Raw genomic sequence first — 57199 nt, forward strand, 5'->3', positions numbered from 1 at the left:
AATTGGCTGCACTTCGCGCTCGGTGTGGTGATGGTGGTGCTGGGCCTGACACTGGCCGCCCAGCGCGATCCCACCCGGCATCGTCGCCGGGCGGCCCGGGCTAGCTGATCGACAGCGCGATCCCGTCGAGGATGTCGTGCTCGCTGACGATGAGTTCCTCGATGCCGGCCCGCTGCCGCAGCAGCGCCGCCAACTCCTCCACGATGATCGCGCCGCCGCCGATGACGTCCACCCGTCCCTCGTGCATCGGGCCGAGCGCGGCGCGCTGCTGACGCGTCATCGCCACCAGGTCGTCGCACACCCGCAACAGGTCCGAGAATCCCACCCGGGAGAGGTGGATCGCCTCGGAGTCGTAGCTGGCCAGATCGTGGGCCAGCGCCGCGAGCGTGGTCATGGTTCCGGCCACCCCGACCCAGGTCCTCGCCCGTTCGACGGGCACCCGCCGGATCACCTCGTCCAGCGCCCCGCGCACCACGGCCCGCGCGGCGTCGATCTCCGCGGCGGTCGGCGGATCGGACGGCAGGCACCGCTCGGTCAGCCGCACACATCCGATGTCGGCGGAGACCGCCGCCGCCACCTCGGTTGCCCCCAGCACCACCTCGGTGGAGCCGCCGCCGAGGTCGACCACGACGAACGGCGCTGCGGCGGAATCCAGTTCGGCCACCGCACCGCGGAAGGACAGTTCGGCCTCCTCGGCGCCGGTGATCACCTCGGCCACCGCCCCGGGGACCACCGTGCCGAGCACCTCGGCGGTCATCGCGAAGAACGCGTCGCGGTTGATCACGTCCCGCGCCGCCGACGTCGCCACCATCCGCACCTCGGCGACCCCGTGGGCCCGCATCAACTCGGCGTAGTCGGTGAGCGCCGCCCGGGTCCGCTCCAGCGCCTCGGGCGCGAACTCACCTGTGGCGTCGACACCTTGACCCAACCGCACGATCCGCATCTCGCGATGCACGTCGCGCAGCCGGCCGCCCGGGCCGGCCCGGTCGGCGATGAGCAGCCGGATCGAGTTGGTGCCGCAGTCGACGGCGGCGACCCGGCCTACCGCCGGATCCACGTGTCCCGTTCCACAATCCCCTCCATCGCCGGATCCTCGGCCAGCATCGCCAACGCCTCATCTCCCAGCGGATTGACCCCCGGCCCCTTCGCCAGCGAGTGCGCGATCAGCACGTGCAGGCATTTGACCCGGTCGGGCATGCCGCCGCCGGAGAACGTGGTGCCCAACGGTTCGATCGCGTCGCGTTCGGCCAGATACGCCTCGTGCGCACGACGGTACGCCGCCGCGAGCTCCGGATCCTGCTGCAGCCGCTCGGTCATCTCCCGCATCACCCCGGCCGCCTCCAGCCGGCTGGCGGCCGCGACCAGCTTCGGGTGGGTCAGGTAGTACAGCGTCGGGAACGGCGTACCGTCCGGCAGCCTGGGGGCGGTCTTGATCACCCCGGGCTCGCCGTTGGGGCAGCGGTAGGAGATCTCCAGCACACCCCGGGGTTCGCGGCCCAGCTGCCGTTCGACGATCTCCAGATCAGCGGGATCAACCACCGGGCATCGGCTCCCCTGGCGGCACCGGCTCGACCGGCGCGGGTGGCGGACCGTCCGGCACCGGAGCCGAGGGATCATCCGGCGCCGGGCCGGGTGACGGCGCCGGGCCGTGCGGCTCGTCGGCGATGGTGCGCCACAGCGACGTGTACCACGGCTCGTCCGACGGTGCGACCGCCGCGTGCGCATCCGGCGGTTCGGGCACCTCGGCCCCCGGCGGCAGCTGCACCTGGTACGGGATGTCGCCGGGCATCACGAAACCGAGGCGTTCGCGGGCCTGGGCGGCGATGTACGCCGGATCGGCCAGCTTGAGCTTCTGCTCCTCGAGCTCGGCGATCTGCTCACGAAGCTGTTCCTGAACGGCTTTGAGCTGCATCATCTCGGTGCGTTGCGCGAAGTAGGTGCGGACCGGCCCGGCGATGGTCAGCGTCAGCACGCACACCACCGCCGCCAGGATCGCCGCGCGGCGGGCCGTCGACCCGAACCGCTGCTCGGACTGCTGCTCCGCCGAGGCGACGATGTGCTGGCGGATGGTGTCTGCGGTGTCGTTCGACTCGGCCGCCGACCGCGCATCGGTGGCCCGGGGCTCGCGGCGCGCCGGTGGCCCGCCCCGCGGCCGTCCCCGGTTCCCGGCACCCGGTTTCGCCGGCCGCGGGGCCGGGGTCCGTCGCCGCGAGTCGGGCCGCTTACCTTCGGGCACAGGCTATTTGGTCTCGATTCCGAATCGGGGGAAGGCCAGGTCACCGGCGTAGCGGGCGGCGTCACCGAGGGTCTCCTCGATGCGCAGCAGCTGGTTGTACTTGGCCACGCGTTCGCTGCGCGCCGGCGCGCCGGTTTTGATCTGGCCGCTGCCCACCGCCACCGCGAGATCGGCGATGGTGGTGTCCTCGGTCTCCCCGCTGCGGTGGCTCATCATGGTGCGGTACCCGCTGTTGTGGGCCAGGGCCACCGCGTCCAGGGTCTCGGTGAGCGTGCCGATCTGGTTCACCTTGACCAGCAGCGCGTTGGCGGCGCCCTTCTCGATGCCCTCCTCGAGCCGTTCCGGGTTGGTGACGAACAGGTCGTCGCCGACCAGCTGGACGCGGTCACCGAGGGCGTTGGTCAGCGCCACCCAGCCGTCCCAGTCGTCCTCGGCCAGCGGGTCCTCGATGGACACCAGCGGGTAGGAGTCCAGCAGCCCGCTGTAGAACTCCGCCATCTGATCGGCGGTGCGGGTGGACTTCTCGAAGGCGTAGCCGGTGCCGGCGGTGAAGAACTCCGTCGCCGCGACGTCGAGCGCCAACGCCACCTCGGCGCCGAGCTGGAAGCCGGCCGACTCGACCGCCGAGGCGATCAGATCCAGCGCCGAACGGGTGTCGGGCACATCCGGCGCGAACCCGCCCTCATCGCCCAGGCCGGTGGCCAGGCCCTGCTTCTTCAGCACCGCCTTCAGCGCGTGGTACACCTCGGTGCCCCAGCGCAGCGCCTCCTTGAAGCTCGGGGCGCCGATCGGGGCGATCATGAACTCCTGCACGTCGACGCCGGTGTCGGCGTGCGCGCCGCCGTTGAGGATGTTCATCATCGGCACCGGCAGGATGTGGGCGTTCGGCCCGCCGACGTAGCGGAACAGCGGCAACCCGGCCGATTCGGCCGCCGCCTTGGCGACCGCCAGCGACACCCCCAGCATCGCGTTGGCGCCCAGCCGCGACTTGTCGGGGGTGCCGTCGAGGTCCACCAGCGCCTGATCGACCAGCCGTTGATCATCGGCGCTCATCGTGATCACCGCCGGGGCGATCTCGTCGAGCACGGAGTTGACCGCCTTCTCGACGCCCTTACCGCCGTAGCGGGACCCGCCGTCGCGCAGCTCCACCGCCTCGTGCTCGCCGGTGGACGCACCCGAGGGCACGGCGGCCCGGGCGAACGTTCCGTCGGTGAGCGCCACCTCGACCTCGATTGTCGGGTTTCCGCGGGAATCGAGGATCTCCCGGGCTCCGACCTGTTCGATGATGGGCAATGGTTTCTCCTTGCTGATACGGGTGAACGGACTGCGCTAGCCCCTGAGCCTAAAGCGTGGGGTTGTCCGTCGCGCAGCTAGAGGCCGTGTCCGTTGGCATAGGCGGTGGCCCAGTCCCGCACCGAGCGGGCATAGGGGTCGGAGTAGTTGTAGGCCCGCAGCGCCTCCATCCAGCCCCGGGGGGTGGACAGATCCTTGCCCCGCCAGCACAGATAGCCCGCCGCCGACAGGGCCGCGTCGTCGATGTTATCCGGGTCGACCACCCCGTCGTTGTTGGCGTCGACGCCGTAGAGGCGCCAGGTTTCCGGGATGAACTGCATCGGACCCATCGCGCGGTCCAGTTCGCTGTCACCGTCGAGCTCCCCGCCGTCGGTGTCGGTCAGGCGCAGGTTGCCGGCCGACCCGTCCAACCGCATCCCGCGGATCGGCGGGGTGACGTTGCCGTCGGTGGCGACCATCGCACCCCGGTAGGTGCCGTGATGGCTCTCCACCATCCCGATACCGGCCAGCGTGGTCCAGGTGATCTTGCACTTGGGGTTCACCACCTCGGCGACCCGCGCGGCGTAGGCGTAGGCCTCCAGCGCGGTGACCGGGATCCCGAGCTTCGGCGCCCGCTCGGCGGCCCACTCGTGCAGCTGATCAGCCGGACGGCCCTCGACGTAGATGTCGATGGCCGGAACCGGATCACCCGCCGGCGGCGGCACGCCCTCGGGGATCGGTACGCCCAACTGAAAGGAACAACTGGATGCCAGCAACAACGCCGTTGCACCGATCACTGCAACAGGCCGTAGCCAACGAACCGGCGACACCAGACTCCCTCAACCAACGTCTGTCGATGCCCATAGTCCCACGCGCCGCGGCGGAGGGCGGAGAGCACCGCCCGGCGGGCGTGGGCCAGCAAACCCCATTCGGGGCGCACGGTCACCCCGGCCGGTCGACGCGACCTGTCCATGCTGACCAGCGGGCTCGGTAGGTTAGGCGAACCTACCCTGTCCAGCGAAAAATTCGGTACTGTTTCCGGGTCGACGGCGAGGAGGGCGCAGATGAGACGGTTCGTCGCATGGACGGTGCCCGTGGCGGCGCTGGCGCTGATCGCGGCCGGGTGTGCGAGCGGCGACTCCGCCGACCGCGCGGAGTCGACCGGGACCGGGACGGTCACCGAGACCACCGAGGCGGCCGCCGGTGCGGACAATCCGTTGATCGTCGAGGCGGTGGACCAGTACCACGCCTACGCGGTCGAGCAGACCGAGGAGCTGGTCCGGGTCACCAGGACGTTCACCGACGCGGTGCGGGCGGGGGATCTGCCCGCCGCCCAGGCCGCCTATGCGCCGTCGCGGCAGCCGTGGGAGCGCATCGAACCGCTGGCCGCGCTGGTCGAGCAGATCGATGTGCTGATCGACGCCCGCGTCGACGACTTCGCCGGTATCGACGATCCGGCGTTCTCCGGCTGGCACCGCCTGGAACACCTGCTGTTCGAGCAGAACACCACCGAGGGTGGGGTGCCGTTCGCCGATCAACTCGACCGTGACGTCGCGCGGTTGCGCGACGAGATGGCGTCCCTCGAGATCGCCCCGGTCGACGTGCCGGTGGGTGCGGCCGAGCTGATCGAAGAGGTGTCCGAGGGCAAGGTCACCGGCGAGGAGAACCGCTACGCCAAGACCGACCTGTGGGATTTCGAGGCGAACCTGCAGGGCTCCCGGGTGGCGATCGACACGTTGTCGCCGGCTCTCGCCGAAGCGGATCCGGCGCTGCTCGGCCGGATCAACGACGGGTTCGACGAGATCTTCGAGACCATGCAGCCGCTGCGCCGCGGTGACGGCTGGGTGCTGTACTGCACCGAGGACGACCCGTACCCGTCCCCGCGCTGCCCGGAGGTGACAGTGCCGCGGCAGACCGTGGACACGCTCAAGGCGCAGCTGGCCGGGCTGTCCGAAGAGGTGTCACAAGTGGCGGGGGTGTTGGATCTGAAGTGACCGGTCCGGACGGGCGGCGCGGCATCTCACGCCGCAGGTTCGTCGCCGGCACCCTGGGTGCGGGTGCGGCGGTCGGCGCCGCCGCGATGGTCCCGGGATGCGCGGGCCGGCAGGATGATTCGCTTCCCGACTCACCGCGGTTCGTTCCGTTCGAGGGTCCGCACCAGACCGGCATCACCGCGCTGCCGGTGCCGCGGCTGGGCCTGCTGGCGTCGTTCAAGGTGGTCTCCGACGACCGGTCCCGGCTGGCGCTGGTGCTGCGCGAGCTCACCGACGAGATCCGTGGTCTGATGGCCGGCCGACCACCCGAGGTGCGGGATCCGGCGTATCCCCCGGTCGACTCGGGCATCCTCGGCGCCCAACCGCCGCCGGACGATCTATCGGTGGTGGTCGGTGTCGGGGCGTCGGTGTTCGACGACCGGTTCGGCCTGGCCGACCGGCGCCCCAACGAGCTGGTCACGATGCCGTTTCTGGCCAATGACCGGCTCGATCCGAAACTGTCGCACGGGGATCTGCTGCTGAGCCTGGAGGCCGGGCACACCGACACCCTCCAGTTCGCGCTGCGTCAGTTGATGCGCCGCACCCGGCGGGATCTGGTGCTGCACTGGATGATCGACGGGTACGCCCGCGGCGCCGGCTCGGGTGTGCCGACCGAGACGCCGCGGAATCTGCTGGGGTTCAAGGACGGCACCGCCAACCTCGATTCCGGCGACGCGGCGCTGATGGACCGGTATGTGTGGGTCGGCTCTGACGACGGCGAGCCGGACTGGGCGGTCGGCGGGTCGTATCAGGTGGTGCGGCTGATCCGGATGTTCGTCGAGTTCTGGGACCGCACCCGGCTCGCCGAGCAGGAGGCGATCTTCGGCCGGCACAAGGTCAGCGGCGCCCCGCTGGGCATGTCCGACGAGTTCGACGATCCCGACTACGCGTCCGATCCCGACGGCGAACGGATTCCGCTCAACGCCCACATCCGGCTGGCCAACCCGCGCACCCCGGAGACCGAGGACAATCTGCTGTTGCGGCGGGGATTCTCGTATGCGCGGGGATTCGACGGCGCGGGCCGGCTCGATCAGGGGTTGGCGTTCGTGTGCTATCAGCGCAGCCTGCGCCGGGGTTTTCTGGCGGTGCAGGAACGGCTCAAGGGTGAGCCGCTCGAGGAGTACATCCTGCCGGTGGGCGGCGGGTTCTTCTTCGCGCTGCCCGGGGTCAGCGAGCCGGACCGCTACCTCGGCGATGCGCTGGTCGACTGACTCGCGCCGGGTGCTGGGCCGTTTCGGGTGTGCGCCATCGGCTTCGGGTGTGCGCCATCGGCTTCGGGTGTGCGCCATCGGCTTCGGATGTGCAACGGCTGAGGCGAATGTGCGCACAGGTACGGATTTCACCCGATTCGCCTGTGTGGTCTCACGCTGAGAACACTGTCCGCACACTGAATGCGGCGGGTTCACCCTGAACGCGGTGCGATCACATTGACCGCAATCACGTCACACTCAGCCGGTCAGGGCTCGTCTGCCGCGGCGCCGTCACCGGGTTCGCCGTCACCGGGTTCGCCGTCACCGGAGTGCGCAGGCTCAGCGTCGGATTCGGCCCCGCTCACAGTTTCGGCGTCGACCTCGGCCACAGTTCCGGCCTCCGCCGCGCTGACCGTCGGCCAGTAGGTGCGCCATTCCTCTTCGGTGATGTCGTCCAGCGGCGCCACATCGAGCTCTTCGGGCACGTCCTCACCGCGGCGGACGGCGGCGACTGCCTCCTCCACCCGCCGCACGGTGTCCATGAACTCCAGCACATGGGTCCGCAGCACATGCTCGGCGTCCGAACCCGCCGACACGGCGACCGAGGTGATGGTGGACGGGATCAGGTCGGCGGGCAGGCCGGCCTGGGTCACCCGCTCGATCACCTTCTGCGCCAACGCAAGAGCGGGCTGCCCGGTGGGCACATCGTCCAGACAGGAACGGTTGCGCTTGGACCGCCGTTCCAGGGCCTTGCGTTCCTCCCACTGCGCCAACTGCTCGTCCAGGGTCACCGGTTCACCGGCCAGCACGGCGGGCACCCGGTTGCCCAGCTTGCGCACCAGCGCGTCGGCGACATCGTCGATGGAGAACGGGTTCTCCGGCGCGTCCTCGGCGATGCGCGCGTGAAACAGTACTTGCAGCAACACATCTCCGAGCTCCTCACGCAGCTCGTCGGCGTTGCCGCTGCGCACCGCGTCGAACAGCTCGTAGGTCTCCTCGAGCAGGTAGCGGCGCAACGAATCGTGGGTCTGCTCGCTCTCCCACGGCCCCGAGGTGCGCAACTGGTCCATCATCGCCACCGCGTCGAGCAGCCGTTCACCCGGATACGGCTCCGGTGCGCGGATCAACTGCTCACCGGCGGCCAGCCTGTCCTGCACGGCGGGGTGATCGGGATCGGACGACAGCAGCACCGGAGCCGGGTCGTCATCGGAGTCGGCCATCCACGGCCGCGCCGACGGCAGCGACCACGGCACCTTGACCGGCATCTCCTCGGTGTACTGGACGTCCCCGGCCAACAACCCCACCGCCTCCACCGGTACCAGCGATGGCCGCCGGGGATCGACCAGGACCACGGTCATCGTGGTCGCCGCTTGTCGCTCGTCACAGCCGCTGCACCTCCGAACCTGGTTATATCAACTTCGCCCTCGGTGTCGCCATGGAGCATCAGCAACAATCCAGCCACCATCTGGGCCAGCTCCAGATCCCGGATCCGGGGTGAGCCGATACCGCCGGACCGCGGAATGGTCACCTGCACAGTCGATGTCGTCGCCCGGTAGTGCGCTCCTGGATACAGCCGCTTGAGCCGCACCTGCTGGGAGTCCTGCAGGGTCAGCGGCGCCACCCGGACCGTGGCCTCCGACGGGGCGCTCACCTCGGTCACGCCGAACCGCCGGCACAGCAGCCGCAACCGTGCCACCGCCACCAGCCGCTGCGCTGGTTCGGGCAACGGTCCATACCGGTCGACCAGCTCGTCGACAACCGCGGCGATCCCGTCGTCGTCCGGGGCAGACGCCAACCTGCGGTAGGCCTCCAGCCGGAGCCGGTCGCTGGCGATGTACTCCGGCGGCAGATGCGCGTCGATCGGCAGATCGATCCGGATATCCTTCGGTTCCTCCGGAGTGGCAACGGTTTTGCCTTCGGCAGCGGCCCGGTACGCCTCGACGGCCTCGCCGACCAGCCGCACGTACAGGTCGAAGCCGACCCCGGCGACATGCCCGGACTGCTCGACGCCGAGCACGTTTCCGGCGCCGCGGATCTCCAGGTCCTTCATCGCCACCGCCATCCCGGCGCCCAGTTCGTTGTTCTGCGCGACGGTGGCCAGCCGGTCGTATGCGGTCTCGGTGAGCGGCGCGTCCGGCGGATACAGGAAGTAGGCGTAGCCGCGTTCCCGGCTGCGCCCCACCCGGCCGCGCAGCTGGTGCAGCTGGGAGAGGCCGAAGGTGTCGGCCCGCTCCACGATCAGGGTATTGGCGTTGGAGATGTCCAGCCCGGTCTCCACGATCGTGGTGCACACCAGGATGTCGTATTCGCGGTTCCAGAACCCCTCGACGGTGCGCTCCAGGGCCTCCTCGTTCATCTGGCCGTGCGCGACGACCACCCGCGCCTCGGGCACCAGTTCACGTACCCGCGCGGCCGCCTTGTCGATGGTGCTGACCCGGTTGTGGATGTAGAACGCCTGCCCGTCGCGCAGCAGTTCGCGGCGCAGCGCGGCGGCGATCTGCTTGTCGTCGTACGGGCCGACATAGGTCAGCACCGGGTAGCGCTCCTCGGGCGGGGTGAGGATCGTCGACATCTCCCGGATCCCGGCCAGGCTCATCTCCAGGGTGCGCGGGATCGGGGTGGCGCTCATGGTCAGCACGTCGACATGGGTGCGCATCGACTTGATGTGCTCTTTGTGTTCGACGCCGAAGCGCTGCTCCTCATCGATGATGACCAGCCCGAGGTCCTTCCAGCGCACCCCGGTCTGCAGCAGCCGGTGCGTGCCGATCACGATGTCGACCGACCCGTCGGCCATGCCCTCGAGCACCGCGCGGGATTCGCTGGGGCTGGTGAACCGCGACAGCCCCTTGATCGTGACCGGGAAACCGGCCATCCGCTCGGTGAACGTCTGCAGATGCTGGTCGGCCAGCAGCGTCGTCGGGACCAGCACCGCGACCTGCTTGCCGTCCTGCACGGCCTTGAACGCGGCCCGCACCGCGATCTCGGTCTTGCCGTACCCGACGTCGCCGCAGATCACCCGGTCCATCGGGACCGGTTTCTCCATGTCCGCCTTGACCTCTTCGATCGCGGTGAGCTGATCGACCGTCTCGGTGAAGCCGAACGCGTCCTCCATCTCGCGCTGCCACGGGGTGTCCGGGCTGAACGCGTGGCCGGGCGCGGACTGGCGTTTGGCGTACAGCGCGACGAGTTCGGCGGCGATCTCCCGGACCGCCTTACGCGCCTTGGTCTTGGTGTTGGTCCAGTCGCTGCCGCCGAGCCGCGACAGCGACGGCGAGTCCCCGCCGACGTAGCGGCTCAGCTGATCCAGCGAGTCCATCGGCACGTAGAGCTTGTCGGTGTGGCCGCCGCCGGTGCCGCGCCGGTTCGACGCGTACTCCAGCACCAGGTACTCGCGGCGGGCACCGCCCACGGTGCGCTCCACCATCTCGACGAACCGGCCGATGCCGTGCTGATCGTGCACCACCAGGTCCCCGGCGGTCAGCGCCAGCGGGTCGACCACGTTGCGCCGCTTGGGCGCCAGCTTCCTGCCCTGCTGGGCGGTCACCCGGTTGCCGGTCAGATCCGCCTCGGTGATCACCACCAGGTTCGCGCCGGGCAGCACCAGACCGTCGTGCAGCGGGCCCTGCAGCACCCCGACCACACCGGGTTCGAGCCCGGCACCCGGCTCCAGACGTCTTGCCGGGGTCTCGGATTCGCCGAGTTGTTCGACGATCCGTTGGGCGGTGCCGGCGCCGGGGGTGACCACCGCGGCATACCCGCCGGTGGTGACGTGGGCGCGCAGCATCGCGAAGATCTCGGTGACCGCGCTCTTGGTGCGCGCCGCGGGCACCGGCCGCAGATCCAGCTCGATCGCCGACTCGCTGCTGAGCTGGCTCAGCGTCCACCACGGGTGGCCGGCCTCCGCGGCCGACGCCCGGGCGTCGTCGAGATCGAGGAAGCCCGACGCGCCCAGCGCGTCGAGATCGATGGGGGCGTCACCCCCGATGGCCGCGGCCGACCAGGACGCCTCCAGGAACTCCTGCCCGGTGGAGATCAGATCGGCGGCGCGGGTGCGGACCTTCTCCGGGTCGCACACCAGCACCGGCGCGCCGGCGGGCAGATGGTCGGTCAGCATCGACAGCTCACCCGGCCGCAGCAGCGGCAACAGCGCCTCCATCCCGTCGACCGGGATGCCCTCGGCGAGTTTGGCCAGCATGTCCGGCAGGGTGCCGGGCAGGGTGTTCTCCTGCCTGGGGTGCTGCTCGGCGAGTTTGACGGCCCGCTCCCGCACCTCGTCGGTGAGCAGCAGTTCCCGGCACGGCATCGCGACGACGGTGTCGATGCTGATCTCCGGGATGGACCGTTGGTCGGCCACCGAGAACATCCGCATCTCGGAGACCTCGTCGCCCCAGAACTCGATCCGGACCGGATGTTCGGCGGTCGGCGGGAAGACGTCGAGGATGCCGCCGCGGACGGCGAACTCGCCGCGCCGGCCCACCATGTCCACCCGGGTGTAGGCCAGTTCGACCAGCCGGGCGATCGTCTCGTCGAAGTCGGCGTCCGCCCCGACGGTGAGGGTGACCGGCTCGGTCTGCCGCACCTCGTCGGGCCGCTGGGCCATCGGCTGCACCAGCGAACGGGTGGTGGTGACGACGACCCGCAGCGGCGGGCCCAGCCGGGCGTCGTCGGGATGGGCCAGCCGGCGCAGCACCATCAGCCTGGTGCCGACGGTGTCCACCCCGGGCGACAGCCGCTCGTGCGGCAACGTCTCCCAGGACGGGAACATGGCGACTTCGTCGCCGTACACGCCACGAAGTTCGGCGGTCAGCTCCTCGGCCTCCCGGCCGGTGGCGGTGACCACCAGCAGCGGGCCGGATCGAGCGAGTGCGGCTGCGACAAACACCCGTGCGGACGCGGGGCCTACCAGCGACAGTTCAGCCGGACGATCGGCGGCTCGGGCAGCGACATCCTGCAGAGAAGGGTCGCGTAATGCCAGATCCACCAGCCCCGCGATCGGGGTTTGGACATGGGGGTGCCCCGATGCGGTCATGATTCACCCATCCTATTCGCTGCACGGGCGGTGTCGAATCCGGCGGGTGGTGTGCGCACGACTCGGCACATACCCGCCGGTGGGCGGTATCGACGCAGGTAGACCGATAATTGGTGCGCAGGGGCCGGGTCGGCGGATGTTAACGTCTAGTGAGCTGCGCTGATCGCGAAAGGTGTGGGTGATGTCGGCGACCATCTCACTCGTCGAAGCCGCCGACCCCCAGGGGTTGACGGCCGCCGCCGCACAGCTGCAGACCAAGATCACCCACCTGGACACGATCATCACCGCCGAGCGGTCGGCGCTCGCCGCCCTGGCCGGCGGCTGGGAAGGCACCGCCGCCGACGCGGCGCTGGCCCGCGGCGAACAGCACCTCGCGCAGCAGGAACAGCTGCGCACCCGGTTGACCTCACTGCAGGCCACACTGGCCGATGCGGGCGCCAACCTGTCCGCGCTGCGCACCCGGATCCTCGACGTGGCCGCCCAGGCCCGCAGCCTCGGCGGGCTGGTCCGCGACGACGGCACCGTGATCGCGCTGACCTCCGGCGGCCTGATGACCCCCGACGTCGCCGCCGCCTACACCACCACGCTGAAAACCCTGCTGCAGACCTTCGACCGGGTCGACCAGCAGAGTTCGCAATCGGTCATCCAGGCCCTCGGCGACGGCGCCGACACCGGGGCCGAGGCCCCACCGGAACCGGACATCGACGACCTCAAACCGCCCGAGGGCGCCACCGACACCGAGGTCAACCAGTGGTGGGACGGGCTCTCCGAGGAGGACCGGCAACGGCTCATCCACGAGCGTCCGGAGTGGATCGGCAACCTCGACGGGGTCCCGGCCTCCGCGCGGGACCAGGCCAACCGCAACCGGTTGGAGGGGTTGCGCGACGACCCCGGGCTGACGGTCGAGGAGCGCGACACGATCGCCGCGATCGATGACGCATTGGAGGGCGAGGAGCGGCAACTGCTGGTGCTCGATTTCGACGGTGAGCACCCGAAGGTGGCGGTCGCGCTGGGCGATGTCGAGACCGCGGACCACGTCAGCGTCTATGTGCCCGGGACCGGGTCGGTCACCTATGACAAACCCGACGCGGGCAATGATCTGCCGACGTATGTCGAACAGTCGGGATGGCTGAAGGCCGAGACCGAGCGGGTACTCGAGCAAGCCGGCAGATCCGACGAGACCGTCGCGACTGTTGCCTGGCTCGGCTACGAGCCCCCGGCGAATGTCGCACAGGCCGGAAGCCCCCACTACGCCGATGACAACGCACCGAAACTGGCGTCGTTCATCAACGGCCTCAACAGTTCCCGCGACACCGACCCGAATCTGACCGTGCTCGGCCACTCCTACGGGTCCCTGGTGGCCAGCGAGGCACTGCAACGCGGGACCGCGGCGGACAACGTGGTGTTCATGGGCTCACCCGGACTCGAGACCAATGTCTGGGAGTGGCACAAGAACGTGACTCCCGAGAAGTTGCACCTCAGCGAGGGACACGTCTTCGTCCAGCATGCCGACAACGACATCGTCGCCAACCTCGGCCGGTACGGCGCCGTCATACCGTCGGAGCTGCCCGGGTTCATCGACCTCTCGACCAACGCCGAGTCCACACCGCTCGGCCCGCGGGACGCGTCGAGCGGCCACAGCGAATACTCATTCATCAACAAGACCGCGCTCTACAACCAGGCGGTGGTGGTGGCCGGTCTGGGACAGGACGACCGGTTCATCCGAGTGGAGGATTGATGTGGCGATTGGCGATCTCGGCACTGCTGGTGCTCGCCCTGACCGGGTGCGGTCCGATGTTTGAAAGCGAGTACACCGGACGGGCCGACGGCGACCACGGTCACGGCACCCCCGGAGAACTCGGCGAACTCCTCAACCGCCGCGACGCCGAGGACGTCCTCGCCGACCGCGACCGGATGATCACCGAGATCACCACCGAGCTGACCAGAATCGTCCCCGGATCCGAATGGCTGCCGAACCGCAAGGCAAGTGAGACTCCCTGCGGCGACTTCGGGTCGACTCGCGGGCGGTCCTACATCAGCCGGCACTACACATCGAAGGTCCCGGTCCCTGCCGAACTGTGGGATGAAGCCTCGCAGGCGGTCATCGACATCGCCGCGAGATACGGGTACACCGACGTCATCAGTCACACCGAGAATCCCAGCGACGATCACGCGAAGGATCTCGTCATCGAGGACGGCGAGGGTGGCCGCCTCGCCTTCGGATCGATGGTCGCGGCCAGCATGTACGTCGGAACCGGCTGCTACCTCACCGCCGAGGACAAACGCAAGGCCCGCGAAGCAGCGCCGAAGTGAACCGCGACGCGCCGCACGCGGTCAGCACCCATTGGTGCTAGCATCCGGCCCGACCGTGGCAAACTTCGCCGCGTCGTCAGAAAAGGTCGCCAGAAAGGGATGCCATGATCCGGGCAGGTGCCGCGCTGATCGGAGCCGCAGCGTTGACGATCCTCGCCGCCGCATCGCCGGCCGCCGCCGACCCGGCCGGACCGGCCGACGCGGCCGCCGAGCCGCACCCGGTCTCCTATCTGATCGGCCGCTGCTACGACCCGAGCCAGCCGGTCGAGGAACGCCCGGAGCGGATCCTCTACAACTGCGAGGGCACCGGGCTGATGCGGGAGATGACCTGGACGCAGTGGGACGCCGAGGGCGCCCGCGGCACCGGGATCGACGAGTCGGTGGAGTGCAAGCCGAACTGTGCGGAGGGCCCCCGTCTGGTCAACCCGATCGTGGTGCACGCGTGGAACCCGCGGCCCGCCGACGACGACCGCTGCCCCGCCGACGTGCAGTTCTACGCCGACATCACCATCGCCTACCCGCAGGGTGTGCCGCCCTGGATCGTGCCGGGCACCACCTGGGACGAAGGCACCGACTTCGTGATCATCGACGGCATGCCCGCGGTGCACTTCTCCGATCAGAAGCCGTTCAGCTGCATGCCGCTGGGTGAGTAACGGCCCCCGTCACTCCTCGTGCAGCACCGGATCGGGTTCCAGGTGGGTCAGCCCGTTCCAGCACAGGTTCACCAGATGCGCGGCCACCACCTCCTTCTTCGGCTCGCGCACGTCGAGCCACCACTGCGCCGTCATCGACACCGACCCCACCAGCGCCTGGGCGTACAACGGCGCCATCTCCGGATCCAGGCCGCGGCGGGAGAAGTCTCCGGCCAGGATGGAGGAGACCTGGTTGACCGCGTCGTTGAGCAGTGTCGAATACGTTCCGGAGGTGATCGCGGCCGGAGAGTCGCGGATCAGGATCCGGAACCCGTCGGTGCGTTCCTCGACGTAGGTCAGCAGCGCCAGCGCCACCCGCTCCACCCGCACCCGGGAGCGGTTGTTGGTCAGCGACGATGTGATCCCGTCGAGCAGCGCCGACATCTCCCGGTCCACCACCACCGCGTACAGCCCCTCTTTGCCGCCGAAGTGCTCGTAGACGACCGGTTTGGACACGTTCGCCCGCAGGGCGATCTCCTCTATCGACGTGCCTTCATACCCGCGCTCGGCGAACAGCGACTTGGCGATCTCGATCAGCTGCTGCCGTCGTTCGCTGCCGGTCATGCGGGCGCGGGGGGCACGCACGTGAGTCTCAGGCTTGTCGGGCACTGCCACGCTCGCCAGCCTATCGGCTTCGACTAGAGTCTCAGTGCGAACAATCCGTCGTGGTGTAATTGGCAGCACATCAGATTTTGGTTCTGAGAGTTCAGGTTCGAGTCCTGGCGACGGAGCTCAAGCTCCGCGAGCGTGCGCAAATGTACATCTCCAGCGGCGTGTCGGCGTGCAGACGCGCACTGTCGCGCAGAACGGTCAGGGAAGGGCAGCGATGGCGTCCCAGCAAGCCGAGTCCCAGCAACCCCAGCACCCACACCAGCAGCTCCAGCCTCAGCTGACCCCGGAGCGTCCCGGCACCGCCGTGGTCGTGCTGGCCGCCGGCGCGGGCACCCGGATGCGCTCCGACACCCCCAAAGTGCTGCACACGCTGGGCGGACGCAGCATGCTGGCGCACGTCCTGCACTCGGTCGCCCGGATCGACCCGCAGCACCTGATCGTGGTGCTGGGCCACCACCGCGACCGCATCTCCCCGGCGGTCGAGGAGCTGGCCGCCACGTTGAACCGCCGCATCGACATCGCGGTCCAGGACCGCCAGCTGGGCACCGGTCACGCCACCGAATGCGGGCTGGGCGCGCTGCCCGGCGACTTCACCGGCACCGTGGTGGTCACCTCCGGTGACGTCCCGCTGCTCGACGCCGCGACCTTGTCCGAGCTGGTCGCCGCACACACCGCCACCCCGACCGCGGCCACCGTCCTGACCACCACGCTGGGAGATCCGACCGGCTACGGCCGGGTGCTGCGCACCCAGGACGGCGAGGTCATCGGCATCGTCGAACAGGCCGACGCCACCGAATCCCAGCGCCAGATCCAGGAGGTCAACGCCGGTGTCTACGCCTTCGACATCGCCGCGCTGCGGTCGGCGCTGAGCCGGCTGCACACCGACAACGCCCAGCAGGAGCTCTACCTCACCGACGTGATCTCGATCCTGCGCAGCGACGGCCGCACGGTGCGGGCCAACCACGTCGACGACGCCACGCTCGTCGCCGGGGTCAATGACCGGGTGCAGCTGTCCGCGCTGGCCGCCGAGCTCAACCGGCGCATCATCAAATCCCATCAGCTGGCCGGCGTGACGATCATCGATCCGGCCACCACCTGGATCGACGTCGACGTCACGATCGGCCGCGACACCGTGATCCGGCCCGGCACCCAACTGCTCGACGGCACCAGCATCGGCGAGCACTGCGACATCGGCCCGGACACCACGCTGTCCGACGTCGCCGTCGCCGACCGGGCCACGGTGTGCCGCACCCACGGCACGGCGTCGCAGATCGGCCCGGGTGCGACGGTCGGACCGTTCAGCTATCTGCGCCCCGGCACCGTGCTCGGCGCCGACGGCAAACTCGGCGCGTTCGTGGAGACCAAGAACTCCACAATCGGGACCGGCAGCAAGGTGCCGCACCTGACCTACGTCGGCGACGCCGACATCGGCGAGCACAGCAACATCGGCGCGTCCAGCGTGTTCGTCAACTACAACGGAGAAACCAAGAGCCGCACCAGGATCGGCTCACACGTGCGGACCGGCTCGGACACCATGTTCATCGCGCCGGTCACCGTCGGCGACGGCGCCTACACCGGAGCGGGCACCGTGCTGCGCGAGGACGTGCCGCCCGGGGCGCTGGCGGTGTCGGCCGGACCGCAGCGCACCATCGAAGGCTGGGTGGCCCGCAAGCGGCCGGGATCGAAGTCCGACCTCGCCGCGAAGGCCGCCGCCGAGCGCGACGGCGACGACACCCCGAAAACATCCTGAGCATCCGCTCAGCACGGTTGTTGCCAACCCCGCCACGGCGAAGCAGAACCGCTACGTAGGATTGAGGCCGGAAATCGACCCGGCGAACCGGCGAGGCGGCGAGGAAACTGTGGGCACCGAGTGGACCGAAAACCGCAAGAATCTGATGTTCTTCTCGGGTCGAGCGCACCCCGAGCTGGCCGAACAGGTGGCCAAGGAACTCGACATCCACGTCACCGCGCAGACGGCCCGTAACTTCGCCAACGGCGAGATCTTCGTGCGGTACCACGAGTCGGTGCGCGGCTGCGACGCGTTCGTGCTGCAGAGCCACCCCGCGCCGCTCAATGAGTGGATCATGGAACAGCTGATCATGATCGACGCGCTCAAGCGCGGCAGCGCCAAGCGCATCACCGCGATCCTGCCGTTCTATCCCTACGCCCGCCAGGACAAGAAGCACCGCGGCCGCGAACCCATCTCGGCCCGGCTGATCGCCGATCTGCTCAAGACCGCCGGGGCGGACCGCATCATCAGCGTCGACCTGCACACCGACCAGATCCAGGGCTTCTTCGACGGGCCGGTCGACCACATGCGCGCCCAGAACCTGCTGACCGGCTACATCAGGGACAACTACCCCTGCGACAACATGGTCGTGGTCTCCCCCGACTCCGGCCGCGTGCGGGTGGCGGAGAAGTGGGCGGACTCGCTGGGCGGCACCCCGCTGGCGTTCATCCACAAGACCCGGGATCCGCGGGTGCCCAACGAGGTGGTGTCCAACCGCGTGGTGGGTGAGGTCGCCGGGCGCTGCTGTGTGCTGACCGACGACATGATCGACACCGGCGGGACCATCGCCGGCGCGGTGAAGCTGCTGAAGGAGGAGGGCGCCAGCGAGGTCATCGTGGCCGCCACCCACGGCGTGCTGTCACACCCGGCCCGCGACCGGCTGGCCGAGTGCGGTGCCCGCGAGGTGATCGTCACCAACACGCTGCCGATCGGCGAGGAGAAGCGCTTCCCGCAGCTGACCGTGCTGTCGATCGCCCCGCTGTTGGCCAGCACCATCCGGGCGGTCTTCGAGAACGGTTCAGTCACTGGTCTTTTCGACGGAGATGCCTAGGAGGCGTCGCAGTGGCCGACAACGTCATCTACCACAACCCGCGGTGCAGCACCTCACGTAAGACGCTGCAGCTGCTGCGGGACAACGGCATCGAGCCGAAGGTGGTGGAATACCTCAAGACCCCGCCGTCGCGCGCCGAGATCGCCGAGCTGATCGCCGACGCCGGGATCGACGTGCGCACCGCGGTGCGCAGGAAAGAGGCGCTGTACTCCGAACTCAACCTGGCCGACGCCAGTGACGACGAACTGCTCGACGCGCTCGCCGAGCATCCGATCCTGATCGAGCGCCCGTTCGTGGTGACCCCCAAGGGCACCCGGCTGGCCCGGCCGATCGACCGGGTTCACGAGATTCTATGAGCGCGGCCCGCTACGCGGTCGCCCTCACGCTGCTGGCCGGCGCCCTCGCGGGCTGCGGCGACGACATCCCTGACTACCAGTCGATCTGGACCACCACCCACACGTCGGCGGCACCGACCAGCCAGGAGCCGGTCCCCATCCACCAGTATCTGGAGAGCGTCGGGGTCGTCGGCCGGCCGGTGCCGCCCGACGAGGTGCGCGACTTCACCATCACGCTGCCCACACCACCCGGCTGGCAGCCGTATCACAACCCGAACTTCGCGCCGGGCACCCGGGTGATCGCCAAGGGCGACACGTATCCGATCGCGATGCTGATGGTGTTCGAGCTGACCGGCGACTTCGACGTGGCCCGGGCGATCGAACACGGCCACGCCGACGCCGAGCGTTCGCAGAACTTCAAACGGCTCAACGCCTCCAACGAGAACTGGCGCGGCTTCCCGTCGTCGATGATCGAGGGCAGCTACGACCTCAACGGCCGCCGCATGCAGAGTTACAACCGGATCGTGATCCCGACCGGGCCCCCGCCGGAGCGTCAGCGCTACCTGATCCAGTTGACCGTCACCAGCTTCGCCGAGGACGCCGCCGAACACGGCCCGGACATCGAGACGATCATCCGCGATTTCTCCGTCGCCCCGAAATAGCGCCTCTAGGGTGAGTAGACATGTGGACCGCTGCCGACCTGCCATCGTTCTCCGACCGCACCGTCATCGTCACCGGCGCCAACAGCGGCCTGGGGCTGGTCACCGCGCGCGAACTGGCCCGGGTGGGCGCCAGGGTCATCATCGCCGTCCGCAACACCACCAAGGGTGAGGCCGCCGCCGAACAGATGACCGGCCCCGGCCACGGGCCGGTCGAGGTCCGTGCGCTGGATCTGCAGAACCTCGCGTCGGTGCGCGAGTTCGCGGCCGGCGTCGAGGGTGACGTCGATGTGCTGGTCAACAACGCCGGCATCATGGCGGTGCCGTTGGCCCGCACCGTGGACGGGTTCGAAAGCCAGATCGGCACCAACCATCTGGGCCATTTCGCACTGACCAATCTGTTGCTGCCGCAGATCACCGACCGAGTGGTGACGGTGTCGTCGCTGATGCACTGGTTCGGCTACCTCAGCCTAAACGACCTGAACTGGAAGGCCCGCCCGTACTCGGCATGGCTGGCCTACGCCCAGTCGAAGCTGGCGAACCTGCTGTTCACCAGCGAACTCCAGCGGAGGCTCGACACCGTCGGCTCACCGGTGCGCGCGGTGGCGGCCCACCCGGGCTACTCCAGCACCAACCTGCAGGGCCACACCGGCCGCAGGTTCGGCGATGCGCTGGCCCGGATCGGCAACCGCTACCTGGCCACCGACGCCGAGTTCGGGGCGCGCCAGACGCTGTACGCGGTCGCCCGGGACGTTCCCGGCGACAGCTTCATCGGGCCCCGCTTCGCCATGCACGGCCCGACCGAGCAGGTGGGCCGTAGCCCGCTGGCCCGCAGCGCCGGCACCGCCCGGGCGCTGTGGGAGTTGTCCGAGCAGCTCACCGACACCAAGTTTCCGCTCTAGGGTGTTTCGGCTCCAGGGTCCCCGCGGCGGGACCGGATTTCGCCGCCCGCCGGGGGGTGCGATACCCTGGCTGCCGTCACGGCGAGGGTGGCTCGACCACCGTTATCGACGGGATCACCCAGTTCTGGGTCGCTGTCCCTTGCCGTGTTGAGAACATCAACCGGTACAGGAGCAACACCAGATGGCCAAGTCGTCGGCCCCCACCACCCCGAAGTTGACCGCGACGGTCCGTGAGCGCACCGGCAAGGGCGCATCCCGCCGGGCCCGCCGCGAAGGCAAGGTCCCCGCAGTGCTCTACGGGCACGGCACCGAGCCGCGCCACCTCGAGCTCGACGCCCGCCACTACTCGGCGGTGCTGCGGCACTCCGGCGCCAACACAGTGCTCACCCTCGACATCGACGGGACCGAGGAACTCGCGCTGACCCGTGCGCTGGACGTGCATCCGATCAAGCGCACCATCCAGCACGCCGACCTGCTCGTCGTCAAGCGCGGTGAGAAGGTCGTCGTGGACGTCGTCGTGGTCGTCGAGGGCGACTCCGCACCGGGCACCCTGGTGACCCAGGAGGTCAACACGCTCGAGATCGAGGCCGAGGCGCTGTCGCTGCCCGAGCAGGTGACCGTGTCGGTGGAGGGTGCCGAGGCGGGCACCCAGTTCCTGGCCGGCCAACTCGACCTGGGCGAGGGTGTGTCGCTGATCTCCGATCCCGAGACGCTGGTGGTCAACGTCGTCGCCGCCCCGACCGCCGAGGAACTGGAGGCCGAGAGCGGTGGAGCCTCGCTGGATGAGCAGGCTGCTGCGGCTGCTGAAGCCGGGGCCGAGGCCGCAGCAGCCGAGTCGGAGTGACGGCACTCCGGCATCCATGAGTGAACCGCAGCCGGCGGCCGGACCCCGGCTGATCGTGGGTCTGGGTAATCCCGGGCCCAGATACGCCGGCACCCGGCACAACCTGGGCTTCATGGTCGCCGACATCCTCGCCGGGCGGATGGGCGAGAAGTTCAAGGTGCACAAGAAGTCCGGGGCGGAGGTGATCACCGGCCGGCTCGCGGGCCGGCCGGTGATCCTGGCCAAACCGCGGTGCTACATGAACGAGTCCGGCCGGCAGGTCGGGCCGCTGGCCAAGTTCTACTCGGTGGCGCCCGCCGACATCGTGGTGATCCACGATGAGCTCGACCTCGAGTTCGGCCGGATCCGGCTCAAGTTCGGCGGCGGGGTGGCCGGCCACAACGGGTTGCGGTCGGTGTCGGCGGCGCTGGGCACCCAGGAGTTCCACCGGGTGCGCATCGGCATCGGCCGTCCGCCGGGCCGCAAGAGCGCCGCGGACTATGTGCTGCAGAACTTCTCGGCCGCCGAACGCGGCGAGGTGCCGACGATCTGCGAACAGGCCGCCCACGCGACCGAGCTGCTGCTCGAACACGGTCTGGAACCGGCGCAGAACACCGTGCACGCCTGGTGACCGGTCGGCGCAGTCACCGCCGGATCGCTGGTTGAGCGGGGCCCGCCTGACTAGGCTCGCGATATGCCGTCCGTCACCATCCTCGAGCGGGCGCTCGAGCTGGCCTGCCGCGCCCCGTCTCTGCACAACAGTCAGCCGTGGCGCTGGATCGTCGACCGCACCGACGACGACACCGAGGTGCAGCTGTTCGCCGACCACCGCCGCATCGGGCGGGCCACCGACCGGTCCGGCCGGGAACTGGTGATCAGCTGCGGAGCGGCGCTGGATCATCTGCGGGTCGCGATGGCGGCGGCCGGCTGGCAGGCCGGTGTGGAACGGTTCCCGAACCCGAACAACCCCGACCACCTGGCCACCGTCCGGTTCACCGCACTGCCCGCCGTCACACCCGCCCACCGGGAACGTGCCGAGGCGATCTCGGCACGGCGCACCGACCGGTTACCGTTCGACCCGCCGACGGACTGGTCCACGGTGGAAACGGTGCTGCGGCAGAACGTGTTCGACGACACCGTCATGTTGACCGTCCTGGGTGACGACGCCCGGCCGCGGTTGGCCGAAGCGTCACGGCTCAGTGAATCGCTGCGCCGCTACGACGCGTCCTACCACGCCGAACTGCAGTGGTGGACCACGCCGACGTGGGTGTCGCAGGGGCTGCCGCCGGATGCGCTGCCCAGCGAACGCGAACGGGAGCGGGTCGAGATCGCCCGCGCCTTCCCGGCCCGCGGCGACAGCGACCGGCGTCCCGAGGTCGCCGAGGACCGGTCCACGATCGTCGTGCTGGCCACCCCGGAGGACTCCGTCCGCGACGCGCTGCGCTGCGGGGAGGCGCTCTCCGCGCTGCTGTTGGAATGCACGATGGCCGGAATGGCCACCTGCCCGCTCACCCACATGATCGAGATGCAGCCCAGCCGCGACATCGTGCGCGAACTGCTGGACCGGCCCGGCCTGCCGCAGGTGCTGGTACGGGTGGGCACGACCACCGGTGGTGACGCGCCGCCGCCCACGCCGCGGCGACCGCTGGCCGAGGTGGTGGAGTTCCGCGGTTAGGTGACCAGCGACACCGAGGTGGAGCGGCGCAGCTTGCCCGACGAGGTCTTCGGGATCGAACCCGGGCCGAGCACCACCACGTTGCGGGGCCGCACATCAACCTCGGCGACCACTTCGTGGGCCACCTGGTGCTCGATGCGGCGCACCTCTTCGGGGTCCTGCCAGGCGTTCGACTCGACGGCCACCGCGAAGGTCTCCCGCGAGTGTCCGGCGTCGAGCCGGACCGCGACCGCGCCGCCCGGGCGCACCCCCTCGACGCGCTGAGCCGCCCGCTCGATATCGGTCGGGTAGATGTTGCGGCCGGCCATGATGATGACGTCCTTGACCCGGCCGCACACCACGACGTGGCCCTCCTCGGTGAGGTAGCCCAGATCGCCGGTGTCGTACCAGCCGTGCTCGTCCTGGGCCGGAACGAAGCCGCCCATGGTGACGTAGCCCGGGGTCACCGGTTCGCCGCGCAGCTCGATGATGCCGACGCCGCGGGGCGGCAGGATGTTGCCGTCCTCGTCGACGACGCGGGCCTCCAGGTCCGGCAGCAGCGGGCCCAGCGAGGCGAGCCGGCGGGTGTTGCCCTTGCTGGCGGGCACCGCGCGGCGCAGCGCGGCCAGCAGGTCGGCGTCCACCTCGTCGACGATCAGCCCGGCGCCGCATTCGGAGAACGACACCGCCAGCGTCGTCTCCGCCATACCGTAGGCCGGCAGGATCGCCTCGGGCCGCAGCCCGAACGGCTTGCCGGCGTCGATCAGGTCCTCGACGTCGGCGGGTTCGACCGGTTCGGCGCCCGACAGCGCGAACCGCAGCGTCGACAGATCGAACTCACCGGGCTTGGCCTGCCGGCGCAGCCGCTTGGCCAGCAGCGCGTAGGCGAAGTTGGGCGCCGCGGTCATGGTGCCCTTGTACTTGTCGATCAGCCGGGCCCACAGCAGCGTGTCGCGCAGGAAGTCCATCGGCGTGACCTTGACCAGCTCGGCGCCGAAGTACATCGGCACGGTCAGGAAGCCGATCATGCCCATGTCGTGGAAGCAGGGCAGCCAGCTGACCATGACGTCGTTGTCGACGTCGTACTGGGCGCCGACGAACATCGCCTCGGCGTTGGAGTAGATGTTGCGGTGGGTGATCACGACCGCCTTGGGCGACCCCGTCGAGCCGCTGGTCAACTGCATCAGCGCGACGTCGTCCTCGCTGGTGTCGACCGGGTCGATCGGATCGGCGGCCAGCAGCTGTTCGACGGTGAGGACCTTGATGCCGCGTTCCTCGAGCACCGGGATGGCCGCGGTGAACGGGTCGGACACCACCACCACCTTCGCCGCGATCATGCCGATCACGTTCATGGTGTCCTCGGCCCACATCATCAGGTCGGTGCGCGGGGTGGGCTGGTGCAGCATGGTCAGGCTGGCACCGCGGATCCACAGCGCCTGCGCGGTCGGGGCGATCTCGACGGGCCACCCCGCCAGCACACCCACCGCGTCACCGTGTCCGACCCCGGCGGCGGCCAACCCGCCGGCGATGCGGCGGGCCCGTTCGTGCACCTCACCCCAGGTGTGTCGCACGGGGGCATGGGGCTCGCCGGTGACCATGCCGGTGGTGGCCGTGCGGGCATTGTGGAACATCTTCTCGGTAAATCTGCTCACTACAGCCTCCTGAATCCCGGCGCTGTCACCTGGTTATTCATGTTCCGCCGGTTCGGAAGCACGAATGCAGAGCCACACGCGCACAATTGGGGAGCGATTGCGTCTCGAAACGGTGACGCGTCGGGGACAACGGGCATGACCACGGGATCTGTCTCGGGATCTACGGCACTAGCGGCCGTCCGTCCGCCGGTCCTCGCCGGGGACGAGAACGACGCGTCGCGCACTCGACCGCATGCCCTCACCGCGCTCATCTTAAGATGCTCTTAAGTAGCTGCCAAACTCTAGCCGGGATTGAGGCACGTGTCACAATTCCCGCGCTGCGGTTCACAGCTGCGAGGGTGCGACCGGCGGCGCCGGCACCACCCGGGCACCCTGGATCGGACCGCTGACCACCCGCACCGTGCGGCAGACCCCGGCGCCGGCCAGCTGGGCGCCCACGTCGACCGCGGCCTCGGCCGAAGCGCACAGGAATGCGCAGGTGGGGCCGGATCCGGACACGATCCCGGCCAGCGCCCCGGCTTCGGCGCCCGCCCGCAGGGTGCGCCGCAACGCCGGGTCGAGGCTCAGCGCGGCGGGCTGCAGATCGTTGCCGAGCAGCGGTGCCAGCTGCATCGGGTCCCCCGACGCCAGCGCCGTCAGCAGCGGGCCCGGATCCCGCAGCCGCGGCGGCAGCGACCGCTCTTTTCCGGCTCGCAACCGATCGATCTCGGCGAACACCGCGGGGGTGGACAACCCGCCCGCGGCGAAGGCCAACACCCAGTGGAACGTGTTGCGCGCCAGCACCGTCGCCAGCTTCTCCCCCCGCCCGGTGCCCAACGCGGTGCCACCGTGCAGGGCGAACGGCACATCGCTGCCCAGGCGGGCGGCCAGGGTGTGCAGATCGGCGCGCGGCACCCCCAACTCCCACAACGTGTTCATCGCGACCAGCACCGCCGCCGCATCCGCACTGCCACCGGCCATTCCCCCGGCCACCGGGATGGCCTTGTCGATCGTGATCGCCACGTCGGGGGACCGCCCGACGTGCTCAGCCATCAGCTCGGCCGCCCGCCAGGCCAGATTGCGCTCGTCGGTGGGCAGCCCGTCCACTCCGTCGCCGATGATCTCCACCGACAACACGTCCGCGTTGCGGACGGTGACCTCGTCGAACAACGACACCGCGTGGAAGACCGTGGTCAGTTCGTGATAGCCGTCCGCGCGCAGGTCACCCACTTCCAGGTACAGGTTCACCTTGCCCGGTACCTGCACGGTCACCGAGCCGGTGGGCACCCACTCCGAGGCGGCGTTATCGGACACGGCAGCACCCTATCGCCGCCGCGGACTTCCCAGCCAGTGCGCTTCGGTCCCGGACAATCCGGACACGTCCTCAATTCCGGACACTTCCGAACAATGCGGTGGATCGGTGCCGGCTGCTGACACCAACCCGCCGCGTTGATGCCATCCGGCACCCCGGCCGGTGTGTGAGGGCATAACGTCGGGGACTGTGCTGCGCCGTGGCGACCGGTTCGAGAACTACGTCATCGACGACGAGCTCGGCCGTGGCGGGTCGGCGATCGTGTACCGGGCCCGCGAGGCCGACGGGGGTCGCGTCGTCGCGCTGAAGGTGCTCGACCCGCACCACCGCAGCGCGGCGGACCTCGAACGGCTGCGCCGCGAATACGAGTTCGCCGCCCGACTGGATCATCCCCGGGTCGTGACGATGTACGGCGCCGGGCCGGGCTGGTTGGCGATGGAGCTGCTCGCCGGCGGACCGGTGTCGAATCTGCCCCGGCTGGCCGACCGGCTCACCGCGCTGGCCGATGTCGCGGCCGCGCTGGACCACATCCACTACCGCGGCGTGGTGCACTGCGATGTGAAGCCGGCCAACATCCTGTCCGGGGAGGATTTCGCGGGGACCGGCGGGGTGCTCACCGATTTCGGGGTGGCACATGCGGTGTCGGAGTTCATCAAGCCCGACGCGCACACGGTGTCGCGCCGTCGCGTGCCGGTGGAGGCGTCGCTGGCCTACACCGCCCCGGAGTTGTTCGGCGGCCGGCCGCCGTCGGCCGCCAGCGACGAGTACGCACTGGCCTGTACCGCGGTGGAATTGGTCACCGGCGCACCGCCGTTCGTCGCGACGACCCGGATGGCGCTGATCGACCAGCATCTGCACCGTCCACCACCGGCGCTGTCCCGACGGTTCGAGTGGGTACCGCGGGCCTTCGACTCGGTGCTGGCCCGCGCACTGGCCAAACTGCCGGACGCGCGCTACCCCACCTGCACCGAGTTCATCACGCTGGTGCGCGATGCGTTGGGAACCGGTCCGACGTGACCGGGCAGTGCTGACGACCGCCGAGCTCACTGGCACAGTTCGACGATCTGGCGGCGCACCGCGTCGCTGTCCGCCATCCGTCCGGACTGGATCGGGTCAGTGTTCGGAACCCCGGCCAAGGCATGGATCCCGATGTCCTGCAACGAGTTCGCGAAAGATCTGACGGCGGTCGCCAGGTCCTCGGGTGTGCCGGCGTCGAGGGTTCCCAACAGATACTGACCGCCGCCGAGGAGCGCCAGCCGCGCATTGCCGGCCACCGCCGTCTGGGCCACCGGATCCTCGCCGAGATCGAGATGCGTCTGCAGCGGGATCGCCGTGCTCACCACCTGAAACGCCCCGCACACCCGCGCGGTGGAATCGGGCGGGGACGGCGCGTCAGCGGTGCCCGACCGGACGTCGAACAGCGCCCAGCCGGCCAGCCCGACGGCCACGACCGCGATCGGCAGCGCTGTGCGCGCCGTCCAGTCGCGGACCGGCCTCACCTGTACCGGTGTTCGCGAGACCGCGTGACGGGCAGTGGGTTTCGATTCATTGCGGGTTTCCGACAAGGTCAGGTCCTTGCTGCTCGAGATCGACGTCGACATTGAGGGGATACAGCCTCGACGCGGCTGCGCAGAGCGGTCTGGAGGGCCGGTGCGCACCTCCCGGGACGCGGCATACCGCGTCCCGGGAGGTGTCCGCGGGTCAGGACATCAGCCGTCCCGGTCCGAGCCGCCGCGACCGGCGCGCGGAACGCCGGCACCGTTGGCACCGTCACGACCGCTTCGGCCGGCCGCGCCGTCCTGCCCGTTCTGGCCGCTGGACCCCGGATAACCGGCGCTCGGGTCGGTGACATTCCCGGCGAATCCACCGGTGCCGACGCCGCCGAGGCCGCCGGTGCCGGTGCTCACGCCGCCGCGGCCGCCGAGACCGGCCCGGCCGTTGCCGCCGTTGATGCCGAACACGCCGCGCAGCCCACCGGTGCCGCCGCGTCCGGCGCTGCCGCCGTTACCGCCGTCACCGCCGTTGCCGCCGTCGGCATCGGTGTCGCCGCCGTTACCGCCGTGACCGCCCCAGCCGCCGGAACCCCCGATACCGAGGAAACCGCCGCGACCGCCGTGACCACCGTTGCCACCGTGGGATCCGTTTCCGCCGTCAAGGCCGGGTCGGCCGTCCAGGGCTTTGACGTGTTCGCCGTCCTCGGCCATCGGATGCGTTCCCGACGAGGAGCCGCCGTTGCCGCCGCGCCCGCCGATGCCGGTGCCGGTGCCGTCCTCACCGTCCTCCCCTTGGCGGTCGGTGTAGACGCCGGGCGTGTGGCTCTCCCCGTGCGCACCGGGCGTGCCGCCGTCCGGGTTCCCGCCCACGACGTCGACGCCGTCGACACCGGAACCACCCCAGCCACCCGCGCCGCCGAGGTTGAACAGCGAGAAGAATCCGACATTGCCGCCATTCCCGCCGTGACCGCCGTCAAGCGCGTTGTTGTCGGTGGTGCGGTAGCCGTTCCCGCCGTTACCCCCGTTGCCTGCCAGGCTCAGCAACGAGATGATCCCGGTTCCACCGCCGTGACCGCCGTTGCCGCCCAGGCCGCCGTCACCACCGTCACCGCCGCGGCTGAGCTTCGAGAAGAGCCCGGTACGCCCACCGCTGCCGCCGTCGCCGTCCACCCCACCGGCACCACCGTCACCGCCGCGGCCGAAGAAGGAGAACAGGCCGATGCTGCCGCCGTTGCCGCCCCGGGCCCCTTCCCCACCGGCGCCGCCGTCACCGCCGCCGCCGAAGAACGAGACGACACCGCCGTAACCACCGTTGCCGCCTGCGCCGGTGGTGCCGTTGCCGCCGTCCCCGCCCCGGCCGAACACCGACCACAGCCCGGCGCGGCCACCGTCGCCACCGACCGCGCCGTCACCGCCGGCACCGCCGTTGCCGAGCTTCGAGAACAGCCCGGCGTCGCCGCCGGTGCCGCCCCGCGCGCCGTCGAGGCCGGTGCCACCGTCACCTCCGTTGCCGAAGAACAGGCCGCCCCGCCCGCCGTGGCCGGCGACCTGCCCCTCACCGGAGACGTCGTATCCGTTGCCGCCGTTGCCGAGGAACAAGCCGCCGTTGCCGCCGTTGGGGTTGTCCTCGGTGCCGTCGGCGCCGTTGCCGATGAAGATGTTGAGGCCCGGGATGGCCCCCGCCATGTCGAAGAACGAGCCGGCCAGCTCGCCGGGGTCGAGGTGGGATGCGAACGTCGCGGCCGCCAGCCTGGGGGGAGTCGGCGCGTAACCGTTCCCGAAGAAGTACCACGGGTCGAGATCGAAGGGGGCCTGCGGGGCCGGCGCGACCGGCGCGACCGGAGCGGCCTGTGCGGTGGCGGCGGTGAGCAGAGATACGCCGGCGGGTGCAGCCACGACCAGGCTGGCTCCGCCGATCGCCGCTGCCGCCGCCACCAACGGCTTACGCGATCGCCGGAAACCCGGACCGTCGATCTGGTGGGTGGACAGCTCTGACCCTTCTCTTAGGAAATTGCGAAACGCAACGAGCAAGCTATCACCACTGGTAGCGCGATGGTGTTTACTTTGTATCAAGATCAATCTGTGATATACATCGCGGATCGACCTTAGCAGAGTTTGCCAATGCCGGGGATGCTAAGCCGAGAAGAATCGTTGACCTGGCCGTTTTCGACATCTCGGCCCGAAGAGCGTAATTGCCGCTGTTGCTGATAATTGCGGAAACGCAGGTGGTTGCGTGGGCAGGCCTTCGATTGTCACTTTGCTGATCGGACTAATAAAATTCACACAGCAATCTCAGCTACGCAGGTTTCGTCCCGACGGCGGGACACTCACACCGACCTGCCGAGCAGATCGGACACGGGTTCCAGGACACGGGTCAACGATGGGTTCAACGAAGGAACACCCGCCCGATGCGGGACGATGCGGGACGGCCTGAGCGTGTGCAGGCTTACATGAACCAGGTCCGCCGGACCGGCCTGGTCGATTCTCGTCCGGGACAACCCCGGGCCGGTGTTACTTCTCGGCCCCGGTGTTACTTCTCGGCCCCGGTGTTACTTCTCGGCCGGGGCGGCGACCTCGTCGGTGCGCTGCAGCAGCCGTACGAAGTCGGCGATGCTCAGCGTCTCACCGCGACGGGCCGGGTCGATGCTCGCGGCCAACAACCGCCGCGCCGACTCGTTCCCCGAGCCCGCCCACTGGGCGAACGCATTGCGCGAGGTCTTGCGGCGCTGCGCGAACGCGATGTCGATCAGCTCGAACACCCGCTCCCGGAACTCCGCGTCCATCGGCCACTTCGGTGACTCGTAGCGGTCCAGCCGGACCAGCCCCGAGTACACCCGCGGAATCGGCCAGAACACCGTCGGCGACACCATGCCGTAGCGCCGCACATTGCCGTAGAAGCGCACCTTCGCGCTCGGCACGCCGTATTCCTTGCTGCCCGGTTCGGCGGCGAGCCGCTCGGCGACCTCGGCCTGCACCATCACCATCACGGTGCGGATGGTCGGGAACTCGGCCAGCAGGTGCAGCAGCGCCGGCACCGCCACGTTGTAGGGCAGGTTGGCGACCAGCGCCGTCGGCTGGGTCTCGAGGTCCTGCGGATACAGATCCAGGATGTCGCGGTTGAGCACGATCAGCCGGTTGATCTCACTGTGTGAGTGGTCGGCGATCGTCTTCGGCAGCTGGCGGGCCAGCACCGAGTCGATCTCCACCGCGGTGACGTGCGCCCCACGATCGAGCAGCCCCAACGTCAACGAGCCCAGACCGGGACCGACCTCCAGGACATGGTCCTGCTTGTTGATCCCGGATGCGGACACGATGCGCCGCACCGTGTTGGCATCGTGGACGAAGTTCTGCCCGAATGCCTTACGAGGGCGAAACTCGATCTCTTTCGCCAGGTGTCGTATCTCGGTTCGCCCGAGCAGCCGGATGGTCAGCGTACTCCCAATCTCGCACTACACGTCGGCCACGCCCCCCAACCTTGGCGTGCCCGAGTGACCTCAGCAATCGCGATCTGTTCCTCTTTCGTGGCCAGATCTGCCCTGGGAGCATACCTCAGACCACCGTTGCGTTCCCAAGTATTTTGATCGAATTGCACGCCGCCGTAATAACCGTTCCCGGTGTTGATGGCCCAGTTACCTCCGGCTTCGCATCGGGCAAGGGCCTCCCAAATTGCCAGATTCGTTATCGGCGGCACCTCGGTTCCGGGTTTCGCGCCGACCCGCAGCACACCATCCCTTGCGGGTTCAACAATCACATTGGCTACTGGCAATCTGCCGGTTTCGACGCCGTTCACCTTCGACACCGCGAACGTCACGTCCTGCACGCCGGGCCGGCCGGGATCCTCCACGATGGTGCGGCTCTTGTTGAGGGTCTCGTCCTCGATGCGCCGGTTGTTCGGCGCGAGCGGGAGCCGTTCGGTGACCTTCTCGACCCGCACCCGGGTCACCTCGACATGCATGCCGTCGGTCACCGGCGCCGACGGCGGCGGTGACACCTTGTCCTGCTGCTCCAGCGGCGCGCCGGCCGCTTCCAGCAGATTTGCCACAGTGGGCGCGGCAAGGTGCACGGTGCGCAGCTCACCACCGTCGTTGATGTGCACGGTTTTCGGGCTCACCACCGGAAGCGACATGCCGGCCAGCGGAACGCGGCTGGCACGCGACGCCGCGGCCGGCGCCTTGTCCGCCATCGACAGCTGCGCCAGCGCCTCATCGACGGTGGAGGCCGTCGTCCACACCTGTTCGCTCTTCTGGCCGTCCAGGGAGATCTCCAACGGCCGGCTGCGCCGCAACACGATGGTGTCGTCGGCGCTGATCCGTTCCCCGGCCGCGGGGAACAGATCGTCCCGCTCCCCCACGGTGAACCCGTTCTCCTCGACGACGTCGATGACCCGGGACTTCATCGTCGACACGGTCATCGGGGCGCCGTCGACCGACAGTGTGACCGTCTTGTGGGCCGACACCGCGTATCCGCCGGCGGCGGCCAGCACCACCAGCAGGGCACCGACGACCAGTCGCAGCGCCGGGGAGGGGTTTTCGTGGATCTTGTGCAGAACGTTCACAGTCGCAAATTCCCAACGGGCTGGGGGCCGGCGTGCGGCAGCGGAATACCAGAACTGATCACAGGACGGTAACGAATCGGTCTAGATGCGGCAACTTTCGTCAAGACCGTACACGCTCACGGCCGTGTCGGCGGTCTCCCACGCCACGTCCTCGGCGGGTCTGCCGAGCAGATCGGCCAGCGCCCGGACAGTGTAGGGCAGACAGTACGGCTCGTTGGGCGCACCCCGGTACGGATGCGGGGTGAGATAGGGCGCATCGGTCTCGACGAGCATCTGACCGGGCGGGATCAGCGGGGCCGCCTCATGCAGCGCGCGGGCGTTGCGGAACGAGACGGTGCCGGACAGGCTGAGCACCCACCCGGCCTCCACACAGGTCCGTGCCATCACCGCGTCGGACGAGAAGCAGTGCATGATCACCGTCTCCGGCGCCCCCTCCGCGCGCAGCACGTCGAGCACCTCGGCATCGGCCTCGCGGTTGTGGATCATCAGTGGTTTCCCGGTGCGTTTGGCCAGGTCGATGTGCCAGGCGAAGGCCTCGCGCTGGGCGGCCGGATCGGCGCACCCGTCGAGGCGGCCGGGCCAGTACAGGTCCATACCGGTCTCCCCGATCGCCACCACCCGGGGGTGCGCGGCCAGCGCCTCGAGCTCGGCGCGGGCCTGGTCGGTCAGGGCGTCGGCGCGGGTGGGGTGCAGCGCCACCGCCGCATACACCCGCGAATCCCACTCCGCGGCCCTGGTCACCCAGCGCGCCGACGCCAGATCATCGGCGATGGTGACCGCGGCCCGCACCCCGGCCGCACCGGCGCGGTTCATGATCCGCCGCACGTCGTCGGCGTCCCGGGCGCCGCAGGCGTCGAGGTGGGTGTGCGCGTCGACCAGCGGGGTCAGCGGCTCGGGAGCCGGCGGCTTGGGCCGTTCGGTCGGGCGGGTGGACGAGCTGGTCACCAGAACACCATAAGGTTGAGGAGAAATGAGCGAGCCTTACTACCTCACCACCGCGATCGCGTACCCGAACGGCGACCCGCACGTGGGTCACGCCTACGAGTACATCGCGTCGGACGCCATCGCCCGGTTCAAGACGCTCGACGGTTACGACGTCCGGTTCCTCACCGGCACCGACGAGCACGGGCAGAAGATGGCCGAGACGGCCGCGGCCGAGGGCATCCCCACCGCCGAGCTGGCACGTCGCAACTCCGACAAGTTCCAGCGGCTGCAGGAAAAGCTCAACATCAGCTTCGACCGGTTCATCCGCACCACCGACCCGGACCACATCGAGGCGTCGCGGGCGATCTGGCGCCGCATGAACGACGCCGGCGACATCTACCTGGACACCTACAAAGGGTGGTACTCGGTGCGCGATGAACGGTTCTTCACCGACGCCGAGACCACCGTCCGCGACGACGGCAGCCGGGTGGCCACCGAAACCGGCGCCCCGGTGACCTGGACCGAGGAACCGACCTACTTCTTCCGGTTGTCGGCCTACACCGACCGGCTGCTCGCCCATTACGAGGCGCATCCGGAGTTCATCGGACCCGAGGTGCGGCGCAACGAGGTGATCAGCTTCGTCTCCCAGGGGCTGCGGGACCTGTCGATCTCCCGCACCACCTTCGACTGGGGTGTGCCGGTCCCCGACCATCCCGAGCACGTCATGTACGTGTGGGTCGACGCGCTGACGAACTACCTGACCGGTGTCGGCTTCCCCGACACCGAGTCCGAACTGTTCCGCCGGTACTGGCCGGCCGATCTGCACATGATCGGCAAGGACATCATCCGGTTCCACACCGTGTACTGGCCGGCGTTCTTGATGTCGGCCGGACTGGAGCTGCCGCGGCGGGTGTTCGCCCACGGCTTCCTGTACAACCGCGGCGAGAAGATGAGCAAGTCGGTCGGCAATGTGATCGACCCCAACGACCTGGTCGACACGTTCGGGGTGGATCAGGTGCGTTACTTCCTGCTGCGCGAGGTGCCGTTCGGCCAGGACGGCAGCTACAGCGAGGAGGCCATCATCAGCCGCATCAACGCCGACCTGGCCAACGACCTGGGCAACCTCGCCCAGCGGTCGCTGTCGATGGTCGCCAAGAACCTCGGCGGCGTGGTGCCCGAACCCGGACCGTTCACCGACGACGACTCCGCGCTGCTCGACGCCGCCGACGGGTTGCTGGAGCGGGTGCGTCGGCACTACGACGACCTGGCCATGCATCTGGCGCTGGAGGCCATCTGGTCGGTGCTGGGCGCGGCCAACCGGTACTTCTCCGCCCAGCAGCCCTGGGTGTTGCGCAAATCGGAGTCGTCGCAGGACCAGATACGCTTCCGGACCGTGTTGTACACCACGTTGGAAGTGGTGCGAGTGGCGGCACTGCTCAGCCAGCCGGTGATGCCGGAGGCGACAGGTAAACTGCTTGATCTGTTGGGCCTGCCAGCCGAACAGCGCACGTTCGCCACCATCGGCATCCGCATCACGCCCGGCACCGCGCTACCCGCACCGGTCGGGGTGTTCCCCCGCTACCAGGCGGAATGAGGTCTGCCTCGCAACGATGAAACTACTTGCAACCACCGGCTTGCAACGAGTGAAAAGTGAGAGTCCACGGCCATGAACCGGCTACACGAGAAACTGCAGGACGTCTACGAGGAAGTAGCGCGGCGTAACCCCGGCGAGGACGAGTTCCATCAGTCGGTGTACGAAGTGCTCCAGAGCCTCGGCCCGGTGGTGGCCAAGCACCCCGAGTACGCCGATTCGGCGGTGATCCGCCGGCTGTGCGAGCCGGAACGGCAGATCATCTTCCGGGTGCCCTGGGTCGACGACAACGGCACCGTGCAGATCAACCGGGGCTTCCGGGTGGAGTTCAACTCCGCGCTCGGCCCGTTCAAGGGCGGGCTGCGCTTCCACCCGACCGTCTACCTGGGCATCGTGAAATTCCTGGGCTTCGAGCAGATCTTCAAGAACTCGCTGACCGGGATGCCGATCGGCGGCGGCAAGGGCGGCGCCGATTTCGACCCCAAGGGCCGCTCCGACGCCGAGGTGATGCGGTTCTGCCAGTCGTTCATGACCGAGCTGTACCGCCACCTCGGTGAGTACACCGACGTGCCGGCCGGCGACACCGGCGTCGGCATGCGCGAGATCGGCTACCTGTTCGGCCAGTACAAGCGCATCACCAACCGCTACGAATCCGGGGTGCTGACCGGCAAGGGCACCACCTGGGGCGGTTCACAGGTGCGCACCGAGGCCACCGGCTACGGCACGGTGTTCTTCGTCAACGAGATCCTCAAGTCCACCGACGACACCTTCGAGGGCAAGACCGCGGTGGTGTCCGGTTCGGGCAATGTGGCGATCTACGCCATCGAGAAGATCCACGAGCTCGGCGGCACGGTGGTGGCCTGTTCGGACTCGTCCGGCTACGTCTACGACCCGAAGGGCATCGACCTCGAGATCCTCAAGGAGATCAAGGAGGTGCGCCGCGGCCGGATCGCCGAGTACGCCGAGATGCGGGCCGGTGCAGCGCAATTCGTCAAGGACCGCAATGTCTGGGAGGTGCCCTGCGACATCGCGATCCCCTGCGCCACCCAGAACGAGATCAATGGTGACGAGGCGGCCGCGCTGATCAAGAACGGCTGCCGGATCGTCGCCGAGGGCGCGAACATGCCGTGCTCGCCGTCGGCGATCAAACAGTTCAACGAGGCCGGGGTGATCTTCGCCCCGGGCAAGGCGGCCAACGCCGGCGGGGTGGCCACCAGCGCCCTGGAGATGCAGCAGAACGCCTCCCGCGATTCGTGGACGTTCGTCGACACCGAACTGCGACTGGAGCAGATCATGCGGCGCATCCACAACCGCTGCCTGGTGACCGCCGAGGAGTACGGTCAGCCCGGCAACTACGTGGCCGGCGCGAACATCGCCGGGTTCATCCGGGTGGCTGACGCGATGCTGGCCCTGGGGCTGGTCTGACACCTCCGACCGACCGACGGCCCGTGACTTAGGTCACACCGGGGGCGGGTCCGTCACGTTCGGGGGTCGCCCGGTGTCTTGAAGGCGTAAGCACGTTCAAGACCCAGGGAGCTGACATGACCTCCAACACCGGCACCTCCGTTTCCCGCGTCGTGGTCATCGGCGGCGGGTATGCCGGAGTGATGGCCGCCAACCGCCTCCGGCTCGACCCGTCCGTCGACGTGACGCTGATCAACCCCCGCCCCGACTTCGTCGAACGCATCCGGCTGCACCAGCTGGTGACGGGTTCGGACGACGCGGTGGTGGACTTCGCGACGGTGCTCCACCCCGATGTGCGCCTGGTGGTCGACACCGCCGAGCGCATCGACGCAGCGGACCGCAGCGTCGCACTGGCCTCCGGCGGCACGGTGTCCTACGACCACCTGATCTACGCCGTGGGCAGCAACGCGGGACCGTCGACGGTGCCCGGAGTCGGCGAATTCGCCTACTCCGTCACCGAATTCGAAGACGCCCAGCGGCTGCGCCGCGCCGTCGACGCACGGCCGTGCGACGCCCCGATCACGGTGGTCGGCGCCGGGCCGACCGGCCTGGAGATGGCCGCCGAACTCGCCGAACAGGGCCGCACCGTCACCCTGGTGGGCGACGCGATCGGGCCCTACCTCAGCGAGCCGGGCTGGCGCGCGGTGGCCAAACGGTTCCGCAGGCTCGGGGTGCGGACGGTCGAGGCGCGGGTGGCCGAGGTGCGCGCCGATGCGGTGCTGCTCGCCGACGGCCGCCGCCTCGACAGCGCGGTCACCGTGTGGACCGCCGGGTTCGCCGTGCCGGATCTGGCCGCGCGCAGCGGGCTGAGCACCGACGCGATCGGCCGGTTGCGCACCGACGAGACCCTGACCAGCGTCGACGACGACCGCATCGTGGCGGCCGGGGACGCCGCCGCACCGTCGGGGCAGCCGCTGCGGATGAGCTGCCAGGCCGCCGGCCCGCTGGGGGCGCAGGCCGCCGACACCGTGCTGAGCCGGATCGCCGGGGACCGGCCGGCCCCGCTGGACCAGGCGTTCGCCGGGCAGTGCATCAGCCTGGGCCGCGACGCCGGCATCATCCAGTTGGCCCGCCGCGACGACACCGCGATTCCGGTGTTCCTGTCCGGGCGCGCCGCCGCCTGGGTCAAGGAGCGGGTGTGCCGGGGCACCATCTGGGCGCTGGCGCGGGAGGCCCGCAGGCCCGGCTCGTATCTGTGGCTCAAGGGCGGCAGGCGGCCGGCCCAGCCGGCGCTCGACGAGATGGCGGTGTCATGACCGGTTCCGGCGCACCGTCCGCCCGCGGCGACGAGCATGCCGAACGGTTCACCCATCTGCGGCCGTTGCTGTTCACGATCGCCTACGAAATCCTCGGCTCGGCAACGGAAGCCGACGACGTGCTGCAGGAGAGCTATCTGCGGTGGGCCGAGGTGGACCTGGCGGCCGTGCGCGACACCAAGTCGTATCTGGCCAAGCTGGTGAGCCGGCAGGCGCTCAACGCGCTGCGCGCGGGAGCCCGCCGGCGCGAGGACTACGTCGGCCCGTGGCTGCCCGAGCCGCTGCTGCTCGAGGAGCGCGACGCGTCGGCCGACGTGGTCCTCGCCGAATCGGTGTCGATGGCGATGATGGTGGTGCTCGAAAGCCTCACCCCCGATGAGCGCGCGGTGTTCGTGCTGCGTGAGGTGTTCGGCTTCGAGTACGGCGAAATCGCCACCACGGTGGGCAAATCCGTGACCGCGGTGCGTCAGATCGCGCACCGGGCCCGGTCGCACGTGCATGCCCGGCGCAAACGGTTCGAACCGGTCGACCCCGAAGTGTCCATGGAGATCACCGAACGGTTCCTGACCGCGGCGAGCACCGGCGACATGGACGGCCTGCTGGCCATGCTGGCGCCCGACGCCACCTGGACCGCCGACGGCGGCGGAAAGGCCACCGCGGCCCGGCGCCCGATCGTGGGCGCCGAGAAGGTGGCCGCGGTGATCCTGGGCATCTTCCGGGCCGGTCAACGGCTGCCCGATGTCCGGATCGAGACCGCGATCTACAACTGCGCACCGGCGGTGGTGGTCTACAGCCGCGACAACCTGGAGGGGGTGTTCACCGTCGAGGTGGTCGACGGCAGGATCACCCACTTCTACGCGGTGCGCAATCCGGAGAAGCTGGCCGCCGTCGACACCCCACGCCAGATCAGCCGATAGTGGCATGCGTCACACTGAAGGTGGTGTTGTCACATCTGCGCCGCGACCGGGATCTCAAGGGCATGACTGGACACAACGCAAGAACCCCTGAAATCGGGCGGGACACCCGCGGTCCGAAGGTCGTCGTCATCGGCGGCGGATACGCCGGCACCCTGGCAGCCAACCGGCTGCAACGGCGTGCCGACGTCGACATCACGCTGGTCAACGCCCGCCCGACGATGGTGCAGCGGCTGCAACTGCACCGGCTCGCGGCCGGAACCGCCGACGCCGACGAGGTCACCGCCGACTACCGGGGCCTGCTCGGCGCGCGGGTGCGGCTGGTGGTCGGGGAGGCCACCCGCATCGACACCGCCGCCCGCCGGGTGCAGCTGCGCTCGGGCGCCCCGCTGGAGTACGACTATCTGATCTACGCGGTCGGCAGCACCTCTGCGGTGCCCGAATCCGTTCCCGGCGCAGCCGAATTCGCGTACCCGATGGCGGATTTCGAGTCGGCGCAACGGCTGCGCGCCGTCGTCGACGAGCTTCCGGCACAGGCCTGGATCACCGTGGTGGGGGCCGGGCTCACCGGCATCGAGATCGCCGCCGAGCTCGCCGAACAGGACCGCACCGTCTCCCTGGTCTGCGGTGGCCGGCTGGCCCCGGCGTTCGGCGAACCCGCCCGGCGGTCGATCGCGGCCTGGCTGACCGCCCACCACGTGGCGGTCCTCGAGGACGACTCGGTCGTCGAAGTCCGCCCCGACGCGGTGGTGTTCGCCGACGGTGCGGTGCGGCCCAGCGCCGTCACCGTCTGGGCAGGCGGATTCGGGGTGCCGCAACTGGCGGCGGCCAGCGGTCTGAGCACCGACGCGCTCGGCCGGCTGCGCACCGATGACACGCTGACCAGCGTCGACGACGACCGCATCGTCGGCGCCGGGGATGCGGTCACGTCGTCGGCCACGCCGCTGCGGATGAGTTGCTACGCGGCCGCGCCCACCGCGGCCACCGCGGCCGACACCGTGCTGAGCCGGCTCGACGGCGCCGAACCGGCCCCGTTCGCGCTGGCGTACGTGGGGTCCACGGTCGGGCTCGGCCGGCGCGCGGCCGTCGCCCAGTTCACCCGCGCCGATGACTCCCCGCTGCGCGCCCACCTGCGTGGCCGCATCCCCGCACTGATCAAGGACGCGGTGGTGAAGGGAACGCTGTGGTCCATCCGCCGCGAGGCCCGCAAACCCGGTGCCACGATCTGGTACCGGGGCCGGCGCTCCGCCGCACCGGCGCCCGTCCCCGAACCCGAAACGGTCCGGTGACCGTGGGCTCCGCCGCCGGCGCGGCCGACGGTGAACACGCCGAACGGTTCACCCTGCTGCGGCCGCTGCTGTTCACCATCGCCTACGAGATACTCGGTTCGGCGACCGAAGCCGACGACGTGCTGCAGGACGGTTATCTGCGCTGGTCGCAGGTGGACCTCGGGACGGTGCGCGACACCAAGGCGTTTCTGGCGCAACTGATCACCCGGGAAGCGCTGAAGGTGCTGCGCACCCGCTCCCGGCGCCGCGAGGATTACGTGGGGCCGTGGCTGCCCGAGCCGCTGCTGCTCGAGGATCACGACCCCGAATCCGATGTGGTGCTCGCCGAATCGGTGTCGATGGCGATGCTGGTGCTGCTGGAGACGCTCTCCCCCGACGAGCGCGCGGTGTTCGTGCTGCGCGAGGTGTTCGACTTCGACTACGACGAAATCGCCGGGGCGGTCGGCAAATCCGTGCCCGCGGTGCGGCAGGTCGCGCACCGTTCCCGCGAGCATGTGCGGGCCCGGCGCAAACGTTTCGACCCGGTGCCGGCGGCCCAGACCACCGAACTCGCCGAGGAGTTCATTCATGCGGCCACCACCGGCGATCTGGATCGCCTGCTGTCGTTGTTGGCGCCCGGCGCGACGTTCACCACCGACCACGGCGGCAAGGCGCCGGCGGTGGCCCGCCCGGTCGAGGGTGCGAAGAAGGTCGCCAACCTGGTGATGGGGTTCTTCCGGAACCGCCACCGGGTACCGGATCTGCGGTTGGAGGCGACCAACTGCAACCACGCTCCGGCAGTGCTGGTCTACACCGGCGATCATCTCGAAGCCGTGGTGCTGCTGGAGATCGTCGACGGCGCGATCACCAATCTCTACGCCACCCGCAATCCGGACAAACTGGCCGCAGTCGCCGCGCCCCGCACCATCACTCGCTAGCGTCGTCGGCCTCGGCCGCCGCCGGAGGTGCCGCACTCTCGTTCGGTTCAGCCGGTTCGGGCTGACCGGCCGGCGCGTCGGGGGTGACGTCGGGGGTGACGTCGGGGGTCGGGGTGGCGGCCGGTTCGCCGCGGCGCAGTCCGGGCACCGCACGCAGGCTGTTGCGTACCAGATGACGTGCACTGACCGGCTTTTCCCGTTTCAGGGTGGACCGGCCGGTCTGCACCGGGGGTTCTTCGACCGGGGCTTCGACGACCGGGGTCCGCTTGTCCGGCGTGGATGTCGCGGACGCCACGGTGATGCCCTGCCCGGCATTGTGCTGTGTCGCTGGCCCGGGCGCCGGAGTGAGCGGCGGCAGCACCCGCACCGGGGCCGGCTCGCCGTACGGGGTGTTGCGGTCGTAGCCGAGGTCGACGATGCGGCGCACATACGGTTCGAGGGCGTCGACGAACTCCTCCGGCACACCGAGGTCCCGCAGCGGCCGCAGCAGCGGCAACTGTTCGGTGCGGATGAGGTAGTAGGTGGTGTCCCCGTACTGTTGCACGATCGTCCGCTCCGGATCATCGAGGATGTCCGGGTTCTCGGTCAGCAGCTCGTAGTACCCGCCGTGCAGGTAGTAGATGCCCAGGATCGCGTTGGCGGTGGCGACCAGGTTCAGCGGATAACGCGGAAAGTCGGCCCAGCCGTCGAATTCGCGGGCCACGTCATAGCTGTCGAACGGACCGTCGGCCGGAGCCGGGGTGGCGCCGTTGAAGGTGACCCCCAGGATGGGGATGTACAGCCCCGGGAACCGCGCCAGCAGGCCGCCGTTGGGCCGGTTCGGGTTGGCCACCATCACGAATGTCACATCCGGCGCGGTGTCCGGGTCGGGATACTCGGCGAGCAGCCGCTGCTTCTCCTTCGTCGCGATCACCGCGCTCTGCGAGTGGCCGAACACCACGATCGGGGTGTCGCTTTCGATCGCGCCGTCGACCATCGGGGTGAGCATGGCCTGACCCGCCGCCACCGAGGCGTCGAAGGTCAGCGAATCCAGCCCGGTGGCCGGCCAGAACTCGCCGGGCACCCCGAGGTAGTCGACCGCCCCGGGAGCGCCCGCCGTCGCGCCGATCACCGCGGTCGCGTACGCGGTGAACTCGTCCTGGCTCGGGATGTAGCCGATCTTGGTGCCCGGCATGATGATCGCGTCGGCCGTCGCGGTCAGCCGCAGCGCGGCGGCCCGCTCGGGCTGCCCGGCCGGGCTCGCGACGCCGACCCCGCCCCACGTCAGCGCGCCAACAGCCACCACACCGATGAATGCTCGTCTCACGAGCAACTCCTCCCACCCCGCAACACTGCAGCAAACAATACCCGGGTGCGGGCGCCGCGCGTCGGCGGTTCTGACAGGCTGAGGACGTGAGAATCGAGGCCTTGGGCGAACTCGGCCCCGCGACGGCGGTGTTACGCACCCTCGAAGCGGCCACCGCCGCCCGCGGTCTGCCGCCACCTGCGGCGTTGATCGGCGACTGGTTCGGGGCGCGGGCCGTCATCGCACCCTCGGTCGCGGTGGAACCGGTCGCGCCCGACGCGGTGTTCGCGGGGCCGACCGGCGTCGGCGGGACGGCCGTCGGCGGAGGCTGGTTCGGCTACCTGTCCTACCCGGACAGCCCCGATGCGGGGGACCGTTCCCCGGAAAGCCGGGCCGCGCGCCTTCCGGAAGCCGCAGGCGGCTGGTCCGACTGTGTGCTGCGCCAGGACCGCGACGGCCGCTGGTGGTACGAGAGCCTCACCGGCACAACCGTTCCCGACTGGGTGGTGGCGGCCCTGCGCACCCCGCAGCCGTCGCGGCCGCACATTGTGCGGTGGACGCCACCCGACCGCACCGCCCACCGGTTCGGGGTGACGGCCTGCCTGGACGCCATCGGCGCCGGGGAGATCTACCAGGCATGTGTGTGCACCCAGTTCGTCGGCCGCATCGACGGCGCACCGATCGACTTCTTCGCCGACACCGTCGCCCGGACCGGACCGGCGCGCGCGGCCTACCTCGCCGGGCGGTGGGGCGCGGTGGCGTCGCTGTCCCCGGAACTGTTCCTGCGCCGGACGGGCGAGCACATCGCGTCCAGCCCGATCAAGGGCACCCTGCCCCGCGACGCCGACCCGGCCGCGCTGCGCGCGTCGGTCAAGGACGTCGCCGAGAACATCATGATCGTCGACCTGGTGCGCAACGATCTCGGCCGCATCGCCCGCACCGGCAGCGTCACCGTGCCCGAACTGCTGGCGGTGCGACCGGCCCCCGGGGTGTGGCATCTGGTGTCCACCGTGGCCGCCCGGGTGGATCCCGCCGTGCCGATGGCCGCCGTGCTGGCCGCGGCCTTCCCGCCGGCGTCGGTCACCGGTACCCCGAAACTGCGGGCCCGCCAACTGCTCTCCCGCTGGGAGCCGTTCCGGCGCGGGGTGTACTGCGGCACCGTCGGGCTGGCGTCGCCGGTGGCGGGCTGTGAACTCAACGTGGCGATCCGCACCGTCGAGTTCGACCCGCACGGCGCCGCGGTGCTCGGCGTCGGCGGTGGCATCACCGCGGACTCCGATCCCGATCGGGAATGGCAGGAGTGCCTCGACAAGGCCGCCCCGTTCGTCGGAGCGGACCGAGGTCCGCGTCTAGGCTCGCGCCCGCAGGACGGCGTCGTACAGCTCACGACGTGACGGCGCACCCGGATGGGCGGCAACCACCTGCGCGCAGGCGTCCTTGACCCGCATGCCGTTGTCGACCAGCGCGCTCACCTCGGCGACCAGGGCGTCCAGGTCGGCGCGCGCCACCCCGCCGGCCAGCACCACGGTGATCTCCCCCAGCACCCCGCCGGCGGACCAGTCGGCGAGCTCGGCCAGGGTGCCGCGGACGATCTCCTCGTGCGTCTTGGTCAGCTCGCGGCAGACCACCGCACGCCGGTCGCCGCCGAGCACCGCCACGGCGTCGTCCAGACACTCCGCGAGCCGGCGCGGCGACTCGAAGAACACGCAGGTGCGGGGCTCGTCGGCGAGGGTGCGCAGCCAGCTGCGCCGGGCGGCCTGCCGGCGCGGTGCGAAACCCTCGAAGCAGAACCTGTCGGCCGGCAGCCCGGACACCGCCAGCGCCGTCGTCACCGCCGACGGCCCGGGCAGACACGTCACCGGCAGGTCCGCCTCGATGCAGGCCGTCACCAGCCGGTAGCCCGGATCGTTGATCAGCGGCATCCCGGCATCGCTGACCAGCAGCACCGTCGCCCCGTCCGCGATCTGCCCGATCAGCCCCGGCACCCGGGACGCCTCGTTCTGGTCGTAAAGGCTCACCACCCTGCCGGCCGGGGTGACGTCGAGCAGCTGGGCCAGGGTGCGCACCCGGCGGGTGTCCTCGGCGGCCACCACGTCGGCGGTGGCGAGCGCCTCGATCAAGCGGGCGGAGGCGTCCTTCGGCTGGCCGAGCGGGGTGGCGCCGATGAGGAGTCGACCGGGAGCCATGCCGCACAGCCTACGATCGCAACTGTGACCGCCCCCGCCGCCGACCCCGTCGTCACGCAGCGGCCGGTCCCGGTCATCAGTCCCGGCCCGCTGGTGCCGGTGGCCGATTTCGGTCCGATCGACCGACTGCAGGGCTGGGCGATGACCGCCGTGATCGCCGCGCTGGCCACCCTGACCCGGTTCCTCAACCTGGGCTCGCCGACCGACGCCGGCACCCCGATCTTCGACGAGAAGCACTACGCCCCGCAGGCCTGGCAGATCCTGCACAACAACGGGGTCGAGGACAACCCGGGCTACGGGCTGGTGGTGCATCCGCCGGTGGGCAAGCAGTTGATCGCGATAGGCGAGGCGCTGTTCGGCTACAACGCGCTGGGCTGGCGGTTCTCCGGCGCGGTGTGCGGGGTGCTCACCATCGTGCTGGTGGCGCGCATCGCCCGGCGGATCAGCCGGTCCACCCTCGTCGGCGGGATCGCCGGGCTGCTGCTGATCGCCGACGGGGTGAGCTTCGTGTCCTCCCGCACCGCGTTGCTCGACGTGTTCCTGGTGACGTTCGTGGTGGCGGCGTTCGGCTGTCTGATGGTCGACCGCGACCAGGTGCGGGCCCGGATGCACAACGCGCTGGTCGAGGGCCGCATCGCCGAAACCCCGTGGGGGCCGCGGCTGGGGGTGCGGTGGTGGCGGTTCGGCGCCGGGGTGCTGCTCGGACTGGCCTGCGCCACGAAATGGTCCGGACTGTATTTCGTGGTGTTCTTCGGCCTGATGACGTTGGCGTTCGACGTCGTGGCCCGGCGTCAGTACCACGTGCCGCGGCCGTGGCTGGGGGTGCTGCGCCGTGACGTCGGGCCGGCCGCCTATGCGCTGGGCCTGATTCCGGCCGGGGTGTACCTGGCGGCGTTCGCGCCGTGGTTCGCCTCGGAGACCGCGATTCACCGCTACGCGGCGGGCCGGGTGATCGGCGAGAGCAGCCTGCTACCGATCCCCGACGCGCTGCGCTCACTGTGGCATTACCAGTACGGGGCGTTCAAGTTCCACTCCGGGTTGACCAACGCGGCGGGCAACCACCATCCGTGGGAGTCCAAACCGTGGACCTGGCCGATGTCGTTGCGGCCGGTGCTGTATGCGATCGACAACCAGAACGTGCCCGGGTGCGGCGAGGCGTCGTGCGTCAAGGCCGTGATGATGGTCGGCACACCGGCGATGTGGTTCATCGCGGTGCCGGTGCTGGGCTGGGCGTTGTGGCGGGCGTTCGTCAAACGGGACTGGCGATATGCGGCGGTGCTGGTCGGCTACGGCGCGGGGTATCTGCCGTGGTTCGTCGACATCGACCGGCAGATGTACTTCTTCTACGCCACCACCATGGCGCCGTTTTTGGTGTTGGCGATCGCGCTGATCCTCGGCGACATCCTGTACAAGCCCACCCGCAACACCGAACGCCGCACCCTGGCGTTGCTGGTGGTGAGTTTCTATGTGGCCCTGGTGTTGACGAACTTCGCGTGGTTGTACCCGATCCTCACCGGCCTGCCGATCTCCCAGTCGACCTGGAACATGCAGATCTGGCTGCCGTCCTGGCGCTGAGTTCTGCGCGGGTTTCTGCACCCAGGGCTGTCGCCGAGGGTTGTCCACAGCCCTGGGTGCAATCCTGCGCGTCGACACGGGATTTGTCGGTCGCCGCCGTGAGCATCCCGGCATGCGCGAGGTGTTCATCGGCAGCGCTGCGCTCCGCGGCGGAGGACTCACGCGGGGCCGGTTGCGGTGGAATTACCGGGCGATGTACCCCGATGTCTACGTGGCGAAGGACCGACCGCCGACACTGCGGCAGTTCATCGTCGGCGCGTGGCTGTGGTCCGGACGCGAGGGCGTCATCACCGGGCGGGCGGCGGCCGCGCTGCACGGCGCGAAGTACGTCGACGACGCCACACCGATCGAACTGATCTGGAAAGCCGGGAGACCTCCCCCGCGCATCATCGTCCGCAACGAGCGACTCGATGCCGCGGATGTCACCACCGTGGACGACATGCTCGTGACCACACCGGCCCGCACCGCGTTCGACCTCGCGAGACATCTGCCGCGTGACGCCGCCGTTCGTCACCTCGACGCACTGGCAGGTGCGACCGGCGTGTGCGCCGCCGACGTGTTGCCGCTCGCCGATCGCTATCGACGTGCCCGCGGCCTGCCCCGTGCCCGCGTGGCGCTGGACTTGATGGACGGCGGAGCGCAGTCCCCGCGGGAAACGAGGCTGCGGCTCATCCTCGTCGACGACGGGCTGCCCCGCCCGCGCACGCAGATCGGGGTCAGTGACGGCGTCAACGAGGCGTTCATCGACATGGGATGGGACGAACCGATGGTCGGACTCGACTACGAGGGGGCACACCACAGCGCCGACCGCCGCCAGTACGTCCACGACATCGGGCGGGCCGAGCTGATCGTAGGGCAGGGCTGGCTGGACATCCGGGTGGTGGCCGAACACAGTAGGCGCTTCATCCTGCACCGCACCCGCGAAGCCTTCGCCCGACGCGGTTGGCACCTGCCGAAACCTGTCTGATACGCCGCGGAAGATTGCACACAGGGCTGTGGTTTCGGCCCCGCCACAGCCGTGGACGCAAAATCGACAACGGTCAGATCGGGTCGCGCGCGGCGGGGCAGGACATGCAGCGGGGGCCGCCGCGGCCGGTGCCGAGTTCGGACGCCGCGACGGCCAACACCTCGATACCGGCGGCCTCGAGCCGGGCGTTGGTCTCCACATTGCGTTCGTAGGCGATCACCACACCGGGCGCGATGGCCAGCGTGTTGTTGCCGTCGTCCCACTGCTCGCGTTCGGCGATCACCGGATCGAGCCCGGTCGGGATCACCCGCAACCGGTCGATCCCCATCGCCCTGGCCGCGGCCTCGAGGAACGGCGCCTCGTCGTCGATCGCCACGCCGGAGGGCCGGCGGCGAATCGTGAACGCCGACAACGAGTCCACCACATTCGGGTACATCACCACCGCGTCCACGTCGACCATCGTGCACACGGTGTCCAGGTGCATCTGCGCGCGGCCCTGCGCGATCGGCACCGCCAGCACGGTGTGCGCCAGATCGTCGTCGAACAGGCTGCGCGCCAACGCTTCCGCACCGGCGGGCGTGGTGCGCTCGCCCACCCCCACCGCCACCACCCCGGGCGCCAGCAGCAGCACGTCGCCGCCCTCGACCGGCGCCGACCGCGATTCGTACGCGCGGCGCACCCCGAGGAACCGGGGATGGTGCGCATAGATCACATCGGTCAGCGAGGTCTCCCGGCTGCGCGCCGGCAACGCCAGTGACGTGATCGCCACCCGTGGGCCGATCCAGAACGACGAGTCGCGGGTGAACACCAGGTTCGGCAGCGGCTCGATGACGAAGTCGCCGCCGTGGTGCATGCGCCGCACCAGCGACAGCTCCCCCGGCCCGAACGGCAGCTCGTCGAACGTCATCCCGGCGATCAGCACATGCGCCAGCTCGGCCGGCTCCAGAGTCCGCAGATAGGACGAAAGCTCTTGGGACAGCGGAATTCCCAGCCGTCGCGGATCGACCGCCGCGCCGATGCCGTGCATCCGGGCCGCCCCGCTGTGGCCCAGCGCCTCGGTCAGCAGATCCGCGAGCAGCAGCACCTCGACACCGCGGGAACGCAGCAACGCGGTGAACTCGTCGTGCTCCTCCTGGGCCTTGCTCACCCAGGGCAGGCCGTCGAACAACAACGCGTCACTGTTCTGCGGGGTCAGCCGCATCAATTCGGCGCCCGGCCGGTGCACGATGATGACCCGCAGCCTGCCGACCTCGGAGTCCAGACCCAACGGCGGTGCAGATGTCACAGTTAGCAACTTAGCGGCAATCCCGACCTCAACTATTGTTCAGGTCATGGGAGCGCACGAGCTGACCCCCAGTGAGATGTCAGCCCGCAGCGGGGTGGCGGTCTCCGCGCTGCACTTCTACGAGCGCGAAGGGCTGATCACCAGCCGGCGCACCGCGGGCAACCAGCGCCGCTATCCCCGGGAGATGCTGCGCCGGGTGGCGTTCATCCGGATGTCGCAGCGGCTCGGTATCCCGCTGGCCCGCATCCGCGAGGCGCTGGCCACCCTGCCCTCCGACCGGGTGCCGACCAGCAAGGACTGGGCGGAGTTGTCCGCCGGCTGGCGCGCCGACCTCGACGAACGCATCCTGCACCTGCAACGGTTGCGCGACAACCTCGCCGACTGCATCGGCTGCGGCTGCCTGAGCCTGAAAACCTGTGCCCTGAGCAACCCGGACGACGCACTGGCCGCCCGGGGACCGGGCGCCGCACGGTTGTGACACTTCGAACGCCTGTGCGATAACCTGAGGGTTATGGGGCTGGCTCTTCAGGGCTCGCTTTTCGATTACGACGAGCGTCGCATGCTCGGCGACGGCGCCTGGGTCGAGGTGCGCTGTGGTTGGCTCACCGACGCCGACACGCTGTTCGACGAACTGGTCGAGGTGATTCCCTGGCGCGCCGAGCGCCGGCACATGTACGACCGCATGGTCGACGTTCCGCGGCTGGTCAGCTTCCACAATCTGGTCGACGAGCCGGCGCCGCATCCCCGGCTCAAGCAGATGCGCCGCCGCCTCAACGACGCGTACGCCGGCGAGCTGGGCGAACCGTTCGTGACCGCCGGTCTGGCCTACTACCGCGACGGCTCGGACAGTGTCGCCTGGCACGGCGACACCATCGGCCGCAGCCGCACCGAGGACACCATGGTGGCGATCGTCAGCCTGGGCGCCACTCGGACGCTGGCCATGCGGCCGAAGGGCGGTGGGCGCAGCCTGCGGTTTCCGCTCAACCACGGTGATCTGCTGGTGATGGGTGGCTCGTGTCAGCGCACCTGGGAACACTCGGTGCCGAAGACCACCAAACCGACCGGGCCGCGGATCAGCATCCAGTTCCGCCCGCGCGGCGTGCGCTGAGCCCGGCGCCGGCGGCGCCTCAGCCGCGCACCGCGTCGACCGCGTCGACGAGCAGGTTGCGCGCCCGTTCGGTGTCGACCGGTTCGACCGGCTGATCCGGCAGCACCAGCGGATTGGCGGTGACGATCACCGCGTAGTTGTCGAAACTGGCCACATAGCTGAAGACCTCACCGCGGTTGGGTTGCTGCCCGGCGAACCGGGTCTCCAGCGTGCGGTGCGTTCCCACCGTCTCGGCCCCGTCGATCTGGGGCGACTCGACGTTCTCCACCACCCCGCCGGCGTTGGGCCCGTCGAAGGTGACCCGTTTGCAGTTGTCGGCCGGCTTGTTCAGCGAGATCGGCTCGGACGTCTCGAGCGCGATGGCGATGAACCGGTTGCCCTCCCCTTCAGCGGTGATCGCGGCCATGTTGCCCTGCAGCCCGGGTTCCAGCAGCCGATTGCTGCCGAACTGATCGCATTCCGGCGGGTCGAACGTCAAACCTGGCGGAATGGGCTGGGATTCGAACAGCCGCGGATCGATACCGGCCTTGGGCACCTCGGTCACCTTGAACTCGGGACCGAAGCCCTCCCCGAGGGTGTGGATCCTGGTGATATCGGCCTGCGGGGCGTCCTGCTCGGCGTCGTCGGTGCTGCAGGCCGTCAGCCCGGTGAGCACCAGCGCCACGACGAGCGCTGACTTCAGCTTCAACATCGCCGTCAATGTACCCGGCGGGTGCCCGTCAAACCCGTAACTCCGAAACCGTTTCGGTCAGCAGCGTCGCGGCGTAGTCGTCGCCGAGCGGCGGTTCGGGCAGCCCCGGGTCGGAGACGATCGCGACGACCACGACGTGTCCGTCCAGGTAGGCGCTGACGGTGTCGGCCCGGGTGATCGTGGTCGTCCCGCCTTCGACGACGGTGCGCACGGTGGTCGCCATCGCGACCGTGACGGCGTCGGCCACGGGTGGGGCCGGGGTCGACGTCACGGTGCCGTCGGTGTTCTCGGCGGTGACGGTCCACTGCCCGCAGTGGGCGAGGACATCCGGGTCCGGTGGGCCGGGCGCGGAAGCCACCATCGCGTAGACGATGCCGCCGGCACCGGAGGCCGACCAGCCGTGTGCGGTCGCGTCGGCGCCGGCCGGGTCGGCCAGCGCGGCACACTGCGGTGGTTCGGCCGACCAACCGGGCCCGAGGCTCCAGAACGTCGCGGGGGCCGCGGGTTGTGGCAGCGGAGCGCCCTCGTAGTCGGGTGGCAGATGCCCGCGGGCCCGGTTGATGCGGGGCGGATCGATGACGACCGGCCGCGACGGCTCACCGGCCGGCGGGGCGTCCGGCGGCTCGGTGGCCGCTCCGCAGGCCGCCACCGCGAGCACGGTCACCGCACCGGCAACCAACAGGCGCATTCGCTGTTGATACCACGCCGGGGCGAGCCGGATCGGGTGTCAGGGCTGCTCCTGGGACTTCGTGTCGGATTCGGGGTTCGGCGCGGCGTCGACGGGCCCGGGCCTGCCGGTGTCCGTCACACCCCGGCCGGCGGCGGCACGTCCCGGCCGGAGGAGCCGGGATGCGTCGAGAATCGGTCCCCTCCGCTGATTCAGCCGCTCCCCCAGCCGTTCGCCCAGCCGTTCACCGGCGGGCGGGCGCGGGGTGCGCAGCAGCGGGGCCGACGGTGCGGCGGTGCGGATGATCGGCTTCGGCGTCCCGGAATCCACACGCATGGCCGGCTTTTCCGCAGCCGGCGCAGCGGTCTCCGGCAGGATCGGCGTCGGCGACGTCGACCCCAACGGCACCAGCCCGGCGGGCAGGCCGCGCAGGTCCGCGTCGTCGCCGCCGACCCCGTACGGCCCCGGATCGGTGGTGCCCAGCGGCCGCTCACCGGTGAGTTCTTCGATGCCGTTGTCCAACCCCACCGGCACCGAGCGAATCAGGTTCACCGTCAACGAGACCGGGTTGATGACCGGGATCAGATACGCCGGGGTGGGCTCGCCCGGGCTGATGTCGCGGCGGTAGCCGCCCTCGATGAGTACCCGCAACGGTTCGTCGAGGGCGACCAGGATCGGCCGCGGGACCACACCCTCGAACGGCATCAGCAGCGGCACCAGGTCGGTCGGCAGCAGGTAGTACGTGGTGTCGCCGTGGACACCCTGCGGCACAGCGTCATCCAGATGCTGTTCGGGCATCGTGCCGTGCAGCAGTGCATAGGACAGCAGCGAGTTGGCGACCGCCGGCAGATGCAACGGATAGATCGGGAAGTCGCCGCCGAGCGCGTCGTGCTGCACCGCGACGTCCAGGGTGGGATGCGCGCAGTTCTCCCCCTGCTCGTCGCAGCTGTTTGTCGGAGTCGGGCCGAAGGCGGTGACATCGAGGATGGGGATCGTCATCCCCCGCGGAAGGCGCTGCAACAGACCACCGTTGGGCCGCATCGGATTACCCAGCAGCACAAACGACGTCCCGGGAGCACGGTCGGGATTGTCGAGCAGATGCTGTTTGACCAGCGAGGCGATCACCGCGCTCTGGGAGTAGCCGACGACCACCACGCCGGAACCGTCGTCGTCGGCCACCGGGTCCGTGAGTCCGACGTCGGTGTCGGGGTAGATGTGGGCGATGCAGCCGGCCGAGCTGTGGGCGCAGTTGACGGTGTTGGCGAAACCGTCGGTGACCGAGTCGTTGAACGTCCTGCTGCCGGCCACCGGGAAGAACTCCTGCGGTGTGTACACCGCCACGGCGCGGTACCGGTGCCCGTCGGTCCCGCCCGGCACCACGAAGTTGTCGTGGACCAGCAGGACATATCCGGCCGGGGCGCCGTCGCCCTCGGTCGCCATGCCCGGTTCACCGAGCGGGCGGCTGGGATAGGGCCATCCGTCGACCGGCCGGCCGGGGCCGGACGGATCCACGAGCGGATGACCGGTGCCCCCGATGACCAACATCGTCTTGGCCAGCACCTGCACCATCGCCGGCATCGGCGACACCCAGGCCAGCGCCAGCACCGTGGTGAGCACGCAGCCGACCAGAACCGCCGACCGCACCGTCGCACGGACCCCACCGGTAACCACCATGATTCCCCCCCACCGAAGCCACCGCAACGTGGTTTGACGTTGCCGAAACTCACGATCGCCACCGTGATCTCGACCCCGTTTCCCCCAGTCGATCACGGTGCGCTCTGATTATGGCGAATGGCACCGACACAATGCAGCGATTGCTGACGGCATTCTTGCAAAGTCAACGATTCGACCGTGCCCGAAACACCTCTGCCCGCCGGCCGAGCGCCGTACGCTTTGCGCAGATCAACGAGGGGAACCGATGAGCAGGACCGCACGCCGCGCGACCCGCATCGCCGCGGTGGCCGCAGCCGCGGCGCTGGCGGCGTGCGGGTCCACCGCCGACGATCAGACGGTCATGCCTCCCGACACCGGCGGGGCGACGGCATCGGCGACGATGACGACGACGTCGGCGGCGCAGGCCGGGGCGCAGGCCGGGGCGTCGGGTTACACCATCGTCGACTACATCCGGGACCACGACATCGACGAGACGACGGCACGTCCCGGCGACCCCGGCGCCCCGAACGTGTCGTTACCGACCCCGCCGGGGTGGTCGAACGCGACCGATCGGGCGCCGGGCTGGGCGTGGGCGGCGTTGGTGTCGGGCGATCCCGCGGTCGCCGACGACCCGCCCAGCATCGTCGTGCTGATGTCGAAGCTGACCGGCGACGTCGATGCCGACCGGGTTCTGGAGTTCGCACCCGCGGAGCTGCGGAACCTGCCCGGCTTCGACGGCGGTGCCGGCACCGCCACCACGCTGAGCGGTTTCGACGCGGTCCAGATCGGCGGCCGTTACGACAAGGACGGTGTCGAGCGGGTCGTCGGGCAGAAGACGGTCGTCATCCCCGCCGCCGACGCGGTGTACGTGATGCAACTCAACGCCGACGCCCCCGCCGAGCACGCCGAGCAGTTGCTGAACGCCACCCGGTTCCTCGACGAGCAGACCCGGATCACGTTCTGACTCAGCCGACGGCGCGGACCACCTGCCGGGCCATGTCGTAGATCCGGCGGTACAGCCGGGGCGACAGCGACAGGTCGCGCAGCTTGGGCACGTCGAACACGGTGCTGACGACGTTGTTGTCGGCGAACTCCCAGTGCACGCCGAATCGGTCCAGGATGCGGCGCATCGGGTAGTTGTCCACGAGCACCTGCGCGGTGAACCGCTGGACGCCGGCGCAGGTCGCCGCCACCGCCAGGGCGTCCATCAGAAACGAGCCGACACCGCGGCCCTGATAATCGTCGGCGACCAGGAACGCCACTTCGGCGGTGCCCGGATCGGCGTGGTCACGCACGAACCGACCGTCGGCCACCACCACGCCGTCCGGGGTGTCGGTCAGCACCCAGACGAAGTGGTCGACGTAGTCGACGGCGAACAGATAGTGCATCAGCGCCGAGTTGGGCTGCCCCATGCTCATGAAGCGCCGGTACAGCGTCTCGTTGGAGAACTCGACGTGGCCCTCCCTGGTCTTGGCCTCATCGCCGGGCAGCACCGGCCGCAGGAACAGCCGGGTCCGGTCCCGCATCCGCACCGGAATCGGCGTGATGAACGACGCCAGCCGCTGCCGGGCGATCTTGACCAGGGTGTCGGCGAACCCGGGGATGCCCAGCATCACCGAGAACGCCTCCCGGTCCCCGATCCAGCCGGACAGCGGTTCGGCCGCCACCACGGTCGCGGTCCGCGGGGCGTTCCGCAGCAGCGAGATCTCGCCGACGATCACCCCGGGTCCGACCTCGGTGACGACGACCGCACCGTCCGGTCCGGTGTGGGTGATCTCGACCCGTCCCGATCCGATCAACAGAAAGTGCACCGCGGGTTCGCCCTGGTGCATGAGCACGGTGCCGGGCTCCGCGGTCAGCGGACGCAAAAGCGCCGCCAAGGGTCGCAGCGCCTCGCCGTCGTATCCGGCGAACAGTTCCAGGCCGGCCAGATTCTCGGCGTTCGCCGTCGTCACTTTCGTCATCGAGCCAGTCCCCTGCCGCCCATTGCGGGTGCCACGCCTCGCTGCTGTGTACCCGCACCCAGGCTACGAGGGGACGAGGCCCGGAGAGTGGTGGTCGCACAAGATCACGTCGCCGGCGTGAATGCGAACCGGCCCACCCCCGGGTGCGCGAGTGCCGGATCCGGACCTCCGCCGCCGCGTTCGCGGGGTTGCAACGATAATTAACAGATGTTGCCAGGTTTCCATTAGAGTGAGGATGTGCCACGTACAGACGAGAACGGCCGCCAGTTCCGTACTTTGCTGGAATACCTGTTGGACGGCCGTGTCGACACCAGCGCGATCTGTGACGCGCTGGGCATCTCCAGCAGCACGTACTACCGGCGGATCAAGGAAGACGACTTCCCGAACGCCGACGAGCTGCGCAAAGTGGCCGACCGTTTCGAGCTCAGCTATCCCGATCTGATGGTGCGGTTCGGACTGATGACGCGTGCGGAGCTCGAAGAGTATCTGCAACAGACCGATTCTCCGCCCGCGGCGGTCGCGCCGATCGCGCTCACCCCGCGCATGCGCCGGCGCAAATACCACACCGCGTGATCCCGGCGGCCGGCTGGGCGCGCTGAAGCGCCCTGAATGCCCGGTGCGTCAACCGCAGACCAGATGCAACTCCTCGAGGCGCCGGACCAGCAGGCTGGGCAGCCAGCGGCCGGTGCGGGCTGCGGTGATCGTCGTGGTGTGCTCGAGCAGCCGCTCGAGCACGATGCGGGCTTCCAGCCGGGCGAGAGCCGCACCGACGCAGAAGTGGATGCCCTTCCCGAAGCTGATGTGCGCCTTGCCGTCGGCGCGGTCGAGGCTGAACTCGTCCGGGTCGGCGAAGCGTGCCGGATCCCGGTTGGCGGCTCCCCACAACAGCAGTAGCCGCGAGCCGGCCGGCAGTTCGACACCGCACAACTCGGTGTCACGCAGGACGTGTCGGTAGTGGCCGCGGAACGGGGGCTCGTACCGCAGCACTTCTTCGAGGAAGGCGCCGAGCAGGTCGGGCGCGTCGCGCAGGCGCTGCTGGATGTCGGGGCGGGTGGCGAGAATCCAGGCGGCCGAGCCGATCAGCGAGGCGGTGGACTCGCCGCCGGCGCTGAACAGGGTGACCATCATCGCCAGGGCGGTGACGTCGTCGAGGTCACCGGACGCGCAGGCGGTGGCGAGGTCTCCCAGCAGATCGTCCTGCGGGTCGTCGGCGGCCCGGCGGAACTGGTCGGTGATGTAGCCGCCGAGTTCGAGCACCGCGGCCGCGGCGTCGTCCAGCTTCTCCTGCGTCACCAGGCCCTCGACGACCTGGGTGGCGGCGTAGCCCCAGCGGATGAGCTTGTCGACGTCGGTGTCGGGCACGCCGATGATCCTGGCGACGATCATCATCGGCAGCCGGTTGGCCATCGCGCCCATCCACTCGATCCGGCCGTCGCCGAGGCCGGTGTTCCACAGCGCCGTAGCGGTCTCGGCGATGAACGGCTGGTATGCGCGGATGCGTCTGGCCGCCAACTGCGGCAACAGGAGCTTGCGGTGGACGGTGTGCGACGGCTCGTCGGCGGTGGCGAGCGCCTGGGTTGGGCCGCCGACTTCGCCGATCGGGATCGGCCGGATCTCCCCGCCCGGTTCGTACATCATCGTGGCGGTCAGGTTGGACGAGAAGTCCTCCGGGCGGGCGACGGCCTCGGTGACCGCGGCCCAGCTGCTGACGGCGTAGAAGTCCGAGGCGCCGATGCGATGGACCGGCCCCTCCCGGTGCATCCGCGCGTACAGCGGATGCGGGTTCTGGATGAACTGATCGTCGAAGAGGGCGAGGCCCAGGCCGGCGTCGGTGGTTGCCATTCCTTCACGGTGCGCGGTGGGCGCGGGCCGGTCAACCAGCCGCGGGGAAGTTGCGATAGCCGGTGGCCGATGGGGCGTCGTTCTGTCTCAGCAGATATTGCTGATCTGCGTGTATTCCGCGCTTCCGGTGAACCGCTGTCTCAAGACTGAGAAAATGTGTTCTCGTTGTCGCAACCGTCCGAGCAGTTGAAGGAGGCCCGTGGCCCGCACCGACTGGCTGGTCGGCGACCGGCATGACGCCGCCGCCGAGCGCATCTATGCGGCCGCGACCGAACTCGTGCTCCGCCGTGGGCTCGACGCCCTCGATGTCGACACCCTGGCCGCCCGGGTGCACTGTTCGCGCGCGACCGTCTACCGCTACACCGGCGGCAAGGCGAAGATCCGCGATGTGGTGCTCACCCGGCTGGCCGCCGGCATCGTCGAGACCGTGCGCAGAGCCGTCGACGGTCTGCACGGTCAGGACCGCATCGTCACCGCGATCACCGTGGCGCTCGAGCAGATCCGGTCCGCGCCGTTGCGGCGGGTGATGCTGACCGCGGACAACTCCCCGGACGTGGGCGAACTGCACGAGTCCCCGGCGCTGAGTCGGCTCGCCGCCGAACTCACCGGGATCACCGACGATCCGGAGGCGGCCCGCTGGATCGTGCGGGTGGTGATATCGATGGCGTACTGGCCGATGGCGGACCCCCGCCTCGAGGAGCAGACGATCCGGCGGTTCGTGGCGCCGGCGTTCGGTTGAGGGTTTCCGTTGCCGCCGAACGGGTTCGGCCCGGCATCGGCCACCCCGTGATCGACCGCATCCGTCAGCCGCAGCTGATCTGTGGTGGAGCTAAGGGGAATCGAACCCCTGACCTACTCGTTGCGAACGAGTCGCGCTACCAACTGCGCCATAGCCCCTTATGCCGGTATGCAGGTTACCAGCCGATCCGCGTACTGCCGAAATCAGGCGGCTACTGCCCCGCCGCGCGCGGCAGATCGTAGGGATCGGCGACCGGCGCGTAGTCGAGATGCTCGAAGATCGGGTCCTCGTCGTCGATGTCGAGCACCGCGGCCCCCGGTCGCCGTAACCGGGCCGGCACCACCTCGTAGTCGCGATCGCGGGTGTTGGCCACCCCCAGCCGGGACCGGGCCTGCCGCTGGGCGCGGCGACGGCGCAGATCCTCCTCGATGCGGGTCTGCCGGCGCAGATAGGCCAGATACAGGAACACCGCTGAACCGAAGGCCCCGCAGACCCACCACGCCGTCGGCGTGAGGAAGAAGGCGACCAGCGCGGATACCAGCATCGCAGTCGCCAGGGTGGTCACCATGCGCTGCCGGAACCGGTACTTGCGCGCGGCGACCGCAGCGGCGGTCTTCGACTCGTAGCGCCGGCGCCGCGGCGGAGTCACCGGGTCGGCCGCCACCGAGTCGGGGTCGGCCGGCGCCTCCAGCCCGGACGAGTCGTCGACGTATTCGTACTCGCCGCCCCGCTGGTCGGCAGCAGCCTCGTCTTCCTGGGAGCCGTCCTCGCCTTCGTGGGAGTCGTCGCGGGAGTCGACAGCCTCGTCGGCAACGTCTTCGGCAATGTCGTCGACAACGTCTTCGGCAATGTCTTCGGCAACGTCGTCGGCAACGTCGTCGACGGGATCGTCGCCCTCGGCCTGGACCTCGGCGGCCTCGGCCTCCGCCTCGCCTTCGGCCTCGGCGTCCACCTCGACATCGTCGACTTCATCGACCCCAGCGGCCGACTCGACGCGCTGCTCATCGGATCCGGGTTCTTCGGCTGCACTGGCGCCGACGGGCAACGCGCCGGAGTCCTCCTCGATCACATCGACATCGAGGTAGTCGGGTTCGTCCTCGTCGGCGTCGGGCGAGACCTTCGAGGCCGCCACCACCACGGGCCGCCGGGTGGGCAGTTCGGCCTCGCGATCGTCGAAAGCGTCGTCGAAGTCGTCCTCGAGCTGATCGTCGAACGCCTGCCAGTCGGGATCACTGCGATGCCCGGCCGCCGGGCCGCGCCGCATCAACCGGGAGTTACGCCCATCGGTGAGGACTCGCGTC

The 57199-nt window shown here is 69.6% G+C and carries 53 protein-coding genes and 2 tRNA genes (2 of these 55 only partly in view); 30 read left to right on the top strand and 25 right to left on the bottom strand.

The window, feature by feature from the left end; all coding sequences use genetic code 11:
- Positions 1-108 carry the 3' portion of a DUF4383 domain-containing protein gene (locus tag CKW28_RS18005; protein ID WP_003924071.1) on the top strand. The gene continues 375 nt to the left of window position 1, outside the view, so the window shows 108 of its 483 coding nt (coding positions 376-483); its start codon lies beyond the left edge, outside the window; the stop codon is at positions 106-108.
- On the opposite strand, the gene CKW28_RS18010 is transcribed toward CKW28_RS18005, so the two are convergent.
- The 5 genes from CKW28_RS18010 to CKW28_RS18030 form a co-directional block, all read right to left on the bottom strand.
- Positions 101-1057, bottom strand: coding sequence for a Ppx/GppA phosphatase family protein (locus tag CKW28_RS18010; RefSeq protein WP_003924072.1), 957 nt, complete (start codon positions 1055-1057; stop codon positions 101-103). The two genes, CKW28_RS18005 and CKW28_RS18010, sit on opposite strands and share 8 nt — an antisense overlap.
- Positions 1042-1539 carry a DUF501 domain-containing protein gene (locus tag CKW28_RS18015; RefSeq protein WP_003924073.1) on the bottom strand — a complete coding sequence of 166 codons (498 nt, stop codon included), beginning with the start codon at positions 1537-1539 and terminating at the stop codon, positions 1042-1044. Before CKW28_RS18015 ends, CKW28_RS18010 begins: the two co-directional genes overlap by 16 nt.
- Positions 1532-2236: an FtsB family cell division protein gene (locus CKW28_RS18020; RefSeq protein WP_003924074.1), complete on the bottom strand. Its 705-nt coding sequence runs from the start codon at positions 2234-2236 to the stop codon at positions 1532-1534. Before CKW28_RS18020 ends, CKW28_RS18015 begins: the two co-directional genes overlap by 8 nt.
- Positions 2237-2239: 3 nt before the next feature.
- Positions 2240-3529, bottom strand: a complete 1290-nt coding sequence (eno, locus tag CKW28_RS18025; protein WP_003924075.1) for a phosphopyruvate hydratase — start codon at positions 3527-3529, stop codon at positions 2240-2242.
- Between the two features lie 77 nt (positions 3530-3606).
- Positions 3607-4338 (bottom strand): lytic transglycosylase domain-containing protein, encoded by a 732-nt coding sequence (locus tag CKW28_RS18030; RefSeq protein ID WP_040546110.1) that lies wholly within the window; start codon positions 4336-4338, stop codon positions 3607-3609.
- A gap of 234 nt (positions 4339-4572) precedes the next feature.
- On the opposite strand from CKW28_RS18030, the gene CKW28_RS18035 reads away from it, so the two are divergent.
- Positions 4573-5502, top strand: coding sequence for an EfeM/EfeO family lipoprotein (locus CKW28_RS18035; RefSeq protein ID WP_040546111.1), 930 nt, complete (start codon positions 4573-4575; stop codon positions 5500-5502).
- Positions 5499-6752, top strand: coding sequence for an iron uptake transporter deferrochelatase/peroxidase subunit (gene efeB, locus CKW28_RS18040; protein ID WP_003924078.1), 1254 nt, complete (start codon positions 5499-5501; stop codon positions 6750-6752). The genes CKW28_RS18035 and efeB overlap by 4 nt, the downstream gene beginning before the upstream one ends.
- 245 nt (positions 6753-6997) lie before the next feature.
- Here the strand turns inward: efeB and CKW28_RS18045 are convergent, their stop codons facing one another.
- The gene (locus tag CKW28_RS18045) at positions 6998-8089 is read right to left on the bottom strand and encodes a nucleoside triphosphate pyrophosphohydrolase (protein ID WP_003924079.1); all 1092 of its coding nucleotides are present in this window, start codon (positions 8087-8089) and stop codon (positions 6998-7000) included.
- On the bottom strand, positions 8086-11760 hold the full coding sequence (gene mfd, locus CKW28_RS18050) for a transcription-repair coupling factor (protein WP_040546112.1): 3675 nt from the start codon (positions 11758-11760) through the stop codon (positions 8086-8088). Before mfd ends, CKW28_RS18045 begins: the two co-directional genes overlap by 4 nt.
- 181 nt (positions 11761-11941) lie before the next feature.
- Between mfd and CKW28_RS18055 the strand changes: the two genes are divergently transcribed.
- The 3 genes from CKW28_RS18055 to CKW28_RS18065 all read left to right on the top strand — a co-directional run bounded on the left by CKW28_RS18055 (position 11942) and on the right by CKW28_RS18065 (position 14726).
- Positions 11942-13498, top strand: coding sequence for an alpha/beta hydrolase (locus CKW28_RS18055; RefSeq protein WP_040546113.1), 1557 nt, complete (start codon positions 11942-11944; stop codon positions 13496-13498).
- Positions 13498-14073, top strand: coding sequence for an LppA family lipoprotein (locus tag CKW28_RS18060; RefSeq protein ID WP_003924082.1), 576 nt, complete (start codon positions 13498-13500; stop codon positions 14071-14073). Before CKW28_RS18055 ends, CKW28_RS18060 begins: the two co-directional genes overlap by 1 nt.
- Before the next feature lie 104 nt (positions 14074-14177).
- Complete coding sequence (locus CKW28_RS18065; RefSeq protein WP_003924083.1) at positions 14178-14726, top strand: hypothetical protein; 549 nt, start codon at positions 14178-14180, stop codon at positions 14724-14726.
- Between the two features lie 9 nt (positions 14727-14735).
- Here CKW28_RS18065 and CKW28_RS18070 read toward each other — a convergent pair whose 3' ends face one another.
- Positions 14736-15329, bottom strand: a complete 594-nt coding sequence (locus CKW28_RS18070) for a TetR/AcrR family transcriptional regulator (RefSeq protein ID WP_003924084.1) — start codon at positions 15327-15329, stop codon at positions 14736-14738.
- A gap of 95 nt (positions 15330-15424) precedes the next feature.
- On the opposite strand from CKW28_RS18070, the gene CKW28_RS18075 reads away from it, so the two are divergent.
- The 9 genes from CKW28_RS18075 to CKW28_RS18115 all read left to right on the top strand — a co-directional run bounded on the left by CKW28_RS18075 (position 15425) and on the right by CKW28_RS18115 (position 22611).
- Positions 15425-15496 (top strand) — tRNA-Gln (locus CKW28_RS18075).
- Between the two features lie 95 nt (positions 15497-15591).
- Entirely contained in the window at positions 15592-17127 is a 1536-nt protein-coding gene (glmU, locus tag CKW28_RS18080) for a bifunctional UDP-N-acetylglucosamine diphosphorylase/glucosamine-1-phosphate N-acetyltransferase GlmU (RefSeq protein ID WP_081475421.1), read from the top strand.
- A 109-nt stretch (positions 17128-17236) separates the two neighbouring features.
- A complete protein-coding gene (locus CKW28_RS18085; protein ID WP_003924086.1) occupies positions 17237-18217 on the top strand; it encodes a ribose-phosphate diphosphokinase in 981 nt (326 codons plus the stop codon).
- An 11-nt stretch (positions 18218-18228) separates the two neighbouring features.
- Entirely contained in the window at positions 18229-18573 is a 345-nt protein-coding gene (gene arsC, locus CKW28_RS18090) for an arsenate reductase (glutaredoxin) (protein WP_003924087.1), read from the top strand.
- On the top strand, positions 18570-19214 hold the full coding sequence (locus CKW28_RS18095) for an LpqN/LpqT family lipoprotein (RefSeq protein WP_003924088.1): 645 nt from the start codon (positions 18570-18572) through the stop codon (positions 19212-19214). The genes arsC and CKW28_RS18095 overlap by 4 nt, the downstream gene beginning before the upstream one ends.
- Before the next feature lie 20 nt (positions 19215-19234).
- On the top strand, positions 19235-20113 hold the full coding sequence (locus CKW28_RS18100; protein ID WP_003924089.1) for an oxidoreductase: 879 nt from the start codon (positions 19235-19237) through the stop codon (positions 20111-20113).
- Between the two features lie 181 nt (positions 20114-20294).
- Positions 20295-20957, top strand: coding sequence for a 50S ribosomal protein L25/general stress protein Ctc (locus tag CKW28_RS18105; RefSeq protein ID WP_003924090.1), 663 nt, complete (start codon positions 20295-20297; stop codon positions 20955-20957).
- Positions 20958-20973: 16 nt separating this feature from the next.
- Positions 20974-21567 carry an aminoacyl-tRNA hydrolase gene (gene pth, locus CKW28_RS18110; protein WP_003924091.1) on the top strand — a complete coding sequence of 198 codons (594 nt, stop codon included), beginning with the start codon at positions 20974-20976 and terminating at the stop codon, positions 21565-21567.
- A 63-nt stretch (positions 21568-21630) separates the two neighbouring features.
- Positions 21631-22611 carry an Acg family FMN-binding oxidoreductase gene (locus CKW28_RS18115; RefSeq protein ID WP_003924092.1) on the top strand — a complete coding sequence of 327 codons (981 nt, stop codon included), beginning with the start codon at positions 21631-21633 and terminating at the stop codon, positions 22609-22611.
- On the opposite strand, the gene CKW28_RS18120 is transcribed toward CKW28_RS18115, so the two are convergent.
- Positions 22608-24242, bottom strand: coding sequence for a fatty acyl-AMP ligase (locus CKW28_RS18120; RefSeq protein ID WP_003924093.1), 1635 nt, complete (start codon positions 24240-24242; stop codon positions 22608-22610). The two genes, CKW28_RS18115 and CKW28_RS18120, sit on opposite strands and share 4 nt — an antisense overlap.
- A 324-nt stretch (positions 24243-24566) precedes the next feature.
- Positions 24567-25535 (bottom strand): 4-(cytidine 5'-diphospho)-2-C-methyl-D-erythritol kinase, encoded by a 969-nt coding sequence (locus tag CKW28_RS18125; protein ID WP_003924094.1) that lies wholly within the window; start codon positions 25533-25535, stop codon positions 24567-24569.
- Positions 25536-25722: 187 nt separating this feature from the next.
- Between CKW28_RS18125 and CKW28_RS18130 the strand changes: the two genes are divergently transcribed.
- The gene (locus CKW28_RS18130) at positions 25723-26550 is read left to right on the top strand and encodes a serine/threonine-protein kinase (RefSeq protein ID WP_003924095.1); all 828 of its coding nucleotides are present in this window, start codon (positions 25723-25725) and stop codon (positions 26548-26550) included.
- A gap of 26 nt (positions 26551-26576) precedes the next feature.
- Here CKW28_RS18130 and CKW28_RS18135 read toward each other — a convergent pair whose 3' ends face one another.
- The 5 genes from CKW28_RS18135 to CKW28_RS18155 form a co-directional block, all read right to left on the bottom strand.
- Complete coding sequence (locus CKW28_RS18135; protein WP_040546144.1) at positions 26577-27032, bottom strand: hypothetical protein; 456 nt, start codon at positions 27030-27032, stop codon at positions 26577-26579.
- Positions 27033-27242: 210 nt separating this feature from the next.
- On the bottom strand, positions 27243-29057 hold the full coding sequence (locus tag CKW28_RS24335; RefSeq protein WP_157997575.1) for a PGRS repeat-containing protein: 1815 nt from the start codon (positions 29055-29057) through the stop codon (positions 27243-27245).
- Positions 29058-29575: 518 nt separating this feature from the next.
- Complete coding sequence (gene rsmA / locus CKW28_RS18145; protein ID WP_040546114.1) at positions 29576-30457, bottom strand: 16S rRNA (adenine(1518)-N(6)/adenine(1519)-N(6))-dimethyltransferase RsmA; 882 nt, start codon at positions 30455-30457, stop codon at positions 29576-29578.
- Complete coding sequence (locus tag CKW28_RS18150) at positions 30454-31581, bottom strand: resuscitation-promoting factor (RefSeq protein WP_003924099.1); 1128 nt, start codon at positions 31579-31581, stop codon at positions 30454-30456. Before CKW28_RS18150 ends, rsmA begins: the two co-directional genes overlap by 4 nt.
- Positions 31582-31662: 81 nt before the next feature.
- Positions 31663-32526 carry a TatD family hydrolase gene (locus CKW28_RS18155; protein WP_003924100.1) on the bottom strand — a complete coding sequence of 288 codons (864 nt, stop codon included), beginning with the start codon at positions 32524-32526 and terminating at the stop codon, positions 31663-31665.
- A gap of 25 nt (positions 32527-32551) precedes the next feature.
- Here CKW28_RS18155 and metG point away from each other — a divergent pair, with 25 nt between their 5' ends.
- From metG to CKW28_RS18185, 6 genes are all read left to right on the top strand, one after another.
- A complete protein-coding gene (metG, locus tag CKW28_RS18160; protein ID WP_003924101.1) occupies positions 32552-34099 on the top strand; it encodes a methionine--tRNA ligase in 1548 nt (515 codons plus the stop codon).
- Positions 34100-34171: 72 nt separating this feature from the next.
- Entirely contained in the window at positions 34172-35521 is a 1350-nt protein-coding gene (gene gdhA, locus CKW28_RS18165) for an NADP-specific glutamate dehydrogenase (RefSeq protein WP_003924102.1), read from the top strand.
- A 116-nt stretch (positions 35522-35637) separates the two neighbouring features.
- Entirely contained in the window at positions 35638-36816 is a 1179-nt protein-coding gene (locus CKW28_RS18170) for an NAD(P)/FAD-dependent oxidoreductase (RefSeq protein WP_003924103.1), read from the top strand.
- Positions 36813-37733: an RNA polymerase sigma-70 factor gene (locus CKW28_RS18175; protein ID WP_003924104.1), complete on the top strand. Its 921-nt coding sequence runs from the start codon at positions 36813-36815 to the stop codon at positions 37731-37733. The genes CKW28_RS18170 and CKW28_RS18175 overlap by 4 nt, the downstream gene beginning before the upstream one ends.
- 62 nt (positions 37734-37795) lie before the next feature.
- The gene (locus CKW28_RS18180) at positions 37796-39019 is read left to right on the top strand and encodes an NAD(P)/FAD-dependent oxidoreductase (protein ID WP_050811884.1); all 1224 of its coding nucleotides are present in this window, start codon (positions 37796-37798) and stop codon (positions 39017-39019) included.
- Complete coding sequence (locus tag CKW28_RS18185; protein WP_003924106.1) at positions 39016-39936, top strand: RNA polymerase sigma-70 factor; 921 nt, start codon at positions 39016-39018, stop codon at positions 39934-39936. Before CKW28_RS18180 ends, CKW28_RS18185 begins: the two co-directional genes overlap by 4 nt.
- Here the strand turns inward: CKW28_RS18185 and CKW28_RS18190 are convergent.
- Complete coding sequence (locus CKW28_RS18190; RefSeq protein ID WP_131588008.1) at positions 39926-41242, bottom strand: PE-PPE domain-containing protein; 1317 nt, start codon at positions 41240-41242, stop codon at positions 39926-39928. The genes CKW28_RS18185 and CKW28_RS18190 overlap by 11 nt on opposite strands.
- Positions 41243-41328: 86 nt before the next feature.
- Here CKW28_RS18190 and CKW28_RS18195 point away from each other — a divergent pair, with 86 nt between their 5' ends.
- Positions 41329-42615, top strand: coding sequence for an aminodeoxychorismate synthase component I (locus tag CKW28_RS18195; RefSeq protein WP_003924108.1), 1287 nt, complete (start codon positions 41329-41331; stop codon positions 42613-42615).
- On the opposite strand, the gene rsmI is transcribed toward CKW28_RS18195, so the two are convergent.
- Positions 42571-43407, bottom strand: coding sequence for a 16S rRNA (cytidine(1402)-2'-O)-methyltransferase (gene rsmI / locus CKW28_RS18200; RefSeq protein ID WP_003924109.1), 837 nt, complete (start codon positions 43405-43407; stop codon positions 42571-42573). The two genes, CKW28_RS18195 and rsmI, sit on opposite strands and share 45 nt — an antisense overlap.
- 24 nt (positions 43408-43431) lie before the next feature.
- Here rsmI and CKW28_RS18205 point away from each other — a divergent pair, with 24 nt between their 5' ends.
- Both CKW28_RS18205 and CKW28_RS18210 read left to right on the top strand, forming a co-directional pair.
- Positions 43432-44982, top strand: coding sequence for a dolichyl-phosphate-mannose--protein mannosyltransferase (locus CKW28_RS18205; protein WP_003924110.1), 1551 nt, complete (start codon positions 43432-43434; stop codon positions 44980-44982).
- A 112-nt stretch (positions 44983-45094) separates the two neighbouring features.
- Entirely contained in the window at positions 45095-45949 is an 855-nt protein-coding gene (locus tag CKW28_RS18210; protein ID WP_003924111.1) for a hypothetical protein, read from the top strand.
- Positions 45950-46022: 73 nt separating this feature from the next.
- Here the strand turns inward: CKW28_RS18210 and arcA are convergent, their stop codons facing one another.
- On the bottom strand, positions 46023-47234 hold the full coding sequence (gene arcA, locus CKW28_RS18215; RefSeq protein ID WP_234784953.1) for an arginine deiminase: 1212 nt from the start codon (positions 47232-47234) through the stop codon (positions 46023-46025).
- Positions 47235-47280: 46 nt separating this feature from the next.
- Here arcA and soxR point away from each other — a divergent pair, with 46 nt between their 5' ends.
- Together soxR and CKW28_RS18225 are read left to right on the top strand one after the other, a co-directional pair.
- Positions 47281-47712, top strand: coding sequence for a redox-sensitive transcriptional activator SoxR (soxR, locus tag CKW28_RS18220; protein WP_003924113.1), 432 nt, complete (start codon positions 47281-47283; stop codon positions 47710-47712).
- A 33-nt stretch (positions 47713-47745) separates the two neighbouring features.
- On the top strand, positions 47746-48342 hold the full coding sequence (locus tag CKW28_RS18225) for an alpha-ketoglutarate-dependent dioxygenase AlkB (protein ID WP_003924114.1): 597 nt from the start codon (positions 47746-47748) through the stop codon (positions 48340-48342).
- A gap of 19 nt (positions 48343-48361) precedes the next feature.
- Here CKW28_RS18225 and CKW28_RS18230 read toward each other — a convergent pair whose 3' ends face one another.
- From CKW28_RS18230 to CKW28_RS18240, 3 genes are read right to left on the bottom strand one after another with little or no spacing between them, the layout of a single operon-like run.
- On the bottom strand, positions 48362-49033 hold the full coding sequence (locus CKW28_RS18230) for a DUF5642 family protein (RefSeq protein WP_003924115.1): 672 nt from the start codon (positions 49031-49033) through the stop codon (positions 48362-48364).
- Positions 49034-49061: 28 nt separating this feature from the next.
- Positions 49062-49721 (bottom strand): DUF5642 family protein, encoded by a 660-nt coding sequence (locus CKW28_RS18235; RefSeq protein WP_003924116.1) that lies wholly within the window; start codon positions 49719-49721, stop codon positions 49062-49064.
- Positions 49722-49760: 39 nt separating this feature from the next.
- The gene (locus CKW28_RS18240) at positions 49761-51374 is read right to left on the bottom strand and encodes a PE-PPE domain-containing protein (protein ID WP_081475422.1); all 1614 of its coding nucleotides are present in this window, start codon (positions 51372-51374) and stop codon (positions 49761-49763) included.
- Between the two features lie 244 nt (positions 51375-51618).
- Here CKW28_RS18240 and lpqN point away from each other — a divergent pair, with 244 nt between their 5' ends.
- Positions 51619-52317 (top strand): envelope biogenesis lipoprotein LpqN, encoded by a 699-nt coding sequence (lpqN, locus tag CKW28_RS18245; RefSeq protein WP_003924118.1) that lies wholly within the window; start codon positions 51619-51621, stop codon positions 52315-52317.
- Between the two features lies 1 nt (position 52318).
- On the opposite strand, the gene pat is transcribed toward lpqN, so the two are convergent.
- Entirely contained in the window at positions 52319-53317 is a 999-nt protein-coding gene (pat, locus tag CKW28_RS18250) for an acetyltransferase Pat (protein WP_040546115.1), read from the bottom strand.
- A 237-nt stretch (positions 53318-53554) separates the two neighbouring features.
- Between pat and CKW28_RS18255 the strand changes: the two genes are divergently transcribed.
- A complete protein-coding gene (locus CKW28_RS18255; protein WP_050811882.1) occupies positions 53555-53890 on the top strand; it encodes a helix-turn-helix domain-containing protein in 336 nt (111 codons plus the stop codon).
- A 48-nt stretch (positions 53891-53938) separates the two neighbouring features.
- Here the strand turns inward: CKW28_RS18255 and CKW28_RS18260 are convergent, their stop codons facing one another.
- Complete coding sequence (locus CKW28_RS18260) at positions 53939-55159, bottom strand: cytochrome P450 (RefSeq protein WP_003924121.1); 1221 nt, start codon at positions 55157-55159, stop codon at positions 53939-53941.
- 199 nt (positions 55160-55358) lie between these two features.
- Between CKW28_RS18260 and CKW28_RS18265 the strand changes: the two genes are divergently transcribed.
- On the top strand, positions 55359-55898 hold the full coding sequence (locus tag CKW28_RS18265) for a TetR/AcrR family transcriptional regulator (RefSeq protein ID WP_003924122.1): 540 nt from the start codon (positions 55359-55361) through the stop codon (positions 55896-55898).
- Positions 55899-55980: 82 nt separating this feature from the next.
- Here CKW28_RS18265 and CKW28_RS18270 read toward each other — a convergent pair.
- Positions 55981-56056 (bottom strand) — tRNA-Ala (locus CKW28_RS18270).
- 53 nt (positions 56057-56109) lie between these two features.
- Positions 56110-57199 carry the 3' portion of a divisome protein SepX/GlpR gene (gene sepX / locus CKW28_RS18275; protein ID WP_003924123.1) on the bottom strand. The gene runs 122 nt beyond the window's last position, so the window shows 1090 of its 1212 coding nt (coding positions 123-1212); the start codon falls outside the window, past its right edge — the gene reads right to left on this strand; it ends in the stop codon at positions 56110-56112.

The sequence above is a fragment of the Mycolicibacterium thermoresistibile genome (genome assembly GCF_900187065.1).
Classification (GTDB): domain Bacteria; phylum Actinomycetota; class Actinomycetes; order Mycobacteriales; family Mycobacteriaceae; genus Mycobacterium; species Mycobacterium thermoresistibile.

What these genes read in the sequence shown, in the direction of transcription:
- gdhA (WP_003924102.1), top strand. Translation starts at nt 34,172, where the DNA reads ATGAACCGGCTACACGAGAAACTGCAGGACGTCTACGAGGAAGTAGCG.
- rsmI (WP_003924109.1), bottom strand. Translation starts at nt 43,407, where the DNA reads ATGGCTCCCGGTCGACTCCTCATCGGCGCCACCCCGCTCGGCCAGCCG.
- CKW28_RS18170 (WP_003924103.1), top strand. Translation starts at nt 35,638, where the DNA reads ATGACCTCCAACACCGGCACCTCCGTTTCCCGCGTCGTGGTCATCGGC.
- CKW28_RS18045 (WP_003924079.1), bottom strand. Translation starts at nt 8,089, where the DNA reads ATGACCGTGGTCCTGGTCGATCCCCGGCGGCCATCGCTGGTACCGGTG.
- CKW28_RS18100 (WP_003924089.1), top strand. Translation starts at nt 19,235, where the DNA reads ATGTGGACCGCTGCCGACCTGCCATCGTTCTCCGACCGCACCGTCATC.
- CKW28_RS18095 (WP_003924088.1), top strand. Translation starts at nt 18,570, where the DNA reads ATGAGCGCGGCCCGCTACGCGGTCGCCCTCACGCTGCTGGCCGGCGCC.
- CKW28_RS18115 (WP_003924092.1), top strand. Translation starts at nt 21,631, where the DNA reads ATGCCGTCCGTCACCATCCTCGAGCGGGCGCTCGAGCTGGCCTGCCGC.
- pth (WP_003924091.1), top strand. Translation starts at nt 20,974, where the DNA reads ATGAGTGAACCGCAGCCGGCGGCCGGACCCCGGCTGATCGTGGGTCTG.
- CKW28_RS18180 (WP_050811884.1), top strand. Translation starts at nt 37,796, where the DNA reads ATGACTGGACACAACGCAAGAACCCCTGAAATCGGGCGGGACACCCGC.
- CKW28_RS18235 (WP_003924116.1), bottom strand. Translation starts at nt 49,721, where the DNA reads ATGCGCCTGTTGGTTGCCGGTGCGGTGACCGTGCTCGCGGTGGCGGCC.
- CKW28_RS18260 (WP_003924121.1), bottom strand. Translation starts at nt 55,159, where the DNA reads ATGGCAACCACCGACGCCGGCCTGGGCCTCGCCCTCTTCGACGATCAG.
- CKW28_RS18230 (WP_003924115.1), bottom strand. Translation starts at nt 49,033, where the DNA reads ATGTTGAAGCTGAAGTCAGCGCTCGTCGTGGCGCTGGTGCTCACCGGG.
- CKW28_RS18055 (WP_040546113.1), top strand. Translation starts at nt 11,942, where the DNA reads ATGTCGGCGACCATCTCACTCGTCGAAGCCGCCGACCCCCAGGGGTTG.
- CKW28_RS18210 (WP_003924111.1), top strand. Translation starts at nt 45,095, where the DNA reads ATGCGCGAGGTGTTCATCGGCAGCGCTGCGCTCCGCGGCGGAGGACTC.
- CKW28_RS18240 (WP_081475422.1), bottom strand. Translation starts at nt 51,374, where the DNA reads ATGGTGGTTACCGGTGGGGTCCGTGCGACGGTGCGGTCGGCGGTTCTG.
- CKW28_RS18070 (WP_003924084.1), bottom strand. Translation starts at nt 15,329, where the DNA reads ATGACCGGCAGCGAACGACGGCAGCAGCTGATCGAGATCGCCAAGTCG.
- CKW28_RS18175 (WP_003924104.1), top strand. Translation starts at nt 36,813, where the DNA reads ATGACCGGTTCCGGCGCACCGTCCGCCCGCGGCGACGAGCATGCCGAA.
- pat (WP_040546115.1), bottom strand. Translation starts at nt 53,317, where the DNA reads ATGACGAAAGTGACGACGGCGAACGCCGAGAATCTGGCCGGCCTGGAA.
- lpqN (WP_003924118.1), top strand. Translation starts at nt 51,619, where the DNA reads ATGAGCAGGACCGCACGCCGCGCGACCCGCATCGCCGCGGTGGCCGCA.
- mfd (WP_040546112.1), bottom strand. Translation starts at nt 11,760, where the DNA reads ATGACCGCATCGGGGCACCCCCATGTCCAAACCCCGATCGCGGGGCTG.
- glmU (WP_081475421.1), top strand. Translation starts at nt 15,592, where the DNA reads ATGGCGTCCCAGCAAGCCGAGTCCCAGCAACCCCAGCACCCACACCAG.
- CKW28_RS18225 (WP_003924114.1), top strand. Translation starts at nt 47,746, where the DNA reads ATGGGGCTGGCTCTTCAGGGCTCGCTTTTCGATTACGACGAGCGTCGC.
- metG (WP_003924101.1), top strand. Translation starts at nt 32,552, where the DNA reads ATGAGCGAGCCTTACTACCTCACCACCGCGATCGCGTACCCGAACGGC.
- soxR (WP_003924113.1), top strand. Translation starts at nt 47,281, where the DNA reads ATGGGAGCGCACGAGCTGACCCCCAGTGAGATGTCAGCCCGCAGCGGG.
- CKW28_RS18060 (WP_003924082.1), top strand. Translation starts at nt 13,498, where the DNA reads ATGTGGCGATTGGCGATCTCGGCACTGCTGGTGCTCGCCCTGACCGGG.
- CKW28_RS18105 (WP_003924090.1), top strand. Translation starts at nt 20,295, where the DNA reads ATGGCCAAGTCGTCGGCCCCCACCACCCCGAAGTTGACCGCGACGGTC.
- CKW28_RS18065 (WP_003924083.1), top strand. Translation starts at nt 14,178, where the DNA reads ATGATCCGGGCAGGTGCCGCGCTGATCGGAGCCGCAGCGTTGACGATC.
- CKW28_RS18035 (WP_040546111.1), top strand. Translation starts at nt 4,573, where the DNA reads ATGAGACGGTTCGTCGCATGGACGGTGCCCGTGGCGGCGCTGGCGCTG.